The sequence below is a fragment of the Zooshikella harenae genome, from assembly GCF_018837975.1.
GTDB lineage: Bacteria > Pseudomonadota > Gammaproteobacteria > Pseudomonadales > Zooshikellaceae > Zooshikella > Zooshikella harenae.
Genome location: NZ_JAGSOY010000036.1, coordinates 1 through 52,189 on the forward strand (window position 1 = coordinate 1; position 52,189 = coordinate 52,189).

The 52,189-nt window shown below is 41.1% G+C and carries 40 protein-coding genes and 1 pseudogene; 13 read left to right on the forward strand and 28 right to left on the reverse strand.

Annotated features, from left to right (window positions below):
* The 3 genes from KCG35_RS14885 to KCG35_RS14895 all read left to right on the forward strand — a co-directional run.
* Window positions 1–267: MerR family transcriptional regulator (locus tag KCG35_RS14885; protein ID WP_507236966.1), on the forward strand; the 267-nt coding region annotated here is incomplete at its 5' end.
* A 369-nt stretch (window positions 268–636) separates the two neighbouring features.
* A complete protein-coding gene (locus tag KCG35_RS14890; RefSeq protein ID WP_215820579.1) occupies window positions 637–825 on the forward strand; it encodes a hypothetical protein in 189 nt (62 codons plus the stop codon).
* A gap of 567 nt (window positions 826–1,392) precedes the next feature.
* Window positions 1,393–2,022 carry a LysE family translocator gene (locus KCG35_RS14895; protein WP_309227394.1) on the forward strand — a complete coding sequence of 210 codons (630 nt, stop codon included), beginning with the start codon at window positions 1,393–1,395 and terminating at the stop codon, window positions 2,020–2,022.
* A gap of 106 nt (window positions 2,023–2,128) precedes the next feature.
* On the opposite strand, the gene gcvP is transcribed toward KCG35_RS14895, so the two are convergent.
* Together gcvP and KCG35_RS14905 are read right to left on the reverse strand one after the other, a co-directional pair.
* Window positions 2,129–5,008, reverse strand: a complete 2,880-nt coding sequence (gcvP, locus tag KCG35_RS14900; RefSeq protein ID WP_215820580.1) for an aminomethyl-transferring glycine dehydrogenase — start codon at window positions 5,006–5,008, stop codon at window positions 2,129–2,131.
* 187 nt (window positions 5,009–5,195) lie between these two features.
* On the reverse strand, window positions 5,196–5,591 hold the full coding sequence (locus KCG35_RS14905) for a glycine cleavage system protein H (RefSeq protein ID WP_215820581.1): 396 nt from the start codon (window positions 5,589–5,591) through the stop codon (window positions 5,196–5,198).
* A 613-nt stretch (window positions 5,592–6,204) separates the two neighbouring features.
* On the opposite strand from KCG35_RS14905, the gene KCG35_RS14910 reads away from it, so the two are divergent.
* The 3 genes and pseudogenes from KCG35_RS14910 (at window position 6,205) to gcvT (ending at window position 10,061) form a co-directional block, all read left to right on the forward strand.
* Window positions 6,205–6,822 carry a helix-turn-helix domain-containing protein gene (locus tag KCG35_RS14910; protein WP_230409194.1) on the forward strand — a complete coding sequence of 206 codons (618 nt, stop codon included), beginning with the start codon at window positions 6,205–6,207 and terminating at the stop codon, window positions 6,820–6,822.
* A gap of 662 nt (window positions 6,823–7,484) precedes the next feature.
* Window positions 7,485–8,874 (forward strand): annotated as a pseudogene (locus tag KCG35_RS14915) (alanine/glycine:cation symporter family protein).
* 62 nt (window positions 8,875–8,936) lie between these two features.
* A complete protein-coding gene (gene gcvT, locus KCG35_RS14920) occupies window positions 8,937–10,061 on the forward strand; it encodes a glycine cleavage system aminomethyltransferase GcvT (RefSeq protein ID WP_215820582.1) in 1,125 nt (374 codons plus the stop codon).
* 122 nt (window positions 10,062–10,183) lie between these two features.
* Here the strand turns inward: gcvT and KCG35_RS14925 are convergent, their stop codons facing one another.
* The 11 genes from KCG35_RS14925 to KCG35_RS14975 all read right to left on the reverse strand — a co-directional run bounded on the left by KCG35_RS14925 (window position 10,184) and on the right by KCG35_RS14975 (window position 30,264).
* A complete protein-coding gene (locus KCG35_RS14925; protein ID WP_215820583.1) occupies window positions 10,184–10,516 on the reverse strand; it encodes a YdbL family probable chaperone protein in 333 nt (110 codons plus the stop codon).
* A gap of 8 nt (window positions 10,517–10,524) precedes the next feature.
* The gene (locus KCG35_RS14930) at window positions 10,525–10,725 is read right to left on the reverse strand and encodes a YnbE family lipoprotein (RefSeq protein ID WP_373687358.1); all 201 of its coding nucleotides are present in this window, start codon (window positions 10,723–10,725) and stop codon (window positions 10,525–10,527) included.
* A gap of 19 nt (window positions 10,726–10,744) precedes the next feature.
* A complete protein-coding gene (locus KCG35_RS14935) occupies window positions 10,745–13,156 on the reverse strand; it encodes an intermembrane phospholipid transport YdbH family protein (protein WP_215820584.1) in 2,412 nt (803 codons plus the stop codon).
* 166 nt (window positions 13,157–13,322) lie between these two features.
* Window positions 13,323–15,218 (reverse strand): type II secretion system secretin GspD, encoded by a 1,896-nt coding sequence (gspD, locus tag KCG35_RS14940; RefSeq protein WP_215820585.1) that lies wholly within the window; start codon window positions 15,216–15,218, stop codon window positions 13,323–13,325.
* 70 nt (window positions 15,219–15,288) lie between these two features.
* The gene (locus KCG35_RS14945; RefSeq protein WP_215820586.1) at window positions 15,289–15,918 is read right to left on the reverse strand and encodes a type II secretion system protein N; all 630 of its coding nucleotides are present in this window, start codon (window positions 15,916–15,918) and stop codon (window positions 15,289–15,291) included.
* A 275-nt stretch (window positions 15,919–16,193) separates the two neighbouring features.
* Window positions 16,194–18,845 (reverse strand): bifunctional acetaldehyde-CoA/alcohol dehydrogenase, encoded by a 2,652-nt coding sequence (adhE, locus tag KCG35_RS14950; RefSeq protein ID WP_215820587.1) that lies wholly within the window; start codon window positions 18,843–18,845, stop codon window positions 16,194–16,196.
* 187 nt (window positions 18,846–19,032) lie between these two features.
* Complete coding sequence (gene pflA / locus KCG35_RS14955; RefSeq protein WP_215820588.1) at window positions 19,033–19,821, reverse strand: pyruvate formate lyase 1-activating protein; 789 nt, start codon at window positions 19,819–19,821, stop codon at window positions 19,033–19,035.
* 159 nt (window positions 19,822–19,980) lie between these two features.
* On the reverse strand, window positions 19,981–22,254 hold the full coding sequence (gene pflB, locus KCG35_RS14960) for a formate C-acetyltransferase (protein WP_309227395.1): 2,274 nt from the start codon (window positions 22,252–22,254) through the stop codon (window positions 19,981–19,983).
* An 855-nt stretch (window positions 22,255–23,109) separates the two neighbouring features.
* Window positions 23,110–24,234 (reverse strand): beta-ketoacyl-ACP synthase III, encoded by a 1,125-nt coding sequence (locus KCG35_RS14965; protein ID WP_215820589.1) that lies wholly within the window; start codon window positions 24,232–24,234, stop codon window positions 23,110–23,112.
* Between the two features lie 44 nt (window positions 24,235–24,278).
* Window positions 24,279–28,208: an ATP-dependent RNA helicase HrpA gene (gene hrpA / locus KCG35_RS14970; RefSeq protein ID WP_309227396.1), complete on the reverse strand. Its 3,930-nt coding sequence runs from the start codon at window positions 28,206–28,208 to the stop codon at window positions 24,279–24,281.
* 367 nt (window positions 28,209–28,575) lie between these two features.
* Complete coding sequence (locus tag KCG35_RS14975; protein ID WP_215820590.1) at window positions 28,576–30,264, reverse strand: AMP-binding protein; 1,689 nt, start codon at window positions 30,262–30,264, stop codon at window positions 28,576–28,578.
* Window positions 30,265–30,846: 582 nt separating this feature from the next.
* Between KCG35_RS14975 and KCG35_RS14980 the strand changes: the two genes are divergently transcribed.
* Together KCG35_RS14980 and KCG35_RS14985 are read left to right on the forward strand one after the other, a co-directional pair.
* The gene (locus KCG35_RS14980) at window positions 30,847–31,782 is read left to right on the forward strand and encodes an alpha/beta hydrolase (protein ID WP_215820591.1); all 936 of its coding nucleotides are present in this window, start codon (window positions 30,847–30,849) and stop codon (window positions 31,780–31,782) included.
* Window positions 31,783–31,834: 52 nt separating this feature from the next.
* A complete protein-coding gene (locus tag KCG35_RS14985; RefSeq protein WP_215820592.1) occupies window positions 31,835–32,317 on the forward strand; it encodes a MaoC family dehydratase in 483 nt (160 codons plus the stop codon).
* Between the two features lie 4 nt (window positions 32,318–32,321).
* Here KCG35_RS14985 and KCG35_RS14990 read toward each other — a convergent pair whose 3' ends face one another.
* On the reverse strand, window positions 32,322–33,500 hold the full coding sequence (locus KCG35_RS14990; RefSeq protein ID WP_215820593.1) for a vWA domain-containing protein: 1,179 nt from the start codon (window positions 33,498–33,500) through the stop codon (window positions 32,322–32,324).
* A gap of 13 nt (window positions 33,501–33,513) precedes the next feature.
* Window positions 33,514–34,386, reverse strand: coding sequence for an AAA family ATPase (locus KCG35_RS14995; protein ID WP_215820594.1), 873 nt, complete (start codon window positions 34,384–34,386; stop codon window positions 33,514–33,516).
* A 416-nt stretch (window positions 34,387–34,802) separates the two neighbouring features.
* Here KCG35_RS14995 and cysK point away from each other — a divergent pair, with 416 nt between their 5' ends.
* Window positions 34,803–35,771, forward strand: a complete 969-nt coding sequence (gene cysK / locus KCG35_RS15000; protein ID WP_215820595.1) for a cysteine synthase A — start codon at window positions 34,803–34,805, stop codon at window positions 35,769–35,771.
* Window positions 35,772–35,870: 99 nt separating this feature from the next.
* Here cysK and KCG35_RS15005 read toward each other — a convergent pair whose 3' ends face one another.
* The 4 genes from KCG35_RS15005 to KCG35_RS15020 all read right to left on the reverse strand — a co-directional run bounded on the left by KCG35_RS15005 (window position 35,871) and on the right by KCG35_RS15020 (window position 40,338).
* Window positions 35,871–36,641, reverse strand: coding sequence for a class II glutamine amidotransferase (locus tag KCG35_RS15005; protein WP_215820596.1), 771 nt, complete (start codon window positions 36,639–36,641; stop codon window positions 35,871–35,873).
* Between the two features lie 160 nt (window positions 36,642–36,801).
* Window positions 36,802–38,727, reverse strand: a complete 1,926-nt coding sequence (locus tag KCG35_RS15010) for a VWA domain-containing protein (RefSeq protein ID WP_215820597.1) — start codon at window positions 38,725–38,727, stop codon at window positions 36,802–36,804.
* A 68-nt stretch (window positions 38,728–38,795) separates the two neighbouring features.
* Window positions 38,796–39,461 (reverse strand): YEATS-associated helix-containing protein, encoded by a 666-nt coding sequence (locus tag KCG35_RS15015; RefSeq protein ID WP_215820598.1) that lies wholly within the window; start codon window positions 39,459–39,461, stop codon window positions 38,796–38,798.
* 520 nt (window positions 39,462–39,981) lie between these two features.
* Window positions 39,982–40,338: a hypothetical protein gene (locus tag KCG35_RS15020; protein ID WP_215820599.1), complete on the reverse strand. Its 357-nt coding sequence runs from the start codon at window positions 40,336–40,338 to the stop codon at window positions 39,982–39,984.
* A gap of 169 nt (window positions 40,339–40,507) precedes the next feature.
* Between KCG35_RS15020 and KCG35_RS26965 the strand changes: the two genes are divergently transcribed.
* Window positions 40,508–42,577, forward strand: a complete 2,070-nt coding sequence (locus tag KCG35_RS26965) for a S9 family peptidase (protein ID WP_215820600.1) — start codon at window positions 40,508–40,510, stop codon at window positions 42,575–42,577.
* A gap of 48 nt (window positions 42,578–42,625) precedes the next feature.
* Here the strand turns inward: KCG35_RS26965 and KCG35_RS15030 are convergent, their stop codons facing one another.
* Both KCG35_RS15030 and KCG35_RS15035 read right to left on the reverse strand, forming a co-directional pair.
* Complete coding sequence (locus KCG35_RS15030) at window positions 42,626–43,648, reverse strand: PA2778 family cysteine peptidase (protein WP_215820601.1); 1,023 nt, start codon at window positions 43,646–43,648, stop codon at window positions 42,626–42,628.
* Between the two features lie 99 nt (window positions 43,649–43,747).
* Entirely contained in the window at window positions 43,748–44,149 is a 402-nt protein-coding gene (locus KCG35_RS15035; RefSeq protein ID WP_215820602.1) for a PA2779 family protein, read from the reverse strand.
* A gap of 439 nt (window positions 44,150–44,588) precedes the next feature.
* On the opposite strand from KCG35_RS15035, the gene KCG35_RS15040 reads away from it, so the two are divergent.
* The 3 genes from KCG35_RS15040 (at window position 44,589) to KCG35_RS15050 (ending at window position 46,450) form a co-directional block, all read left to right on the forward strand.
* Entirely contained in the window at window positions 44,589–45,158 is a 570-nt protein-coding gene (locus KCG35_RS15040; RefSeq protein ID WP_215820603.1) for a hypothetical protein, read from the forward strand.
* 141 nt (window positions 45,159–45,299) lie between these two features.
* Complete coding sequence (locus KCG35_RS15045; RefSeq protein WP_215820604.1) at window positions 45,300–45,581, forward strand: hypothetical protein; 282 nt, start codon at window positions 45,300–45,302, stop codon at window positions 45,579–45,581.
* Between the two features lie 359 nt (window positions 45,582–45,940).
* On the forward strand, window positions 45,941–46,450 hold the full coding sequence (locus KCG35_RS15050; RefSeq protein WP_215820605.1) for a GNAT family N-acetyltransferase: 510 nt from the start codon (window positions 45,941–45,943) through the stop codon (window positions 46,448–46,450).
* 32 nt (window positions 46,451–46,482) lie between these two features.
* On the opposite strand, the gene KCG35_RS15055 is transcribed toward KCG35_RS15050, so the two are convergent.
* The 7 genes from KCG35_RS15055 to KCG35_RS15085 all read right to left on the reverse strand — a co-directional run.
* Window positions 46,483–47,811 carry an MFS transporter gene (locus KCG35_RS15055; RefSeq protein ID WP_215820606.1) on the reverse strand — a complete coding sequence of 443 codons (1,329 nt, stop codon included), beginning with the start codon at window positions 47,809–47,811 and terminating at the stop codon, window positions 46,483–46,485.
* Between the two features lie 219 nt (window positions 47,812–48,030).
* Complete coding sequence (locus KCG35_RS15060) at window positions 48,031–48,756, reverse strand: riboflavin synthase subunit alpha (protein WP_215820607.1); 726 nt, start codon at window positions 48,754–48,756, stop codon at window positions 48,031–48,033.
* Between the two features lie 14 nt (window positions 48,757–48,770).
* The gene (locus tag KCG35_RS15065) at window positions 48,771–49,505 is read right to left on the reverse strand and encodes an HAD-IA family hydrolase (protein ID WP_215820608.1); all 735 of its coding nucleotides are present in this window, start codon (window positions 49,503–49,505) and stop codon (window positions 48,771–48,773) included.
* Window positions 49,505–50,635, reverse strand: coding sequence for a bifunctional diaminohydroxyphosphoribosylaminopyrimidine deaminase/5-amino-6-(5-phosphoribosylamino)uracil reductase RibD (gene ribD / locus KCG35_RS15070; RefSeq protein ID WP_215820609.1), 1,131 nt, complete (start codon window positions 50,633–50,635; stop codon window positions 49,505–49,507). Before ribD ends, KCG35_RS15065 begins: the two co-directional genes overlap by 1 nt.
* Before the next feature lie 13 nt (window positions 50,636–50,648).
* Complete coding sequence (locus tag KCG35_RS15075; RefSeq protein WP_215820610.1) at window positions 50,649–51,377, reverse strand: hypothetical protein; 729 nt, start codon at window positions 51,375–51,377, stop codon at window positions 50,649–50,651.
* Window positions 51,378–51,392: 15 nt separating this feature from the next.
* Window positions 51,393–51,878: a riboflavin synthase gene (gene ribC, locus KCG35_RS15080; protein WP_215820611.1), complete on the reverse strand. Its 486-nt coding sequence runs from the start codon at window positions 51,876–51,878 to the stop codon at window positions 51,393–51,395.
* A partial coding sequence (locus tag KCG35_RS15085; RefSeq protein WP_215820612.1) for a hypothetical protein occupies window positions 51,853–52,189 on the reverse strand: 337 nt, incomplete at its 5' end. The genes ribC and KCG35_RS15085, both read right to left, overlap by 26 nt.

A 52,189-nucleotide genomic window follows, 5' to 3' on the forward strand; every position in this document is an offset into this window, starting at 1 on the left:
CAGTTCAAGCATCTTGAGGCAGAAATCAAAAAACTTCGCAAGCAACAAAAAGCCATTGTTGCCTTATTACAACAGCCTAAACTATTGGAGGAAAACATGGTAACTAAACAACGTTGGGTCGAAATCATGCGCGCAGCAGGATTCGATGAACAGGATATGCAAAACTGGCATCGTCAATTTGAAAAAATGGAGCCAGAAGAACATCAAAAATTTCTAGAGTCTCTTGGTATCGATCCTGAAGAAATCAAGCGCATCAGGAACGTGTAAAATCCCCCCTAAAACTACTGCCCCAAAAATAGCTTTTCCCCCCATTCTATTGGGGCAGTCATTTCTATTGATACCCTTCTCCCATGAACTTTATACTTCACTATCATCAATCTATGACGATGAATGAGGGTGGGAATGCAGTTTATACAGGAGCCTTTCACTACTTCCTTAGTCCTTCTTACCAATACATAAAAATGTTTCACCACTGGTATCCTAGGAAAAAATAGCAACATAACGGTTAGACTCCCGTTCTTGTACTGCGTGCTTGCCCCTGTACTTTGTGCGCTAAAAAGAAAAACTCAATTTTCTCCAGCACTTTAAGGCTAAATCGTGTACAATATACCACCTCACATTATCATAGGAGCACCCATGGCACGCAATAAAGAACAGGACAGCCTAAACAGTGAGGCTCGTCAAAGGCTAATTGACGAACAAGTGGCAGCATTCCTCAAGTCTGGTGGACAAGTAACTGAAGTTCCTCAAGGTGTAAGTGGCCAAGAGCCCGTGAGAGGCCGCCAGCATATTGTTTTAGGAAAGAAAGAGAATAACGAAAAATAGCACGACTACCCCATTAGATTTATGCTTCTGGCTTTTCTGTGTGTAGTAATGTTTTAACAAGAGCAGTCAGAAGTAACTTTAATCTATTCGCTAATATGATCTCTTTAAGCGTCAACTTTCATTGAACCATAATACTGCAAGCAATATATACACTGTATATATCCCCCCTCTTGCTAATACATATCATTTCCATATAAGATCACAAAAATCGGCGAAATATATGATCAATTAGCACAATAATTCTAATACGTATTATTTTCATATATGCCCATAACGAAAAGTTTAGTGGAACAAGTCTGCTAGTGTATGACTTGCAGTAGCCACTTTAATTTATATATAGGCGCTGCTGGACGGTTATATTAATAAGTGACTGGGGTGACAGTTTAATGCTCCTGCACAAACTGCATTTCCACCCTCCTTGGCGGTCAAGAACGCTAACAATAACCCCCTTGGCCCTAGGGGTATAAAAATGATTCGTGAAGGGTATACAAGGAGAAAATCCAAACACTGTACCTTTTACAGTGTGTGTTAACTCCAATGTACTTAGTTAAATAAGGGGGGAGTGTTGTGATAACCCTAACCAGTTTATCGTTAGTTGCTTTATTTATACCGACTTTTTTCTTTGTATCTGTTACACCTGGGATGTGTATGATGCTCTCAATGACGATGGGCATGTCCATTGGCTTAAAACGTACATTCTGGATGATGTGGGGTGAGTTATTAGGAGTCGCAATTGTTGCCATCGCCTCAGTGGTAGGTATCGCAACAGTTATGCTGGAGTACCCCAGCGTATTTAATTTACTAAAATATATTGGTGGTGCTTACTTAATTTACTTGGGAATTCAGCTCTGGCGGTCTAAAGGAAAGATGTCATTTAATTTAATAAATGAAGCACAGAATACCGACCGTTTAAACCTGGCAATGCAGGGTTTTATTACTGCAATAGCAAACCCTAAAGGTTGGGCATTTTTTATTTCATTATTACCCCCTTTTATTAGTCCAGATATGCCTCTTGTCCCACAACTGGTTATATTACTAAGCATAATTTTAATGATTGAGTTTCTTTGTTTAATTCTTTATGCCTCTGGAGGAAAAACCCTAAGTAAGCTATTACAAAAAAGTGGCAATGTAAGATTACTTAATCGAATTTCAGGTTCTTTAATGATGGGCGTCGGAATCTGGCTTGCTTTTGGTTAGTACAAAAAAAGGGCCTTCCGGCCCTAAGATCATTGCTCACAAGAAATGCTAAAAAAATAACTTAAGAGTAGCTCTAAAAGTAGTGATTTATTTGATGCTCTTAATATTATTCTTGGTAACTACTGACAGGTGGACAAGAGCACATTAAGTGCCGATCACCATACACATTGTCAATACGATTTACGGTTGGCCACACTTTATTTTCTTCAACCCATGCTAATGGATAAGCCGCAACCTGTCGGGTATATGAGCGCGTCCACTCATCACTGAATAAATCAGCTTGGGTATGAGGCGCATAACGCAATGGACTGTTTTCCACCGCATATACGCCTTGAGCAACTTGCTCAATTTCCTGCCGTATATAAACCATCGCTTCACAAAAACGGTCTAATTCTGCTTTTGATTCACTTTCTGTGGGTTCAATCATCAAGGTACCAGGCACAGGAAATGACATCGTTGGCGCATGAAAGCCAAAGTCCATCAACCGCTTGGCAACATCTTCCTCTGTCACCCCCGTTGCCGCTTTCAGTGGACGTAAATCAATAATACATTCATGGGCTACATAGCCAGCTTTACCTGTATAAAGCACGGGATAATGATCTGCCAAGCGCTTAGCAATGTAGTTTGCATTTAAAATAGCAATTTCCGTAGCCTTGGTTAACCCCTTCCCTCCCATCAACTGCAGGTAAACCCAAGATATGGGTAAAATACTGGCACTGCCATAGGAAGCCGCAGAAACAGGTCCTACCGTCTGATTTTTATTAATGGGATTACCTGGTAAAAAAGGCGCAAGATGCGACTTAACACCTATAGGTCCCATGCCTGGACCACCCCCGCCATGCGGTATACAAAATGTTTTATGCAGATTTAAATGCGATACATCAGAACCAATCAGGCCTGGCTTAGTTAATCCCACCTGTGCATTTAAATTTGCACCATCCATGTAAACCTGACCACCATGAGCATGGATAATTTCACATAGCGTTTTAACGCCTTCTTCAAACACCCCATGTGTCGAAGGATAAGTGATCATAACACACGACAACTGACTACTATGCTGCTTTGCCTTGTTTTCAAGGTCTGTTAAGTCCACATTACCCTGCTCATCGCAAGCCACAATCACCACACGCATACCCGCCATCGAAGCACTGGCAGGGTTCGTGCCATGAGCTGAACTGGGAATCAAGCAAACATCTCGTTGTCCCTGGCCAATACTTTCATGATATTTACGAATGGCCAGCAGTCCTGCATATTCACCTTGAGCCCCTGAGTTAGGCTGTAATGAAACCGCATCATAGCCGGTAATTTCTGCCAGCTGTTCACACAGAGAGTTAAGCAACTGCTGATAGCCTTGGGTCTGAGCTGCAGGCGCATAAGGGTGAATACCCGAAAATTCAGGCCAACTGACAGGTATCATCTCTGTCGTGGCATTAAGTTTCATGGTACAAGAGCCTAACGGAATCATACTGTGTACCAGCGAAATATCTTTATTTTCCAAACGCTTTAGGTAACGCAGCATTCCCGTTTCAGAGTGGTAGCGGTTAAATACTGGATGGGTTAAAAATGCTTGTTTCCGCTGTAATTCATCAGGAATAGCAGGCGCATTAGCCAATGCTCTATCTAGTTGTGTTACCAGTAGACCATCACTTTTGTCACCCAGTAAAACTCGCCACAATACAGTAAGCGCTTCAGGTGTTGTTGTTTCATCCAAACTAACCGCAACCTGTTGTTCACTGACAACACGCAGATTAATACCCTCATTTTCTGCGCGAGCAAGCACCTCTAAAGTCTGCCCACCCGTTGTTAATAGCAACGTATCAAAATAATGTGAAAATTTTGGAGTAATACCACCCTGGACTAATCCCGCTGCCAGTATTTGCGTCAAACGATGAACCCGTTGCGCAATTTTCTTTAAACCTTCAGATCCATGATAGACCGCATAAAACCCAGCCATATTGGCTAATAAGGCTTGTGCCGTACAGATATTAGAGGTCGCTTTCTCTCGACGAATATGTTGTTCGCGCGTTTGCATTGCCATACGTAACGCAGGACGCCCACGGGTATCGACTGAAACCCCAATGATCCGTCCTGGTGCTGAACGTTTAAATTTGTCTCTAGTTGCAAAAAAGGCAGCATGAGGACCGCCATATCCCATTGGGACCCCAAATCGCTGAGCAGAACCCACTACAACATCCGCCCCGAAAGCACCTGGTGGCTCCAACAGCACTAAGCTTAATAAGTCAGCAGTAACTATGGATAAAGCCTGTTGCTGATGCAATGCATCAATTATGTTTTGTAATGAAGTCACTTCACCCAATGTACTTGGATAAGCAATAACACCTGCAAATACATCATGGTTTTCTATTTCACTAACCACATCAACAATAACCTGAATCCCTAAATATTCGGCACGCGTCTTAATCAAAGCAATCGTTTGGGGATGGACATCAGTGGCAACAAATAAGCTATCGCTACGTTTCTTATTAACACGCTTACACATGGTCATAGCTTCTGCGGCTGCCGTGGCTTCATCCAGCAGTGATGCATTTGCTAGCTCCATGCCTGTTAGGTCAGTCACCATTTGTTGGAAGTTTAATAAGCCTTCCAATCGACCTTGGGATATTTCTGGTTGATAGGGTGTATAGGCAGTATACCAACCCGGATTTTCAAGCACATTGCGCAAAATAACAGGCGGTACCACGGTGTCATAGTAACCCATACCAATATACGACTGATAATGTTTATTCTGTGCAGCCAGCTGTTTGAGTTGTGCTAATACTGTCGTTTCATCAACAGGTTCACTTAGTGTCAAAGGTTCAGGTAAACGAATAGCTGCAGGTACCGTATTTTTAATGAGTTCATCAGTCGTACTGATATCCAGCTCAGCCAACATCGTTTTAACTTCATCAGGTGATGGCCCTATATGGCGCTGGATAAAGTCCTCATAAGGAAGCAAACTACTGAGTGTAACCATATGCGTTGTCATGCCCCTACTCACGTCCTATCAACGGAAATTAATAATGGTTTGAACCTTCTATCCGCAGCGCAGCAAGCCACGCTTAGGTGTCATATAGCACCGCTTTGCGTCAGTGATTTTTATTACTAATTTTTTAGGCCTGTATAAAACAGCTTTAAATTCTTTGTTTATTATTTAAAGATACATTTAGCAAACACTAATCAATTTCTGTTTCAAGTAGTGCCTGATAAGCATCAGCGTTTAAAAACTTTGAAGCAGGTACTGGGTAATCTGATTGTAATTTAATTAACCAGCCTTGCTGATACGCCTGTTGATTAAGCAGAACAGGCTTATCCTTAATTTCAGAGTTTATGGCAAGCACTGTTCCTGTAAATGGCATTAAAATGTCCACTTCTGCCTTGCATGACTTAATAGCGATACAGGCATCCCCCATCTGAAAATGCTGCCCAACCCCTGGTAAACGAACTTGAGTAATATCACCCAGTCGCATTTGTGCATAATCAGTAATACCCAGGGTTACAGAATCACCACCATTAATCTTAAACCACTCATGTGTAAGACTATACAAAACATCAGACTTGATGGTGCACATGGTGAATGTCCTCTGCTCAGTCCTCGTATGATTTTATGGCGTTAGTTTTCTCAATAGCACTTTCTCTGCTGCCAGCTAGCGGTCATTACATAGTAAGCAGCAGGTTTATCGAATACTTAACATCCTTGGCTTAATGAAACAGGATGCTGAATGTTTATTTTTAAAGTTGGCCATAACACATTGCTCAATGCTTTCTAATTATTATTTGTAATGCGTTAATTCGCATCGTTTTCAGTTTCTCTGAAAAAACAGCCAGTCAACAAATACCTTTTACTGAATACTGTTGCACTGGCTGAATCCAAAGACCTTTTGGTCGTCTCAGTGCAATACTGGTGTTTCCTCACAGCAAATCACCCAGTGTTGTCCTGTTGGATTTAAGATGGAAGTCTTGAGAATAACAGTAAGCTGAACCCTGTTAACCATGGATCAGCTCAATTGAAATGTATCAACGTTTTTCCTCTAAATCAACTTTGTTTCGTAAAGGAAACTCTTTTCTTGACGAACTCCCCTACTTCAACCCATAGTGATAATCAGCTCTCTCGTGAGTTGGCATACTATAAAGGTTAAGGTAGTATCCTTCACTTTTTGCAACAGTCCAATTGGAGTATCCCGTATGGCGGAAAACCCGCGTCTCCCGAAAATGCAAATGCAACAAACCAGCAGTGAGGCCCAGGTTGAACCCATGCAACTCGGCAAGCGATTACGGGAAATCCGTCTAAGTAATAACTGGACGCTGGAAGAAGTCAGTCAACGTACTGGCTTAGCCCGATCCACTTTATCAAAAATTGAAAACGATCAACTTTCACCCACATTTTCAGCCGTTCAAAAACTCACAAAAGGACTGGGAATCGACCTACCACAATTATTTAGCAAACCTCTACAGCCAATGACGATGGGACGCCGAGATATCACCCGTAACCAAGCAGGTAAACCTCACCCAACGGCTACTTATGAGCACGAGCTGTTAGCAACACAACTTGTTAATAAGAAAATGGTTCCTTTTAAAACCATTGTCAGGGCTAGGCAGTTTAGTGATTATGCTGACTGGGTTCGACATGCCGGTGAGGAATTTTTATTAGTATTATCAGGCTCTCTTTGTTTTTATAGTGAGTTTTATGAGCCTGTTGAACTATTCACGGGAGATAGTGTTTATTACGACGCCAGTATGGGCCATATGCTGGTCTCTACAAGCGATGAGGATGCTGAAATTTTATGGGTTATGGCGACATAACACCTCCCAACTATTCCACGACTATACAACGTTCCTTGTATAGTCCTTCACCATTATTAATCCTAACCAAAAAGATTTTTGATGCGTGCTAGCTCAGATATAGTCACATCCCCCACCTTGCTTTCACTATTTACTAATTACTAACTTACACAACCTACCTCAGCAAATTCCTTACAAATTGTTGCATCGTTATGACGAATACGATAATTTGTTTCAAATAATAAAAAAATAGGGTGTTGATAAAATAATTCTCTTTAGATGCGTATATGATTATTTTTTGTGTACCTGACAAGTAAAAAAAGCAAGCGAGTAGACAAAAAATACTTGTCTTCCATCACCACAAATACACATCTACTTGGTATCATCACCAGCTGATTTATAACCAACATGAATTATTTTTTAGAATGCACTGCAATGAAGAGGATTAACTATACCCACAGCGAAGCTTTTTCTGGGTTCGCAAAAGGTATAAATCACTGAGAATAACACTCACGTAACTGTGCAAGATAATTTCACTCCAGTGAACTATTGGCTTTCAACAGTTAACGTCTAATCATCCCGCATCATTGCATTGTTTTTTGCTGAAACATAAAAATAAATTGTGAATGGTATATAGCTTTATAACAACAAATGTATCCCTTGATGGATAAGAGGCGTAATTGATGGAAGTTTATCAAATAATCAAAGATATCCTCGACCCTATAGACTCCTTTGTATGGGGACCGGTTATGCTGGTTCTGATTTTAGGCGTGGGGCTTTATTTAAGCCTTGGTTTAGGGTTTCTTCAACTTAGAAAATTAGGTACAGGATTCAAATTACTATGGCGTGGTCGCGCACCTGAACAAGGCGATGAAAAAGAAGGTGAAATTAGCCCATTCAACGCACTGATGACCTCCTTATCTGCCACTATTGGTACAGGTAATATTGCAGGGGTCGCTACTGCTATTTTTCTTGGCGGGCCAGGTGCTTTATTTTGGATGTGGTGTACTGCCTTAGTCGGCATGGCTACTAAGTTCGCTGAAGCCGTTTGTGCCGTCAAATACCGTGAAACAGATGAAGACGGGAATCATATTGGTGGTCCCATGTACTACATCAAAAATGGCTTGGGGCAGAAATGGTTATGGCTTGGTACCGCATTTGCCGTATTCGGTGCAATTGCTGGTTTTGGTATTGGTAATACCGTTCAGGTTAATTCGATTGCTGAAGCCTTGCACACCCAATGGGGAATCCCTCCTCTTGGCACAGGTATCGCCGTCATGATTTTTGTGGGCCTAGTGATCATTGGTGGTATCAAGGCCATCGCTGAAGTGGCTGGCAAACTGGTACCCATTATGGGAATTTCCTATTTACTGGCAGGTCTGGTTGTACTTACCCTTAACGCTTCAGAAATACCTGCTGCTTTAAGCATGATTATCAGCTCAGCGTTTACCGGAACTGCTGCTACAGGAGGTTTTGCAGGTGCTGCTATCTGGGCTGCTATTCGCTTTGGGGTTGCTCGTGGCGTATTCTCTAACGAAGCAGGCTTGGGTAGTGCACCTATTGCTCATGCTTCCGCACAAACCCATGACCCAGTACGCCAAGGTTTAATCGCTATGCTGGGTACATTTATTGATACTATTTTGGTTTGTACTTGCCATTATCACCTCAGGCGCCTGGACACTAGGTGAAACCGGCTCTGCACTCACCATGGCCGCATTCGAACAAACCATACCAGGCATTGGTGGGTATGTTGTCACTATAGGTTTAGCTGTTTTTGCTTTTACCACTATCCTGGGCTGGAGTGTATATTGCGAACGCTGTATCCAATTTCTGTTTGGCTTAACCGCGATCAAAATCTTTCGAGTATTTTGGTTAATCGCTATTCCTTTAGGTGCCTATGCAAGCTTAGACCTAGTCTGGCTCATTGCAGATATTTTAAATGCTTTAATGGCAATACCAAACCTAATTGCGCTCGCCCTACTAAGCCCCGTTGTGTTTAAACTTACTCGTGATTATTTTTCAAAAACATCTGTTAAACATAACGCCTCAAACAGCGAAGCCAACGGTACATAGTCTCTTCCACCAGCAGAGGAACTCTGCTGGTTTTATTAAGCGCTTCAACTCGGAATGATGAGATGACAATAACCAACGCACCTTTACAACAAACGCCTCTCAATACCCTACACGAAGAGCTTGGGGCTAAAATGGTGCCCTTTGCGGGTTATCATATGCCCTTGCAATACCCGATGGGAATTAAGCAAGAACACTTACATACCCGTTCACAGGCTGGCTTATTCGATGTCTCTCACATGGGACAAGTTTGGTTGCCTTTAGAGGCTGAGGCGGGACTGGAAAAGCTGGTACCTGTAGACATTCTGGATTTACCTGTTGGCAAACAGCGCTATGCACTCTTTACCACCGAAGAAGGTGGTATTCTTGATGACTTAATGGTAGCCCGCTTCTCTGATGGGTTAATGTTAGTGATCAACGCAGCGTGTAAAGAGCAGGATATTGCTCATCTTCGCCAACATCTTGGCTTAGATATGGTTAAAGAGCTCACCGACAGAGCACTTGTTGCTTTACAGGGTCCTGCGGCGGCAAACGTTCTAAGTAACTTCGTCAGCAACCTGGACTCCATGCTCTTTATGGATGTTCGAAAAGTAACCCTTTGCGGCACAGAGTGTTTTATTAGTCGTTCAGGTTATACAGGTGAGGATGGATTTGAAATTTCCATTCCTGCAGCAGATGCCCAATCTGTGATCAAAGCAATCCTTGAATATCCAGAAGTGGCACCTATTGGGTTAGGCGCACGTGACTCTCTTCGTCTTGAAGCAGGATTATGCTTGTATGGTAACGATATCGACACCTCAACCACACCCATTGAAGCAGCTCTAAACTGGGCTATCAGTAAATCTCGTCGTACCGGGGGAATTCGAGCGGGTGGTTTTATAGGTGCAAAAACCATTTTGGCACAGCTCGATAAAACAACCCCAGTACAGCGTAAACGCGTTGGCTTACGTACTCAAGGCAAAGCCCCTGTCCGTACAGGAACACCGTTAGTCAATGCAGCAGGAGAGCCCATAGGTAGTGTAACCAGTGGTGGGTTTGGTCCCAGTTTAGGTGCACCTGTAGCCATGGGTTATGTTGATTCTAGCTATGCTTCAGTTGATACTGAAATATTTGCTGAGGTGCGAGGTAAACAACTACCCGTAAATGTCAGTAAAATGCCCTTTGTCCCACAACGCTATTATCGTGGATAAAAACACTAGAAAGGCTTCAGTCTAAATCCAAAAAAGGGAGTATTTACTCCCTTTTTCTTATCTAGCCTATATCTTCACGATACCACGGCAGATGTAAAACCGACTGTATCCTTAAGATAAAACTATTTCTTTACCCACTGCCCACTTGTATTTTGGATATACTGACCTGGCGGTGTTTTTTTAATTGCTTTTTGCCCTGCTAGCTTACTAATCGTCGAGAGCGGTACGCCATTTTGCTTAGCTAGTTCCTCATATTTTTGTTTACGCTTTTGATTTATTTCAGTAATAAGTTTCTTTGCTGCAGCATTGTTAACCACTAACCCTAAATATCCATTTAGCTGTTCACCCACCAGACCTTGTTGTTTCGCATCTTCTAATCCCATTGCTAAAACAGTGAGGGGTACACATAAAATCAAACCAAGTACTAATAAACGAAAGCCACGTACTATTTTCATAGCCCCTCCTAAAACAACTCACTATCTTCACTGAAAATTTCATCAAGCTCTTTATCTATTTTTACTTTAATCTCATGCTCGACTTTTACGTTTAAGTTAATGGTAATAGGTTTTTCTGGCACTGCGACCTCCACACGAGGCGTACACCCGACTAAAAAAGTTGCGAGTAAACTGGCCACTGTCACTGACAGCATCCATTCTTTGTTCATAGTGTTATGGTACTCAATACTAATGCCTTAACTTGTCAGTAAGACGTTGAGAAAAACGTAAACTTCTTAGCAACATTAGCATATTTTCTTCATGCTGGTAATTAAAGTTTACCTGTCGCGTCTTACTTAATGCAGGGTTATAACCTTTTATCATTACTTTAAATTTAGCATCACCTTTTTCATTTAAATCAACAGAACTCTCTAGCATTGAAAAATGAAGGTTTTCTAATGCTTTAATCGCCTGCGCAAACTCCGGCCGACTTTGCTTCATCGCCTCAACTGCCGGATTATTTTCTAATTTTATAAACCCTCCAGATTTACTGGCTTGTATTTGTCCAGCATTAATAGTGATTCCACTGGTTGAAAAACGTAAAGGTAAGCGCCCCTGTAATCGACCTTGTGCAGATAAGCCCGGTTGTTGTTGCAAGGCCACCAACTCGCTAAGCGAAATATCATCAAATGTTGCATAACTATTAATAGAATGTGGCGATAATAGGGGTATTTGTTTTACATAAACACTACCTTGTAACGCCTTCACTTTTACTTGCTGTAGACTTAACCAAGGAGATGGCGTGTTTTTTACAACAACTCGCCCTCTCAACATTTGCAACGGAAGGCCCACATCAAGTTGATCAACCTTAAACCGGTTTTTCGTTAATGGCGAAAATTTTAGCTGATTACCCATTCCTTGAATTTTCCAGCCGAAATCGATTGCTGCCCCCTGCCACTGGTAATCTTGATACTGACCAGCTAACTGTTCAGTAATCAGTTGTGCATTCATCTGCCACTGCATTTCCGATTGCCAGTCAGCTTTCAACTGAAGCCTAGGCGTAAATGTACCTGAGGTAAGTGACAACTCCTTTGGCCAACCAGAGTAACGAGAAAAAGACCGCTGAAGCTTGCTGGCACTGATCGTATTCCACTGTGTATCTACCCTAAGCTGTTTTTGTAGCAGGTTGAGTTTTGCCTGAGCCTGCCAGTGCAAGGCTGACGTCCAACGACCTTGCATATGATAATCCAACTGTTGGTCTATTAACTGTACATCATGTGTTGCATCCAAGTTTGGTAACTTCACTTTTTTTATCTGCAGACCTTTTAGTCTACTGACTAGCGAACCTTTGATGTCCCAATGAAAAGGATTCAATTGAAACGTTGCCCATATTGGCTGCTCAGTTGTAATGTCAACTCGGCGAACCGCTAATGTGTTAAGCACAACATCATGAAACCTAAAAACAGGCCTAAGTTTAAACTTAATCGCCATGGGTAAAATGTCTAGACTACCATTCATTTTAAGTTGGTAATTGCCAAACGAGATATCTTTATGGGTAAATGTTGTCACACTGGGCTGTAAACTGAAATTAAATACAGCGTTACTGCTCATATTATTAAAATCAAACTGGTTTGGCTTAAACACTAAATATCCTTGATAATGGCTATGATTAACATCAATCTGCCAGAAAGAACTTTGCAATACATTTTGTTGATATTTTATCTTACTTGGTATTTTCAAAGTAATATTCTGAGGAAAAGACTTTTCCTCAGATGCTTTATTACGTAGTAAAAATGCAGACGATGGCCATAAATAGGCCTCTATATTACGTAAAGAATTATTTTCGAGTTTAACAATCCCCCAAGCATGACCTTTAACTAAAGCCTCAATCTTATGATTTATTGACACCTCATTATTATCTGTATGTAAGTTAACCCCCACAAAGCCATTATTCAAAAAATATTTGATACTTTTATCTCTTTCAGCAATGGGTAATTTATAGTGTGCAAATAAGTGTGTTAAACCAGGCTGAAAGCGTACTCTATGAAGCAAAGAAGGTAATATTGTACTTGTAGGCAACGTCCAAAAACCTATATTTCCCGATAGTTCTTGTTCAGTTAAGCGCCCTGCAACATATAGCTGTGTACCTAATTCTGACGTTACTCTAGCAGTATAGCTTGCTTTTTCAGGTAAAATACTAGCATCAAGTACAACCTCGAACTTATATCCCGAGTACTCAATGAAGAATGGTTTAACGGTTAAATAAGTTCTTACGGGTAATAAAGGAAATAGTTTTTTTCCATTACTCTCTGTTTGTGTCCTTGGTAATGCCTTTATAAGATTAGTTAACTTATTATAGTTAACCTGTTTAGGATAAATTTTTAATTTTACAGTCCCCGTCATGAACTGAGCAAAATCCATCTGTAAATAATGAATTTCAAGGACAGACGCTTGTTGGCAATGAATATTTATATTTTTAAGCTTTAAACTTCCAAAGCTATCCCATTCAGCCTGGTCAAGATATACAGTTATATTTTCATTAAGATCAATATGACTGATCGCAACAGTGATTATCCATGGAAGGGAAGCAAGTAACACAACGATAACAGCCAGACATACGCCCAACCAAACAGTTACTTTTTTTAACTTAGCAGCCAACATATTTTTGCTCTTCCCCATATACACTTAAAGAGCGAGACGTACTTATAACGGATGTTTCCAGTATAAATGATGAAGGAGCAGTCATTAAGTCAGTAACGAGGATATTTGGAAATATAAGCTCATTAGCCACACCATGTAAACTGTGGCTAATGAAAAAAAGTTAGAACTAGAAGGATTGTCGCAGTAAAGGTTTGACTACAGTTGGCTTGTTATAATCAGACGGTGCGATATCACTGTATATTTCATTAAATATATTACGAAGTTCTTTCTGCCGATCTTTAATAAAACGGTAACGAGTGCTGGTTACCTCATCAGCAACTGCTTTACTACGTAAAATGGTTGGTTTAAGAAAAACCATTATATTGGTTTTAGTGACTTCTTTACTTGTGTTTCTAAATAAATACCCTATAACAGGGATATCCCCTAAAAAAGGCACTTTTGTTTCAACATCTTTCACTCTATCTTCAATTAATCCACCCATTACCAGAACCGCTTTATCTTCAACTAAAACATTCGTGGTGATGGTTTTTTTATCAATCACGATATCCTTTGCATTTTCAAGTTCTGTCTGAGAAACATCCGATATTTCTTGCGAAATTTCCATGGTAACTGTATTACCAGGATTAATGCGAGGCGTCAGTTTTAATATAATACCCACATTTTTTCTATCATATGTGGTAAATGGGTTACTGGTAGTGGAAGATGAGTTTGTTTCTTGTCCGGTGACAACAGGTACTTCCTTACCTACATTTATTTCAGCTTCTTTATTGTCTAAGGTAATGATATTTGGCTTAGAGAGCACATTAACAGACTCATTACTTTTAAACGCCTTGATCAACGAACGTAGTGAACCATTTCGGAAAAAACCAAACGTAAAACCCTTACCAATATCGAGACTCCCATCTTTATCTTTTGAAAGGCTACTAAAATTCCCAGTCGTGTGCATTCGCGCAAAGCCACCATCCCTACCAATAGCAGAATCAGAAGTACTCCAGTCCACACCAATTTCATTATTAATTTCATCACCCACAGAAACAATTAATGCTTCGACTAATACTTGGGCTCGTCGTATATCTAACTTCCTCACAACATGCTGGATTGTTTTCATTAATGTAGGTGGTGCGGTAACCACAAGCGCATTAGTACTTTCGTCCGGCTCTATACTTACTTCAGCATTGGTCATACCCACATCTTTACCTTCTTTTTTTATAGATCCAGACATTTTCTGTAGGATGGGTGCAACATCTTTTGCTTTGGCATAGTTTAAATAAAAAACTTGCGTATCACCGTTACTGGATTCAGAGTTATCCAACCTGTGAATTATTTCCCGCAGTTTACGTCGCTTAACTTCATCACCACTCATTAAGATACTGTTGCTACGCTCATCAGCTGCAAAATCAATTGTAAATGCCTTGCTCTGTGGTGATCCGCCCTTGGGCATCAATGCCTTCAAAATAGTCACCACATCTTTTGCATTAGCATGGGCTATTGGCACAATTTCAATATCCAATGCACCAGCCTTATCAATTCGCGAAATAATTTTTGATATTTGCTCTATATTACCTGCTCGGTCAGACACAATCAGAGCATTACTATCAGGATAAGCAATCAAGTGGCCAGTCTGTGGTACTAATGGCCGCAACATACTTACCAGCTTAATGGCAGGTATATTCTTGGGCTTTATGACCTTAACAATCATTTCATCATTACCACTGTGGCTCTGTCCTTCCATCAGTGGAACTGCACTATGACGTGCAGATGCATCAGGAATAATTTTCACTACTTGCCCACTCTCAAGTGCCGTATACCCATGCACTTGTAAGACAGATAAAAAAACCTGATAGGCTTCTTCTGCCGTTAGTGACTCTTGCGAGATAACAGAGACCTTACCTTTTACCCTGGGATCAATCACAAAGTTTTTATTCGTTCTTTCGGCGATCCATTGAATAAATGTACGAATATCACCGTCTTGCATATTGATTTTAATTTCTGCTGAATTTGCAGATATGCTTTGATCTTGAGACGTAGAGGCATTAACAAAGAATGCAGGTGACGTGCTCACTAGCCCCCAAATGAGCCACGTGCTGAAAAACTGTTTCATAGTACTTCAGTCAAACTACCAGTAAGATGGATTAATTAAATTGTGCTCGCAGCGCTTCTAAACGGCGACGTATTTCATCTCTACGTTTATCAGGTGAAGATACCCCTGAAGGTGTAATGGGTGGCCGAGATGGGTAACCAGAATAATGCCGCTGACTCACTCTACTATCACCACCTACACCTTTAATCAAAGGTAAGTTTTCCAGTTTACCACCACGCTCTAATGTAACGTGGGTTGGCTTTATATCACGAATGGCAACACCTCCTGTTAAAGTGTCGCCTATTCGTAAAAGCTTACTTTGATTATTGTTGGTCTGGACAACAGCAGCTGAATCACCAGCATGTGTAGAAAAAAATACAGCCTGTAACTTCATATTGAGTTTTGTGATAGGTATTTCTGGCGTGACTTTAACTTCCCTCTCTTGTTTTGGTGGTTCGCCAAAAATTGCATGGGCTATTTTTGGTAAATCCTTTTCATTTGCATCAACCTGCTGCATGACCTCAGAATCATTTTTTACAGGAACACCTGCACTCGCGAGTAACTGCTGCGTTCGATGCTCATTATCCTGAGCCTGCAGATATCCCCAGTAACCTACAGCGCAACTGCTGGCAAGCAAGATGACCCCAACTGTCCGGTCAATCAAAGTATGAATAGTGCTCACAATATTTCAGTGACTCCTAAGGCTACATCCTAGGTATCCCATTACCAATGAATAGCAGTGGCTCATACCTCTTTACGACGCTTGTCATATAATTACTGTGGGCATTCTAACTAATCACTGATAGTTTTTGAAGACAGTCACATCAATACTAAATTTATATCTCTATATTCAACCTTTTTTATTAATGAAAAAATTTTCTCCATAAAAAAACGGACTCTTTGAGTCCGTTTTTCAGGCTGGCCATGTTCCCTATACAGAGGGTGTTGTATCAGGGATTATGACGCTGCTTTTTTACCTTTTTTACTTTCTTTGTCTTTCACTAACTTTAGAGATGCTTTCTGACTGTTGCCATAGTAGGCATTAGTCAGCAACTCTTTAATTTCAGCAATGAGCGGATAACGAGGGTTAGCAGGCGTGCATTGATCATCAAATGCTTCTTCTGCAACATTGTCAAGTTTTGCTAAGAAGTCATTCTCACTCACGCCATAAGCTTGAATAGACTCAGGGATACCCACAGCTTTCTTCAAACCTTCCACAGCTTTAATCAGGTTCTCAACTTTTTCATCATCAGTTGCACCACCCAGACCAATGTACTCAGCAACACGTGCATAACGTACTTTAGCTTGTGGATATTTATACTGAGGGAAAGTACCCTGCTTAGTTGGTACATCAGAAGCATTATATCGAATAACTTCAGATATTAAGAACGCGTTGGCCAAACCGTGTGGAATATGGAAAGCTGCACCAATTTTGTGTGCCATTGAGTGACAAACACCCAAGAATGCATTCGCAAAAGCAATACCTGCCATTGTAGCCGCATAATGCACTTTAGCACGTGCTTTAGGGTTCTTAGCACCTTCTGCATAAGAGTCTGGCAAATATTTAAATAACAAGCGAATCGCTTCTAATGCTTGACCGTTAGTGTACTCATTAGCAAATACAGACGCATAAGCCTCAAGTGCGTGAGTCAAAGCATCAACACCACCAAATGCAGTTAATGCAGGGGGTAGGTTCATCACCAAATCAGGGTCAATAATCGCCATGTCTGGTGTTAACTCATAGTCAGCAATCGGATACTTAATACCTGTTGTTGTATCAGTTACCACAGCAAAAGGTGTTACTTCTGAGCCAGTACCTGAAGTAGTAGGAATAGCAACCATCTTCGCTTTGATACCCAGTTTAGGGAACGTATAAATACGTTTGCGGATATCCATAAAGCGTAACGCTAAGTCTTCAAAGCGTACTTCAGGGTATTCATACATAACCCACATAATTTTCGCTGCATCCATGGGCGAACCACCACCCAAAGCAATGATTACATCAGGTTTAAAGGCATTCATCATTTCAACACCTTTATTCACTGTAATCAGTGATGGGTCTGCTTCAACCTCATAGAAAACTTCAGTTTCTAAACCAATACGGTCTAGTACATCAGTTACCTGATCAACATACCCACTGTTGTACAGGAAGGGGTCAGTGACAACGATAGCGCGCTTACGATCTTTCAGCTCTTCTAGAGCAACAGGCAGTGAACCATTCCGGAAATAAATGTCTTTAGGGATTTTGTGCCACAACATATTTTCTCGCCGACATGCTACTGTTTTAACGTTAATAAGGTGTTTAACCCCTACGTTTTCACTAACAGAGTTACCACCCCAAGAGCCACAACCCAATGTCAATGAAGGTGCCAGACGGAAGTTATACAGGTCACCAATCGCACCTTGAGATGCAGGCATGTTGACCAAAATACGACCTGTCTTCATGGCTTTACCAAAGACATTGATACGGTCTGTATTAGCAAACTGATCAGTATAAAGGACAGAGGTATGACCTATACCGCCAAGCTCAACTAAAGCAACCGCTTTTGCTACAGCATCGTCATAGTCTTTAGCACGATACATTGCCAATGTGGGTGATAATTTCTCATGTGCAAATGGCTCTTCAGTTGCAGTAGAATCACATTCAGCAATCAAAATCTTGGCTTCTTTTGGTACTTCAACACCAGCAATCTCAGCCACTTTCCACGCAGGCTGCCCCACAATAGCAGGGTTCATGTTGCCATCGATAAGTACCTTGGCACCCACACTTTTCTTTTCATCTTTAGATAAAATGTAAGCACCACGCGCTTGGAACTCACGCTTAACTTCTTCGTAAACACTATCAACAACGATCACAGACTGTTCAGAAGCACAAATCACACCGTTATCAAAAGTTTTACTCATAATGATTGAGCTAACCGCCATTTTGACAGCAGCAGTTTCATCAATTACAGCGGGTGTATTACCTGCACCAACACCAATCGCAGGCTTACCAGAAGAGTAAGCTGCTTTCACCATACCAGGGCCACCTGTTGCAAGAATCATGTTGATATCAGGGTGACGCATTAAGTGCTGTGACAACTCTACAGAAGGCTCATCGATACAAGCAATAATGCCTTTTGGAGCACCTGCTTTTTCTGCAGCTTCACGCACAATACGAGCGGCAAGTGCAGTGGATTTTTTAGCACGAGGGTGTGGAGAGAAAATGATGCCGTTACGTGTTTTTAAGGCTAACAGTGCCTTAAAAATGGCAGTAGAAGTAGGGTTTGTGGTAGGAACAACACCAGCAATCAAACCAATGGGCTCAGCCACTTTCAGAATGCCGTAAGTCTTATCTTCTTCAAGGACACCACAAGTTTTATCATCTTTGTACTGGTTGTAGATATATTCAGAAGCAAAGTGGTTTTTAATCACTTTATCTTCGGCAATCCCCATCCCAGTTTCTTCTGCAGCAGCTTTTGCTAACTTAACACGCTGGTCGTTAGCCGCTAATGCAGCAACACGGAAGATTTCGTCAACTTGCTCTTGGGTAAAATCTGCATAGGCCTGCTGTGCTTTTTTTACTTGAGCAATTAACTGATCCAGCTTATCGAGGTTACTGACACTCATGTCGTACTCCTATAAACGCAAAATAAAAAATTCTTTTCAGCACTGGCTTGAGCTGTTTGCTAGCGGTTTCATTCAGGAGTGCTTTGTTTAAGGCAAGTCTAGTACAGTTCTATAGCAGCAAACTTGATACATGTCATTATGTAGTAAACTTACCAAATCATCACACAAATAAAGCAAAACTATTGTTTTAAAACGTCGCTTTGATGTGATATTCCGAAAATATGGCCTGCAGTTTCAGCAACGTTTCCTTTGATGGAGGTTCAACACCAGCTAATGGATAACGATCACCAAACGCTTCCCATTTATGCTTCCCTAATTCGTGATAGGGCAATAACTCAACTTTTTCCACGTTACTCATCGGTTGGATGAACTTAGCCATTTGCCGAGCTGTTTTTTCATCATCTGTGTAGCCAGGCACAACCACTAAACGAATCCAGGCAGGAATACCTTTTTCTGCTACATATTGAGCAAATTTCAATGTTCTCTTGTTACTTACACCCGTCAATGCTTTGTGGCGCTTATCATCAACTTGTTTAAGATCTAACAACACTAAATCTGTATGTGCTAATAATTCATCCAGTTCCTGATTATATTTAGTTGCATAACCATTCGTATCCAAACAGGTATGGATATTTTCTTCTTTAAGTGCTGTAAACAGTGCTTTAACAAAAGGTACTTGCAGTAAAGGCTCTCCACCAGTCACCGTTACGCCTCCATTAGAAGCTTCCATAAACGGCTTATAGGCAACAATTTCTTTCACCAGATCGCCAGCAACTTTTTTCTGCCCACCGTCAAGATCCCAGGTATCTCTGTTATGACAGTATTTACACCGAAACAAACAGCCTTGTAAAAACACCACATAACGTGTTCCAGGCCCATCAACGGTTCCAAAACTATCCACCGAGTGGACGTTACCCGACACTTGCAGAGGATCAACACTGACAGCGTCTTTAAAAGGATAGATTAGTTGTGTCATTCACCACCTAATACCACTGGCATTGATCGGCTCTCTCGACGAGAGAACAAAGCCAAATAAGTTATGCTGAAGATTAGTCTATACCATCTTCATGCAACCTTCAGACACTAAGAAGCAGGGCTATGCCCTGCTTCTTAGGAGCGTGATAGTCTTCAGAAATTACATTCTTGCATGGAATGTCCGGGAAATAACATCCATTTGCTGCTCACGTGTCAATTTGACAAAGTTAACAGCATAACCTGACACACGAATAGTCAATTGTGGATATTGCTCTGGATGTTCCATTGCATCCATCAAGGTTTCTTTATTTAACACGTTAACGTTAACATGATGACCTGCAGCTTTGAAATAACCATCAAGCATCGCACTTAAGTTTGTCACTTGAGCGGTTTTGTCTTTACCTAAACCTGCTGGAACCAAAGACATGGTATAAGAGATACCATCTTCTGCATCATTGTAAGGTAGTTTAGATACAGATAATAATGAAGCTAATGCTCCTTTTTCATCACGGCCATGCATTGGGTTAGCACCAGGAGCAAACGGCTCACCCGCTTTACGTCCATCAGGTGTTGTACCTGTTTTCTTCCCATAGACAACATTAGAAGTAATTGTCAGGATAGACTGAGTAGGGACAGACTTACGGTATGTTGGATTCTTACGTACGTGTTCCATAAAGCGATGTACAACGTCAACGGCAATCTGATCAACGCGATCATCATTATTACCAAATTTAGGAAAGTCGCCTTCAATCTGGTAATCCACAACAAAACCTTCATCATTACGCACAGGCTTCACTTTCGCGTACTTAATAGCAGCCAAAGAGTCCGCCACAATAGATAATCCTGCAATACCACATGCCATAGTACGATACACATCACGGTCATGTAGTGCCATCAGTGCAGTTTCATAGCTATAGCGATCATGCATATAGTGAATGACATTCAAAGATTTAACGTACTGATTAGCAACCCAATCCATATAGTGGTCGAAACGCTCCCAGACTTTATCAAAATCCAGGTATTCATCAGCCATGACGTCCATTTTTGGTCCTACCTGCAGACCAATTTTTTCATCCATACCACCATTAATGGAATACAGCATTGTTTTTGCTAAGTTACAGCGAGCGCCAAAGAACTGCATTTGCTTACCAATGCGCATAGCTGATACACAGCAGGCGATACCATAGTCATCACCAAACTTAGGACGCATTAAATCATCACTTTCATATTGGATAGAGCTGGTATCAATAGATACTTTTGAACAGAAGTCTTTAAAGCTCTTCGGTAACTGTTCAGACCATAATACTGTCAGGTTAGGCTCAGGTGCTGGCCCCAAATTATAAAGCGTATTCAGGATACGGAATGAGCTTTTGGTTACCAAGGTGCGGCCATCTTCGCCCATACCACCAATGACTTCAGTAACCCATGTTGGATCACCAGAGAACAGCTGATCATACTCAGGTGTTCTTAAGAAACGCACCATTCGCAGCTTAACAACTAAGTCATCCATCATTTCTTGGGCTTCAGACTCAGTCAGTGCTCCACTTTCTAAGTCACGCTTGATATAAATATCTAAAAATGAGGAAATACGACCAATACTCATCGCTGCACCGTTCTGGGATTTAACAGCGGCTAAGTAGGCAAAGTAAGTCCACTGAATAGCTTCACGAGCAGTGACTGCAGGGCGTGAAATATCAAAACCATAGCTTTGAGCCATCTCTTTCATTTCTTGCAGAGCACGGACTTGATCAGACAGCTCTTCACGCAACCGAATGACATCTTCATCAAAGAAATCAGGGTTAAGATCAGCTTTTTGCTGTTGTTTGTCTTCGATTAAACGGTCAACCCCATATAAAGCAATACGGCGGTAATCACCAATAATCCGACCTCGGCCATACGCATCAGGTAATCCTGTAATGATACCGGCTTTACGACACTTCAGGATTTCAGGCGTATAAGCATCAAACACACCCTGGTTATGAGTTTTACGGTATTTGGTGAAAATTTCAGAAACCTGAGGGGAAAGCTCACGATCATAGGCCTGACAAGAAGCCTCAACCATACGTATACCACCATTTGGCATGATGGCGCGCTTTAAAGGTTTTTCAGTCTGTAGACCAACAATAACCTCAAGGTCTTTATCAATGTAACCTGCTGGATGAGAAGTAATACCGGAAACTACTTCTGTATCAAAATCCAAAGGCCCACCTTTAGCATTTTCCTGCTGCATCAACTCCAGTACTTTTTCCCAAAGCTTTTGAGTACGTTCAGTAGGGTCAGCAAGAAAGCTGTCATCACCTTCATAAGGTGTGTAGTTTTTCTGAATAAAATCACGAACATTAACAGCAGTCTGCCAGTCACCGCCGTTAAATCCTTGCCAAGGATCAGGCATATCACTACCCACATTCGCTGTAGCAAGATCATCTTTATACATGGTTATACCCTCGTATTTTTCCTAAAAGTTGCCTGATATCACTCTGCTCATCAACTGACGGTGAGTAATACCCCAAATTCGTTGCATACATATAAAACACAGCAAAAGATTGCCTTTGAGCTTAGGCCATGAATTCAAGACATAGGTGAAGAAAGTGATGAAAAATGATAGACCTAGTTGCCTACAAGCTCTTACTACGGAACTCACAGCTAATTTCGCTACAATAAAAACAGATATCCAACCCTCTAAACTTAGCATAGTCAGAATATGTTTAGAATTTGAATACTTTGAATGAACAATCTGAAATAAGCAATGAAGCTGCTTAGACACAGAGGTCAAGTAACTGAATATCGTTTGAGCAACACATTGCATGATCCACATAGTTGTAGCTGGCCTCTCTACCTTATCGGCCAGGAGTCATTAATATCAGGGATCACCTGAGTAGTTTATCTGACGACTGTCTTGGCCGCGAAACTTGATAGCTCAAAGAACCGGTGCGCAACGGCGCTCAGCTTTGAAGTAGTGAGTGTGCGCTTTTGCAAGTGGTGTCTGATATACCTATCAATGTTGTATATAGAATCAAATAAGTTTGATTAATTTTTACACCATTTGTTGCGTTACTTTTAGGATAAGTTTGGCAATGAAATATGGATTGTATATCACTTAGTATCGTTTAATGCTCACAGATCAAAACTGAATATTATGTATGTAGTTTAACGAAAAGATCCCATCAAAAACTGACACAGATCAAGTTTGGCTGAAGTAACTCGATATAGTAGTTGTTATTTAATAAAAAAAAAGGAATACCCTATTAATTCCTCATTCCCTATAAAACAGCCAAACTTAAACAAATAATCATGCTAGCTGTTTTACAACAATTGAACCCGCTGAATAGCCTGCACCAAATGAGCAAATTACCCCAATATCCTCCACCACTAAGTCTTGGCGGTGAAGATGAAAACAAATTATTGAACCTGCTGAGCTGGTATTCGCATATTCATCAAGTATCACAGGAGCCTCATCTATCGCAGGCTCACGTCCCAAAATACGACGCGCAATTAATTGATTCATATTCAAATTTGCTTGGTGCAACCATAAGCGACGAATCTGTTGCTCACTAATACCAAGGTGCTGTAGGTGATTGATCACCAAGTTTGACACCATAGGGCAAACATCTTTAAAGACTTTTCGCCCCTGCTGCATAAACAGCTTATCAGCAGTATCAGTGTCTGATTCAACACAACGATTAAGAAAGCCAAAATTATTGCGAATATTATTCGAAAACTGGGTAACTAATCGCTCGCCCATTATCATGAGTGGGCGTGATGTAATCGCATCAGCTCGATTTTCTAACACAACAGCAGTGCATGCATCACCAAAAATAAAGTGACTATCACGATCTCTAAAATTCAAGTGAGCTGAACATATTTCTGGACTCACAACCAGCATACACTTTGCTGAGCCTGATCGAATTGCATTCGCCGCTGCCTGAATACCAAAGGTGGCAGAGGAACAAGCAACATTCATATCATAAGCAAAACCCTGAACGCCCAATGCATTTTGCAGTTCAACCGCCATAGCAGGGTAAGCTCGCTGCATATTTGAACAGGCAACGATCACACCATCCACGTCTTGAGCATTTCGGTCAGCATCTTCCAACGCCTGACGAACAGCCAGTAATGCCATTTCCGCCTGAATGGACAAGCTATCATCAGTACGATCAGGCAGTTGAGGATACATCCTAGCTATATCTAAAATTCCCTTTTTATCCAAAACATGTCGCCGTTTGATACCTGAGGCTTTAACTATAAAGTCAGCGCTTGATGGCTGCAGAGGCTCTTTATCCCCCATTTCAATAGCCACACTATGTAGTTCATTATAATGACTGACATAAGCATTAAATGATGCCACAAGTTCTTCATTTGTAATCACATCATCAGGGCTATAAAGCCCTGTTCCAGTTATGACAACTTCGGTCACATTTGCCTCGCTTGTTGTTATTCTAGGTGTGAATCTGTACAGCGCTATGGTTGCAACACCAGTTCCCACTGCTTACGCAAACGTTTTGCTGAAATGGGTACACTTGTTTTTAATGACTGAGCAAATAGAGAGACTCGATACTCCTCTAAAAGCCAGCGATAAAGCTGAAGATGAGGACACTCTAGGGATGCCCCCTGCAATGCTGAAGCTCGTTGTTGGTATGTTTCCCAAAGTTGAGTTAACTCCTCGGTATAAGCATTATCTCGGGGAATTTGTCCTCCCAACTTATCAAGCCGCTGTAATATAGCATCAAGATAGCGCGGATAATGCTTCAACCAACATAAAGGTACATCCCTTAGGCATCCACGATATATCAGTTGCTGTAGCTGAAATTTAATATCGGCTAATGAACGTGCAACAGCCAAGGAAATCCGCCCTTTAAGCTGTTTATTGATGGAATGATAACGAGAAAAAACCTCTACCAATAAGGATGTTATTTCACTCACTAATGGGGCTAAATCAGCTCTTAGCTTTTCAATAAATGCCTGAAATTCAGCTTCATTTCGGGGAGGCTCTACTTGCGCCTCAAGCAAAATAGTATTGGCTGCCAACCAAATAATATCCTCCTCTAGTAAAGACTTGGGATAAACACTCACCCCCCACAGTGCTACCTGCTTTAACTGTGGCATTTGTGTTCGCAGAAACTTCAACTGTTGCGTCGGCAGCGTTAACAAAGCCAGCCGTGTTACACCACGGTGATGTTCAGCTTTGGCTTTATCCTCAGTCGCAAATACTTTAATCGCTACACTATTATTTTCATCAACTAAAGCAGGATACCCTCGAATCACTAATCCCTGCTGCTGCTGAGTAATTTCCTCGGGTAAATAATCAAAATTCCACTGCGTTATCCCGTCACGCTCCAAGCCGTGATCTGACAGTTGTTTCAATGATGCTTCTGCCTGATCGGCAAATTGTTGGAGCAGTACCTGAAAATCACGACCTTGGCCTAAGCAGCGACCATGTTCATCAACGACACGAATATTCATTTGTAAGTGAACTGGTAGTTTAACTTGTTGCCACTCTTCCTCAGATATTCTTATACCAGTCATTTTTCGTAGCTGCCCTCCCAACTTTTCTGTGAGAGGGGTATCATCAGGTGAAAGCGCTTCCAATGCGGCATTCACAAAGTCAGGGACAGGAACGAAGTTTTTACGAACAGCCTTCGGTAAACCACGAATTAATGCCGTACACTTTTCTTCAATTAACCCAGGAACCAACCATTGCAGCCGATTACGTGGCAACTGTGGTAAAGCCGCGACAGGCACTTGTAATGTCACCCCGTCATCATCAGCTGTTGGATCAAAGTGATAACTCAGCGGATAATGCACCCCCTGCCAAACAAACTGATCAGGATATTGCTCAGCTGTAATATGCTCAGCCTGATGGCGCATTAAATACGCTTGAGTAAGCAGCAAATAATCTGGGTCTTTTTTCTCCTGTGCTTTTCGCCACCGCTCAAAACTTCGAGCATCAGCAATATCTTGAGGAACACGCTCATCATAAAACTGATACAGTACTTCCTCATCCACTAAAATATCCCGTCGTCGGGCTTTAGCTTCTAAATTTTCAACTGCATCAATTTGTAACTGGTTATATTCAAAAAAATCACCTGCCGTAGAAAAGTTGCCTTCAACCAAAGCACCACGAATAAAAAGCTGACGGGCCACTACAGGATCAATTTTTCGATAGTCTATTTTGCGGCGAGGTACCACAATTAGGCCATAAAGGGTTACCTGCTCAAATGCAACCACTTGCCCTCGACGCTTTTCCCAGTGCGGTTCAAAATAATGGTGTTTTAATAAATGCTGTGCTGATTTTTCAATCCATTCTGGTTCAATTTTCGCTAATATTCGTCCATAAAGCTTGGAGGTTTCAACCAACTCTGCCGACATCACCCACTTCGGCTGCCGTTTAAATAAGGCTGATCCAGGGAACAAATAAAACTTTTTATTGCGGGCTCCCTGATATTCACCCTGCTCTAATTTAGTACCAATATTACCCAATAATCCAGGTACCAAAGCCTGGTGAACCGCTGCATATTCTGCCGGTTCCTGATTTACCTTTAAACCTAACTGCCGACACGCTAACATCAATTGATGATGTAAATCCCGCCACTCCCGCATGCGTAAATACGATAAAAAGTGCTGCTTACAATATTTCCGTAACTGGTTTTGGCTGAGTTCCTGACGCTGAGCTTCGTAAGCATCCCATAATTGAACAAAGCTTAAAAAGTCGGAGTCATCATGTTTAAACTGGGCATGCTGCTGGTCAGCAGCTTGTTGTTTTTCCGTAGGTCGCTCTCGGGGATCTTGAATACTCAACGCACTGGCGATAATCAATACTTCACGTAATGCTTGTTGTTCTGCTCCTGCAACCAACATTCGCCCCATCCTCGGATCAACAGGTAGTTGTGCCAGTTGTCGACCTAGTGGGGTCAACCGCTGCTGATTATCGATTGCCAGTAATTCCTGTAGCAGCTTGAGTCCATCATTAATTAAACGACTATCTGGAGGATCAACAAAAGGAAACTCTGTAATCTCACCAAGCCGCATTTGTAGCATTTTTAAAATGACGGAGGCGAGATTGGTTCGTTGAATTTCTGGTTCGGTAAATTCAGGACGCCCTAAAAAGTCCTCTTCACTGTATAAGCGGAAACATATCCCTTCTTCCACCCGGCCACACCGACCTTTTCGCTGGTTAGCACTCGCCTGGGAAATAGCCTCAATTGGAAGTCGTTGTACTTTGGAGCGATAACTGTAACGACTGACACGTGCTGTACCAGGATCAATAACATAACGAATACCTGGCACAGTAATTGACGTTTCTGCCACATTGGTGGCTAACACAACCCTTCTACCACGATGAGGCTGGAAAGCACGTTGCTGTTCTGCAGCGGTTAAACGAGCATAAAGTGGCAACACTTCTGTGTCTCGAAAAGCTGCTTGGCGGAGCGCCTTTGCCGTATCACGTATTTCACGCTCACCACTTAAAAATACCAGCACATCTCCCAGTCGGGTACTCTGCCTCTGACGCTCCAACTGCTCTATTTCTCTTAATGCACTGATAATACCTTGCAACTGATTTTCATCAGTATCACGTTTACCATCACTGCTTTCTTCTTCATTATCTAATAAAGGTCGATAATGAAGTGTTACTGGATAAGCACGGCCTGATACTTCAATAATGGGGGCCTGATTAAAGTGCTGAGAAAACCGTTCCACATCGATGGTTGCAGAAGTAATAATCAGTTTTAACTCAGGCCGCTTTGGTAATAACCACTTCAAATAGCCCAATAAAAAATCAATATTTAAACTACGTTCGTGGGCTTCATCAATAATCAGTGTGTCGTATTGATTAAGAAAGCGATCCTGTTGAATTTCTGCTAACAAAATACCATCTGTCATCAACTTAATATGCGTTTTATCACTGACCTGATCGGTAAAACGTACCTGATAACCAACTGCTTCACCGACTTGCGTCTGTAGTTCTTCAGCAATTCGTGACGCAACAGAGCGCGCAGCTAAACGTCGAGGCTGTGTATGGCCAATCATGCCTAAAACACCCTGCCCAGCCTCAAGACAAATTTTAGGTAACTGTGTTGTTTTTCCTGACCCTGTTTCCCCCGCAACCACTATAACTTGATGCTGTTTAAAGGCCGCTAAAATCTCAGCTCTTTTTTGAGCAATAGGCAATTGCTCATTAAAAGTTAGTTTCGGACAATTTGCCTGTCTTAATTGAGCCAGTTCTGTTGATGTAACAATTTGCTCTTGTAATGCCGCTAATGCTGCATTAGGTATTTTTTTCCCGCGATAAGTCTTACTTAAATGGTTTAGTCGTTTTTTTAAACGAAAGCGATCTTTCAACATCGCTTGTGTAATCTGTTCTTTAAGCACTGCAAATGTAATCACTGCCACTCACTGCCTTAGCTATCAACTGTATTTACTTTTTTCATATCGTTTATTCCTTCACAACTTTAAAAGAGGAAGGGCATAGATAAATACACCTTTTATTCTCACTTTTTCACTCTGTTTTAAATCCTTACTAGGGCCTGAGTGATCCAAACCGAACTGTAATTCTAAATAAAAACTTCTTAATTAAAGAATAGAATGGTTAATGGGCGCAGAGAATAAACTATTTACAGTATATTTTCACGTTTAATGAAAACCTTATTGTACTCAATGCACACGACTTTTAAGGAAGGAATCATCAAATAAGAGCAGAATGAAAGCGCTGACTGTAATAGCCAGCCCTTATTTCATTATTTTAGCTTGCAGAAAGACGCTAACTTGCTTTTTTCAGCTTACCTAACTCTTCGTCTCGTAGTTGTCTCCGTAAAATTTTTCCAACATTGGTGGTCGGTAATTCTTCACGAAACTCAATAAGACGAGGAATTTTATAGCCAGTCACATGTTCCCGAAAAAATTGAACAATATCTTCTTTCTGTAATTGCGGGTTTTTAGTTACCACAAACGCTTTAATTGCTTCACCTGTTTTTTCATTGGGTACGCCTATCACCGCACATTGCATCACATCAGGGTGTTTCGCCAATACATCTTCTAATTCATTGGGGTACACATTAAAACCTGACACAACAATCATGTCTTTTTTACGATCAACTATTTTTAAATAGCCCTCAGTTGTAAATGTTGCTATATCACCTGTTTTTAGCCAGCCTTCTTCAGTCAGTGATTCCATGGTTGCTTCTGGACGTTGCCAGTAGCCCTTCATGACTTGCGGACCACGCACCCACAGTTCACCCGCATCTCCAGGTTGATACACTTCACCACTGTCCCCCATCAGTTTAACCTCTGTACTAGGTACGGGCACACCAATGGTCCCAATCTTCGGTCGTTGTATTGGGTTAACACAGACAATGGGCGATGTTTCGGTCATGCCATAGCCTTCACAAATGGCACAACCTGTAATACTTTGCCAACGCTTGGCTGTATCCAGCTGTAAAGCCATCCCTCCAGAAAGCGTTAAACGCAAATTGCTAAAATCTAACTGCTGAAACCGCTCATTATTCATTAACCCAACAAATAATGTATTTAATCCAACAAACACTGAAAACTTAATTGAAGACAACTCTTTTACAAAACGAGGTAAATCTCTTGGATTGGTAATCAATACATTATGCTGTCCAGTAAACATACCCACCATGCAGTGAAAGGTAAAAGCATAAATATGATAAAGTGGCAGTGGTGCAATAATTGTTTCCTGAGCCATGGCTAAGTCTTTACCCATCATCGATTTTGCCTGCAGCATATTAGCAATGATATTTCGATGGGTCAGCATCGCCCCTTTTGCAACGCCTGTGGTACCCCCAGTGTACTGAAGTACTGCCACATCATCGGCTTGAACAGCTACAGGACGAAAAGTGTAACGAGAGCCATCAGACAGTGCATGCCTAAAAGCAATCGCCTCAGGTAAATGGTAAGAAGGCACTAGTTTTTTAACATGCTTAACAACAGCATTGATTACTGTCCGTTTAACAAACGGTAGCATGTCACCAATTTGGGTCACAATTACATGCTTAATGGCAGTTTTTGGAACTACTTTTTCCGCTAAACTTGCCATATTAGCTAACACGACCAAAGCTTTAGCACCAGAGTCTTTAAACTGATGCTCCATTTCCCGTTCGGTATATAAGGGATTAGTGTTCACCACAATAAGGCCTGCCCGCAATGCCCCAAAGACAGCAATAGGAAACTGGATTAAATTGGGCATCTGAATGGCTATACGGTCACCTGGTTGTAAGTCCGTTTTATTCTGTAAAAAAGCTGCAAATTGACCACTAAGTTGATACAGCTCGCCATAAGTTATTGTACACCCATAATTAGTAAATGCCGGTTTATCCGCAAACTGGCGACAACACGTATCCATTACTTCAAGAATTGACTGATATTTGTCTACAGCAATAGTACGTGCCACACCTGCCGGGTAAAACTCGGCCCAATTGGGTTGGTTCATGCTGTGTAAACTCCTAAGTGCGCTATACCCATCGCAGTGGGTATTTTTTCAGCTCTGACTGTTTTGATTATGTTTTTTTTATGCTTAGTACAAGGAGAAGCATTGATAGCAAACGTCGTAACAACATCCGAGTTTAATTTCAGCCAGGGTTAATAACCCCAGGACCAGTGTACGTTATTTTTATGCTCCTTCGATAAAGTCACATACTACTGATTCAGCCACTAAAACATCTGAATAAGTAAACAGTTGGTAACACGTTAATTACGCCTGCTAATGCTAACCCTTTTCATTTTTATTATGCTTGGTGCATAGTATTTTCTCGCTATGATAAAGTAAACCCTTCACCAGCCAGCATCAGTGCGTCAAAAAGACAACATCTGCGGCCTGTTTATTAAAATGACTATGTTTCATATGGATTAGCTGTATGCTAATCACATAGCACAATATGCACCATTTATTTCACTACGGTAGCGGCAGGTAATACCATCCAGGTCATATGACATAAGCTGTCTGACAAGAAAGCTATGCCTACTTACCATGACAAGTAACAAATACAAACATAACAAGGATTACTGATTATTTATGGAAACCCGCTTTGCTTCCCAAGCTCAATCAGATCAAACCCAGTTACACGGTCATCAATGGCAACCCGTTAAAACCACAGCACAGCTCCTTATTGTTCATGGTATGACTGAGCATTCGCAACGCTATCAATCTTTTGCGCAGTATCTTAATCAACAAGGTATTGGTGTAACCAGTTGGGATTTGCGTGCACATGGGCAAACAGGCAAAGCCATGCAACGTTTAGGGTTGGCAGAAACAAATCAGTGGTCACTCATGTTGAGTGATATCCAGCAGTTAGTGACAGAAACAAGTGTGAAGTATCCAGAACAGCCCCTGTTTCTGATGGGGCATAGTATGGGCTCCTTCCTTTGTTTACACTTTTTGCAAACCTATCATCCACCACTGGCAGGCTGCATCCTTTCTGGCTCAAATTATCAGTCACCTTGGCTCTATCAAATAGCCAAAGCATTTGCAGCACTGGAGTGTAAACGTCAAGGACAAAACGCTTGTAGCGTTTTTTTAGACTTTTTATTTTTTGGCCGGTTTAACCGGCATTTTAAACCTAATCGTACTGATTTTGACTGGCTTTCTCGCGATACCCGACAGGTTGATCTTTATTGTCAAGATCCTCTCTGTGGTTTTAAAGTCAGTAACCAGTTTTGGTATAACATGCTGTCGGCCTTAACCAAACTAAGCAGCCACGACAGCTTTAATAACCTACCGACGTCATTGCCTTTCTATATTTTGGGTGGTGATCAAGATCCTTTGAGTTTACCTAATGGGTTGCATAAGTTGAGCCGTCAGCTAAGATTTGCAGGTGTTCACGACGTAACCACCACTATCTACCCTGGTGGTCGTCATGAAATGCTTAATGAAATCAATCAGCAAGAAGTCTGGCAAGCACTTTACCAGTGGTTAGCTCAACATACGCAACCACTTGCCAATGTCGCTTGATTTTAAATATTAATAATGCTTTTCAACTCACCATTAATTTTGACGAAAAAACATGACAACGCTTCATAGTATTCCATTCAATGTCCTCACCCTCGGTCAACAAGCTACTTTCAGTAAAACCCTGACAGAACAAGATATAGTACTTTTTGCCCATACATCAGGTGATATAAACCCCGTCCATTTAGACAAAGGTTACGCAGAAACAACGCCATTTAAACAATGTATTGCTCATGGCATGTGGTCTGCGGGACTAATATCTGCGGCCATAGCAACTAAACTACCAGGCCCAGGCAGCATTTACCTTGGTCAAAGCTTACGCTTTGCCCGCCCAGTATTTGTGGGTGATACCTTGAACGTCACACTCACCGTTAAAGAAAAGCATGAACGTAAACGGCGTGTAATAATAGGCTGTAGCGTAACAAACCAGGCTGGCAAAGAAGTTGTGTCTGGAGAAGCTGAGGTGATGGCACCAGAAACAGCTGCTACTCACCCTGCACCTCATCTACCAGATATATCTTTGACAACATCTAAGTAAACCACTAGCGTCGTAAATATTTCATTGCTCCCTCTAACCCTTGTAGCGTTAGAGGGTACATTTGTTCTTTTACCAATTGTTGAATCATGAGGGTTGAAGGCGTATATGACCAATGGGTTTCCAGATAAGGATTAAGCCAAACAACTTTTGAGTAAGTTTGCATAACGCGCTGCATCCACACAGAACCAGGCTCTTCGTTCCAGTGCTCAACACTGCCTCCAGGATAACTAATTTCATAAGGTGACATCGTCGCATCGCCCACAAAAATCACCTTATAGTCTTCGCCATAACGATGCAAAATATCCCAGATTGGAATACGCTCACTTTGTCGTCGTAAGTTATCCTGCCAAACAAACTCATAAATAAAATTATGAAAATAAAAAAATGCTAAGTGTTTAAACTCACTGCGAGCTGCAGTAAACAATTCTTCACACACGTGCACATGGGCATCCATCGTGCCCCCAATATCCATAAAGAGCAAAACCTTAACTGCATTGTGTCGCTCAGGTTTCATACGAACATCCAATAAGCCCGCATTTTTAGCCGTAGCACTAATCGTATCATCCAAGTCTAACTGTTCTGAAGCCCCTGTACGCGCAAACCTACGCAAATGTCGTAGGGCTAATTTAACATTGCGTGTACCAACTTCCACATCCCCATCTAAATTACGAAACTGGCGCTGATCCCATACTTTTACTGCACGTTGTTGGCGTGACTCATGTTGGCCCATCCTGATACCTTCAGGGTTGTAACCATAAGCCCCAAATGGCGATGTCCCCCCTGTACCTATCCAACGGTTTCCACCCTGATGTCGTGATTGCTGCTCTTGTAAGCGCTTTTTGAATGTTTCAAGTAATTTATCCAGACCACCTAATGCGGCTATTTGCTGTTTTTCCTCAGGTGTAAGCTGTCGTATAAATTCCTTACGTAACCAATCTTCTGGAATGAGCGTTGCCAGAACATCATCCAATGCAGCAATACCTGAAAAAAATTGACTAAATGCCTGATCATAACGATCAAAAAAACGCTCGTCTTTAATTAAACATGTCCGTGCCAAATAATAAAAATCATCTATATTTGCAAACACTAGCTGCGTTTCCAGTGCTGTGAGCAAATCCAATAACTCACGAATTGAAACAGGAATTTGTGCTGACTTTAAAGTTAAAAAAAAACGAACCAGCATGTTTACCTCCCCATTATTTACGACGCCGTGCCATAAATGCTAAACGCTCCAACAAATGTAAATCCTGTTCATTTTTTACTAACGCGCCGTATAATGGAGGTACAGCTTTTGAAGTGTCTTTTTCTCTCAATACTGATAGCGGTACATCATCCGCAAGTAATAATTTAATCCAATCGATTAATTCAGATGTAGAGGGTTTTTTCTTTAATCCAGGCACATTACGAATATCAAAAAATATTTCTAATGCTTCCTTCACTAATTTAGGCGCAATTTCAGGAAAGTGAACCGCAATAATATCACGCATGGTAGTTTCATCAGGAAATTGAATATAGTGGAAAAAACAACGCCTTAAAAACGCATCAGGTAATTCTTTTTCATTATTACTGGTGATAATGACAATAGGCCGCTGCTGAGCTTTAATCAATTGCTGGGTCTCGTAGACATAAAATTCCATGCGATCCAGTTCCAACAATAAATCATTTGGAAACTCAATATCCGCTTTATCAATCTCATCAATCAGTAAGACAGCTTGTTGCTCATGCGTAAAAGCCTGCCATAATTTACCTGGCACAATATAATTACTGATATCATGCACCTTCTCGTCCCCCAACTGAGAATCCCTTAACCGAGAAACTGCGTCATATTCATACAGCCCTTGTTGAGCTTTGCTTGTTGACTTGATATGCCATTGAAGCAACGGTAATTCCAGGTGCTTGGCGACCTGCTCAGCAAGCAATGTTTTGCCTGTGCCAGGTTCACCTTTAATCAATAATGGACGAGCCAACTTAATGGCAGCATTCACTGCCATTTTCAGCTCAGGGCTTGCAATATACTCAGACGTACTGGTAAAGGGTTGATAGGCATCATGTGATTTATTTAGTGTCATTGCTTCCTCCTTTTAGCTTATCCCTTTTGCTAAGGGTTCATCAAACTAGCCTCGCTAAACGACTAACGACTCACCAATGCACAGGCTTATGATTCCAACGATACCCATAACGAAGGGTTTTTAGGGGCAGCCGTCAAGGACTGGGGTGGCAGTTAAATGCTCCTGCATAAACTGCATTCACACCATCCTTGGTGTTCAAGAACGCCGACAACAAACCCTAAAATGATTCATGAAGGGTATATGTTACACTGCAACTAACGGGTGATTACAAGCATATTCCGCAAAAATATTTTTCATAGTCCACAATTACCGATAAGCTTATTACCAACACAGTTTCTATCGTAGACTTTATCTTTTGTGCAAATCCTTATTCCTGGCCTTTAAGGCCTGTAAACAATCAGGCAAGGACATTTCGCGTGAATATTTTTAGTGACAACTCATTTTCAATTGGGAATACCCCTCTAGTACGCTTACATAAACTGTCGCCTAAATACCATATCTATGGAAAAATTGAGGGACGTAATCCTGCCTACTCAGTCAAATGCCGTATCGGTGCCAGCATGATATGGGCTGCTGAGCAAGAAGGTACATTAAAGCCAGGCATGGACATTATTGAACCTACCAGTGGCAATACGGGTATAGCGCTTGCCTTTGTCGCTGCAGCACGAGGCTATCGTCTCACCCTCACAATGCCCGCCAGTATGAGTTTAGAACGCCGTAAAGTACTTGCTGCTTTGGGTGCAAACCTCATTCTGACCGATCCAGCTAAAGGCATGAAAGGAGCCATTGCCCAAGCAGAGGAAATAGCGACAGCAAACCCTAGTCAATACTTTATGCCACAGCAGTTTGAAAACCCAGCAAACCCCGCTATCCATGAAAGTACAACAGGCCCTGAAATTTGGCGTGACACAGATGGCTTAGTTGATATTCTGGTAGCAGGTGTCGGTACTGGTGGCACCATTACAGGGATTTCACGCTATATTAAAGAAACGCAAGGTAAAGCTATCCAAAGCATTGCTGTTGAACCTGAAGAGTCACCTATAATTACCCAAACCCTTAATAACCAAGAGCTCGCACCAGCACCTCATAAAATCCAAGGAATTGGAGCAGGCTTTGTTCCCAAAAACCTCGACTTAAACATGATTGATCATGTTGTGCAGGTAAATGCTGAAGAATCCATTCAAATGGCTCATCGCCTGATGCGGGAGGAAGGCATTCTAGTGGGTATGTCATGTGGTGCAGCCATGGCAGCAGCACTAAAAGTGGCCAGCTGGTCTGGAAATGAAGACAAACATATTGTTGTAATCTTACCAGACTCTGCTGAACGCTATCTTTCAACCGCTTTATTTGAGGGTGTTTTTACTGAAAAAGAGATGAACCCTTAATGACTAGATATTAATATCGACTCACTTGTTTAGCTTAAATGACCCAACAGACAGCATCTATCTTATTGTCAGTTGGGTCACCGTAATGCTTATAACTGTTTAGCAACAAATCAAACCATGGTGAAAGACACACATCTGGCCAGCTTGCATTTGATGCCACTGTTCATTTGCAGTCAGTGGCTCAGTCGCAATGACCGTAACAATATCATCTGGTGTGGTTTCATGCTTAAAATCCACTTCAAGCTCGGCATCTTTTAATACAGCTCTATTAAAAGGCGCTTTTCGTGTAATCCAAAACAGTTTTGTACTACAAAAGCAGTACAAATATTTCGAATCACTCATCAGTAAGTTAAATACACCAAACTCTTTAATCGCATTACACAGTTCATTTAACTCCCGCCAGAGCGTCTGAGGTCTACGTGGTTGCTTGGTAAAACGTCGGCGTATTTCACTGAGTATCCAGCAAAATGCAAACTCACTATCAGTGGTGCCAACAGGCTGATAAAAGTCTAACGCCAATGCTTTCTTGATGCCTGGCAACTGGCCATTATGCGCAAATGTCCACTGTCGCCCCCACAATTCACGGGTAAATGGATGTGTATTTTCCAAACAGACACGTCCTGCATTCGCACGACGAATATGACTAATGACAATATGACTTTTTATTGGATAGCCTTGTACTAACCGGGCTATTTCAGACCCTATACTAGGCCTGGTATCACGAAACTCTCGGACGGCACGCCCTTCATAAAAAGCAATGCCCCAGCCATCTTTATGTGGACCTGTACCTCCACCACGCTGCATTAATCCTGTAAAACTAAAACAAATATCCGTTGGCACATTCGCGCTCATCCCAAGGAGCTCGCACATATTCCTAACCTTACTCCTAAAAACTATTAGTCCTCATATACTCCTCGTCACATTGTGGCGTAACTTCAGAAATGAAACTATGATGTTTTACTAATAAATACCACCTTTTCCTTGAAACGTGCACTACATGCCGTATTTTGAGTAAAACGACGTAAAAATACTAAGCCTCAGGTTTTTGATCTGACGCACTGTCGTTTTTATCTTCCCCTTCTGCTTTTGTTTGCCCATTTTTCTTAGCACTATCTTTATTCATTCCATCATCATCAGGGTTATCCTCAAGCTTATCGAGAGGCATATCCAAGTCAATGTCATCCTCCTCAAGATCAATATCAACGACTTCATCAACATTTTCTTCTTGCTGCCCTGTAGATTTATCTTTAGAGCTTTCTTCTGTAAAAAACCATCTATAAGCCCAATATAGCCCACCTGCCAGCAATATATTTCCAATAATCAAACTGCCATATAACAACCAGCTACTGTCGCTTTCTTTTTCATCATCTTCAACGTCTTCTGCTGCTTTCTCTTCAGGAGTTGACTTGGGCTTTTTATCTTCGTTATTCACCCCTGGCTTATAGTTCTCAGGAAATTTAAAAATCAAAGGTTCCAGTTTTACAGCGATTTCTTTGCCATTACTATCTTTTGCATTTACCCCAAAGACCACACGGTATATACCATGTTGTTGTGGTGTAATGGGTAACAACCAACTTTTCTTATCATCTTGCAAAGGAATAACTATATTAGAAGGTTTACCCGCAGGCGGTGCAATTGTTGCTTTGATAACCGTGGCCTCTGTATCCAAAAATAAACTTTGCGGTTTAACTTGAATAACATTAACTTCCTTCTCATCTTTCACTATTCGTTCATGAGTAACCACCAGTGGCTCTCTAACGGACAGCGCCTTAGATACTTGACGTAAAAATGTTTTTCCATCAGCTTTAATGGTTAAAGTATATTCACCCAGTGATCTGATTGCAGGCACCGTCAATGTAAATGCACCCTGATCATGAGACATTTTAGCCGTATAAAAAACCTCTTCAGCAATTGTTTTTTCTTCCTGCGCGATGGTTAATGTTAACTTCATTATTTGAAATAACTCTTCATTAACCATTCGCTTTTTATTTTGCTCAAACCAAATACGCGCAACAGTTTGCTGTCCTTTAAATAAATTACTAGGAACGCCTGAAAACCTCATTTGCAAATTACTAACAATTGTTACTCGATTATTAGGATCAGACTCAGCTTGAAGCCGCCATTCACCTTCATAAGGCTGATCAACAGTAATCAAGTCGTAATGTGGTGTATTGTACCAGCGCAAATCTGAAGCCCGACTCCCCTGTTTATATGTTTTACCATCAGGTGAAGATAACTGAACCACTTCATCTGTCTTTTTTTTAAAAACTAACAACGTAAATTCTTCAACCTGAGAATCAATAAGAAAGTTGTTTGCTTGTAGAGGCACTTTAGGTGCTTGATCCGCCTGCTCCAGCGCTTTTAAAAACAACTTACTAAGCTCTTCTGCCGAGTTTGCAGTAGAGGATAATCCATCCGTACTAATCGCCAGTTGTTGCAAAAGCTCATGATCCGCTTTATCTGATAACGCTATAGTATGAATAACATAACCATTATGTTTCAAGCGCGGTAGCTGATCATTCAGAATATGTTGGCGAGCCTCAACATTCTTTATGGGGTCTTTTGCGACATCAACCATGCCGTCAGTCAGTAAAATAATATGTCGGGCATCATCACTTTGCCGATGGCTATCAAATGCCGCCACTTCCAGTGCCTTACCAATATCGGTAAATAACCCCTTCGAACTAATTTGCTTGCTATTATTTATTGCTTGTTCACGCCAGTTATTATCAATTAAGTCATAAACTGCAAGATTTTTAACCGATTGATCAAATGTCCATATACCTAATTTACTATCATCAGCTAACAGTCGTATCAATAGATTGATCGCAGGCTCTCTTAAATTTTTGGGGTCATTGACTTTCATACTGCCTGACGTGTCAATCAATAGTCTGACATCAGGTTCCTTGGTATAGCCTATTTCCACCCACCCCAAAAACACCAGCCCAACAATCAAAAAGCACAACCTAAATAGTCTTAGGTGTGCCCTTGTATATTTTGCATTAAAAATTCGTTTCATTGTTTTTATTGTTGTAATAATAAACGACGTCCTCGCTCAGTGACAAACCAACGTTGACCTACTTTACTGGTAATCTTTCCAGCAAGGCTTCGGCTTGCCAAGATATGTAGCGTTTTCTCTAAAGTAACTTCATCTATTTCTGCATCGCGGCATAACCCTGCCACCGAACGAAAAATATACTGACCACTATTGAGTGTTTTAAGCACTTTACTTCCGGTCATATCCAACTCTAATTCTTCAGTGAGAGATCCCTCATTATCAGTGTTGCGCTCTTGTTCTATTTCCAAATCAAGTAAGGGTACAACTTCCTCTTGCAAACGACGAAACTCGTGCTGAATAGACGACACCTGCTGTTGTGCAAACCGTGCTTCAGCCAATAACCGTTCAGTGTGAGATGTATTGACAAACCGTGAACAAATGGCAGCAATTAAACAAAAACCAGTAAAAATTAACAGGCGTGATGGATCATTTTGGCTATCAACCACCAATGTACTGGATAACAAGTCCAACACGACAGGAACAAGAAAGGAAGCACCAATACCAAGAATAATACAGCGAAGTAAGTGGGTTAAATCATAACCTTGTCGCTGATACAAATAATAGTTGACCAAGCCCCCAAATACGCCAGCCATTAACATCACGACTGCCAGCAATAAAATATGACTTTCCATATTACATCCCTATTGTTGTTTAATCTGGTCCATGGGAATTCAGTTAACGGAGTAGCTCACCTTGCTACTTATTAAAAACCAATAACTTACTAAGAATAGAGTAGCGTGTTTATATCCCTTTTGCGCATTAATATCCCATATTTACACCCACCGTAAAGGGTTAAATTATATGTATAATCAATACACTCTACTCATGCCAAACAAAGTATGCCTTTTGATAGCGCTCAAAAAGTAAAATGGTTATTCAGGCGTATAAATATTGACCATTAACACGTTGTTTTAACACCCCAGAATTCATTCACAGTGGTTGCCATCCATGGGCTATGCAAACATAACACAGTTACTGACAACTGGCGATACTTGGTCAAAATCAACAAGTTACACAATAGAGAATAAACATAGAGATAAAGTCAATTCATCAGGCAGGGAGATGGCACAGTCCTGTGTGCCATATATCTTCTTACTTCACAAAAAACCAACAGGCCAAGTGTTCAACACACTAGCAATCAATAGAACCTAATTATAAAGTCGGTGTAATCCGCTCATCATCATTATTAGCAACTTGCTTAGGCCGTTTTTTAGGGCGAGAATCAGGCGCAACTTTACCTTTCGGTTTCTTTTTAGGACGAACAACAGGAGCAGGAATGAGTACTAATGCTAAAGCCCAAAGTACAATCATTACCGCCAGCCCAGCAAGTAACACGTGACCAGCTCTCATGATGGCTTCTAAACCAAGCGTTAAACCATCAAAAGCGGCAACAAGAAAAGCAGGGCCTAAATAATCCTGTTCAACATTGACATACCAGGGAGTAAACAACAAAACGAGTGCAAATCCTCGCAAGAGCCAGCGTAACCATCGCCAACAAATACGAGTCATACGATACCAGACCAAAAAACAGCCGGTTGCGCTGGCCAAATATATCATCCAAGCGTAAAAGTAGTGGGTTGCATCCATAGTGTCAGTATCAACAAGCTAAACAACAAAAGCCCTATACTAGTGTAATCTCAAGATTAAGTCAGCCTTTCTGACAGAACGGAGCCTGTAAGTGCAAACCAGACAACAGATTATTCCTCCTCAAGCCAAGCGTGAAGATTATTACCATACACATCCAACCGACCCTCGCTTTGACCCTTACCACTGGCTAAAACAAACGACATCGCAGGATACTCAGGCATACCTTAATGCCGAAAATGACTATGCCTCCCGTCAAATGGCTGATAGCGAAGCACTGCAAACACTGATTTACCAACAAAGCTTAGCGCGTATTATTGAAAACGACCGCTCAGCTGCTTACACATGGGGTCCTTATCAATACTTCAGTGAAAGTCGGCAGGGGTTTGAATATGCTTTTTATTATCGTCAGCATAAGCAACAACCACCACCAGAGTTACTATTGGATGGCAATCAGGTCGCTGCACCCTATGATTACTGTGAGATTGGCAGTTTAGCGATCAGTCCAGATCATCAGTTTTTGGTATACAGTCTTGATACTACAGGTGATGAGCAGTATCAACTCATTATAAAAAATCTCTTAACCCAAGAAGAAATAGCCTTACCACATACACATACATCAGGTGAGGTTACTTGGACAATGGATGCAAAAGGCTTTTACTATACAACACTTAATCATTTACAACGTACTGATAAACTTTTCTATCACTGTCTTGGCAGCAACATCGTTGATGACCCCCTTCTGTTTACTGAAGATGATGAGCAGTTTTATGTCTCCGTTTATCGAAGTCAGTCAGATCATCTCATCTTCATAGAAACCAGCAGCCAGGAATCAACAGAAGTCTTTTTTCTTCCCGCAGACAGTTTTCATGGTCCTAAACAGTTCAACCAACAGCTATGCTGTATCGCTCCCCGCCAGGCAGACCATGAGTACTATGTTGACCACAATGGTCAACAACTCATTATTATGACGAATGATCAACACGAAAATTATCGCCTGGTCAGTGCTGAATGTAACCAACCCCAGCCCGCGCATTGGCATCCGCTTATTCCTCATCAGGCTGATACTACACTGGAAGATTACTTAGTTTTTCGACACCATATTGCTATTCTTTCCAGAACAAAAGACCTCCTTCAACTCTCTATTTGGCACAATGGAGAACTCTCTCCTGTCAATTTTACGGACCCTGTTGCCCAAATCAACTTCGGTGACAATGTGAGTATTGATGCTCAGCAACTGCGTATTCACTATGAAACATTTATCCAACCCGAACAAATCTTAGATATAAACCTCAATACACACTACAAAACGTGTATCAAAACCCAACAGGTCAAAGGTGGTTATCATCCAGAGCACTACCGATGTCAACGCATGTATGTGACAGCTGGAGATGGAGAACAAATCCCACTTACACTGATAGGTAAACAACAAACCTGGGATCATCCTGCCCCCATGTTACTGCAGGTCTATGGTGCTTATGGACATAGTCTGGACCCAGAGTTTTCTATATCTCGACTCAACCTTCTTGACCGTGGCATGTTGATTGGTTTTGCTCACGTACGGGGTGGTGGTGATTGTGGTGAACACTGGTACCGTCAAGGTAAACAACAGAACAAAGTAAATACTTTTACTGACTTTATACAATGCGTTGAGTATTTATTTAAAGCACGTTATACCAACCCAAAACAATTAATGATTATTGGGCGTAGTGCTGGCGGCATGGCAGTCGGCTATGCACTCAATAACGCTCCCCAAAAATTTAAAGGCGCAATTATGGACGTGCCTTTTGTTGACTGTTTGAATACGATGTTGGATGAATCCCTACCACTCACTATTGCAGAATACGATGAATGGGGTAATCCTGCCTCTCCAGAAGTTTACAGACTTATAAAGTCGTATGCTCCTTACGAAAATATTAAGTCTCAAGCCTACCCCACACTATTAGTACAAGCAGGTTTTCATGACACACGCGTCCATATCTGGGAGCCCGCCAAATGGGTCGCAGCATTGCGTTATCATAATACCGGAGACCAACCGATTATTTTTAAAACCAGCTTTGCTGCAGGGCATGGAGGTGCTTCGGGTCGTTACCAAGCGCTTCAAGAAATGGCTTTTGAGCAGGCATTTATTTTAAAAACCTTACAGCTTGATAAAAAAACCTAACTCAAGATTAAAATGCCAGTGTATACAAAACCTGGCATTTGTACTCATTTAATTGGGTAATACGGGACATTGGGGAATGACACAAACTGTCTTCTTTCCGACTGATACAACCTGTTCAGGCTTAGACAGTTTGCCTTCTTGTTGTAATTCCTGCCAAGAACTTTGAATATTATTGTCATCAGGTGCGAGTGCATAAGCACAACGTACTGCTTTATTTGCTTGAACAGGACAATTAAGCGCTTTCAATGTATACGCTAGATTATTCCAACCCTGACTATGGCTCGGTTCAGTCGACACAAGTTGCTTAAAATAGCCTGCAGCTTGAGGGTATTTTTTTACTGCAAACTGATAGTTCCCCATTGCAAATAAGGCAACTGGGTGTTTTGGCCATGCTGCTAGTGCCGTTTGATAGGCTTGAACTGCCGCCTGCTGCTGTCCAACAGCTTCTAGTTGCTGTGCAGCACGTAAATACGTGAGAGGTTTAGCAGAAGCCGGTAACTTATTCGGTGGTAAGATAGCCATTGCCCAGTAGCGACCTCGTGCCCAGGTGTTCGCAAATGTCTCAAATGGCATCCGATAACGCTTTTCAGTGCCCGAACGGAGGATGAGCTCTTTATTTGCCAAATCGTATCCTACAACGACTGCAAAATGCCACTGTGGATACCAATCAAGCCCAAGGTTTAAAAATACCAATATAGGAAAGCCCTGCTCTATCTCCTGCAACAAATTTTGAAAATCTTTGTTAAGCGGATAAGCCAACATGCCATACTGACGTGCAGTGGCCACCATTTCGACTTGAAAACTGCCCTGCTTATCAGGCACATAGACGTTGCTAACTAAATCATTCGGTGTTACAGGAACTTGCCAGTAGGCCAATACGGTCGCCAGTGCCGCCGGACCACATTGATATTCTTCTTGAGGAAAAAAGGGGACTTGATTCAATTCTGTTGGCTGAAGCACTGATTCATCCAGTGAGTCCAACTGACGAAGAACTGGATTTGTGGTACAACCTGATAGAACACTCAAATAAATAATGCCCAGCCAAAGCTGGGCATAACGTTTAATACTCATATTAAACCAACGAAAAACGTTTGACGCTATTTTTACCCTTCTCTGAAAGGCACACATTTACACAGGTAAATGTCGTTTAAAAAGCAATTTTTACAATTTTTAGTTAATGCAACGCACAAATGAGAAGATATCTGTCGCACATAGCATGTCAGTAACAACAAATACCACAAGGAATAACACAACGACTTCAGCAACACCACTACCTGCAGGCATTTCTTCCATTTGAGCATTAAATTGTGCTAACTCACTGGGTGTTAATGAATCAATACGATTTTCTACATCAGCTTGATCAACACCAAGGCTTGCAAGTTTATCTTTGACAGCTTGATCTGCCAGCATTGCCTTTAACGCTTCTTTATCAACGTTGTGTTGCTCTGTGCTAATGACATTATCTGTAGCAACCATTGCAGCCTGAACCAAGCTTGCTTGAAAACCAAAAACAACCAACCAAGCAGATAAAAACAGTGCCACAACACGTTTAATTCGACGATAACTGAACATAACAGCTCCCAATAATATTTGAGTTCAATCTTTCTGAAGTCTAGAGAGGGCTATTAGTAGGGTCAAATCTGTTTATTCTTTCCGTGAGAGCCGTCATTCCTATAAATATATCAAGCGCACAAAAAGGTGTTAACTGTTGTTTTTTAATACATACTTACTCAATAAATTCCACCACAAATAATTCACAATTTAATACATCAATGCTTAAAGTAATAGTCATTAAGGTTTAATGCTCCAGCAGTGGTAGAAATAAAATGGATTGACTAAGCTGATACTGAGCTGATTTTCAGGTTATCTACAGTGCACTTTTTAAGTAATACCCCCTTCATATTGACGTAGAGCCAGGATCAAGATGGAGGGATTAGTTAATTACTTCACGAATAAATGTTTACCCAAATCACTCACAGGATAATTAATTTCATCTTCAAAGGATAATGAAATGACCGTTCAAGCGCATTCAACAGAAGTGGTACTTTCTCCAACCAAAGTCACTGCAACAGAATTTGAGCTGGTTTTAGCTCGCCAACACGGTAATGCAGTATTAACCATAAATGCTGAAGGGTATGCGGAGGGAATTACAGGCGCTCATATTGTTGCTGTGGACCTGAACGCCAAAGTACCCGTATTCAAAGTAATAGCTCATACAACACCTGCTATTGGCTACTTCCCCTATACCGCTAAAAACAGTTTTGAAGGCGTAAACCCAGATTTACAAGAAATTGCAATACAAACTTCTGTAGGTATTACTAAATACAAAGTTACACATTTACTTTCTAATAATGAGACACAAACAGTACCTGCATCAGTAAAAGCTTTAAATGAAAACCAAGTGGTTGGCTATGCTTACAACCAAAGTAATCTGGACCTAGCCTTTAGTAATGCCGTAAACCAACTTTACAACAAATTTTCTGGACACATTTCAGCAAAAGTTGTTGATTCTGGTTTTATCGCTGTTGGTTCACCTGTTGGTATTGCGTATACATATGTCGTTGCTGAGCAACAGCAATAATAATTTTTCTGTTCTTGAAAACATATCAATGTAATGTACTCCCGATATAAATGAAGTTCACCTCATAAAGTTTTTTATTACTTGATGAGAGTATTTGACAAACAACGACTTAATTATGATAGTTTCTTTAAGGAGAAATAAATGGCTAATGTTAATTCAATGGTTGGCGCCTATGGACCTTTTTCATCAAATATTGATAAAGAAGCTCAAGTTGCTTTTAGTGAAGCAGTGGAGCATTTCGCAGGCGTGAAATACCAACCTGTCGCAGTTGCCTCTCAAGTTGTCTCTGGTGTAAATTATGCGTATTTCTGTAATGCAACACCTGTTTATCCTGGAGCGCCTACATACCCCGCAATGGTTACAGTTTATAAGCCTTTAAAAGATTCAGCTTGCATTACCCATATTGAAAGACTGCCTTATTAATTAAAAATGCAGCACTAGCACTGATTAGTTACAGGGTAGTTACCCTGTAACTAATACAATTAAATTAATAAAATATTCTTCCATTTAAATCAAATCGAAAAACACTTACGTCTTAACCTCTCTCTCCTCTTACTCCATCACGCTGAACTTCTTAATTTTCTCAAAGTTCCTGCAGCAGAAGACCATCCCTGTTATCTACTGCTCACTGTGCTCCCAGCACCTGTTTCACAACCCATCCAAGCACTGCAGCACCACATGTTGCCATATTTCAATTACGATTAAATGCATATCGAACAGTTTGCCTAAACACTAACAGATAACGTATTATTTGCTATTGTCGTCAAATAAAGGATCTTTTAATGCATCTACGTTTGTTAAATGAAAAGGATGATCAGGCTTTACTGACGTTTGAGCTTGAAAACAAAAACTGGTTTGAATCGTTTATTGAAGCAAGGGAACCTACATTTTATAGCTCAGAAGGTATCCAACAGCATATTAGAAATTTCCTTGCACAATATCGTAAAAGTCAACGTTTACCTCTGCTTATTATAAGCGACAACAATGAAATTATTGGACGAATTAATTTACACCAAATATGTACTAAAACAGGTAGTGCATATCTTGGTTACCGCGTAGGACAGGCGAGTGTTAACTGTGGCGTAGCGTCATATGCAGTTAAACAAATACTCACGTTAGCCCAACAAAAAGATATTAAGTGTATTAAAGCGCTAGCCTCAATCGTAAACAAGCCTTCCCGAAATGTGTTGATAAAAAATGGGTTCCAAGAAAAAAGACTTATACTCAATAAAGCTATCGTAAATGGCCTACAGATAGACTGTATTGAATACCAAATATCACTTAACAAATGATTCTAAAATCCTTCGTTGTGGGCATATAACAATTAATTAACTGAGCTACACAACATATTGCGGTCGTTAATTGTATACAAAGTACCTATTAATGCAATGCCCGTAATGATCGCTGTTATAAGATAAATAAATGCATAAACACTCAAATTAAACCCTGTAGCCAACTCACCCACTGAAGCAAACATTGCAATTCCCAATGTACCACTTAACTCACGCACATAACCAAAAAATGACATACCTATACCACGGTCTGAAACAGGCAAGACATTCTGTACAGCACAAGTTAATGCGGGTAATGTACACCCTAGTCCAAACCCAATAATTGGAAACAATGGTATTAACAATATCTTTTGGAATAACAAGGCAAATGAAATTATATTTAATAAAAAACCCACAAAAATATAGGTTTTATAATAACCCGTACGAGCAATTTGTTTCCCTGCCACATAGGCACCAGCACAGATTCCAAGAGTAAATAAAATCATCGCATGCCCACTATTAACCAGACTGATGCCTTCTTGCCATTGCATGTGTAATGGAAAATAAACCAGACCAACAATCATAATAATTTGTGATGCCCCCATTAGGCATAAACAAGCCAGATAATTATCCAGTTTAAACATATGCCAGGGAATTAATGATGGACGCTTGGAAACTGCCAAATAGATTACTGAAAACAGAATCCAACCTAGAGCAATTAACAGTAATAAAGGGCTTAAATTAATTGACCCACCGACTAACAAAATAACTAACCCAGTAGAAGTCGTGAATAATGCTGCGCCTAACCAATCCAGATTACGCTTTATTGTTGAAGTACAAGGTTTGATCGTCTTTGTTATAATAAAAATAGCTAATAATCCGAGAGGAAGATTTATCGCAAAGATCATTCGCCATGAGATATATTCTGTTAACAAGCTACCCAGAATCGGTCCAGTTACATTTGACACAACATAGATTAATGAAATATAGCCTTGATATTTCCCTACATCACGTGCAGGTATCACGTCCGAAATAACAATAAAGGCTAAAGATATTAATCCTCCACCACCAATACCTTGAATCGCTCGCGCAACGATTAGACCGTCTAAGGTTGTGGCAAATGAACACAACAATGAACCCACTATAAAAATGACCAAGCTTACGTTGATCACTTTTATACGCCCCCAAAGGTCACTGAGCTTACCACAAATGGGAATAATACTGGTAGCGGCTATTAAATACGCTGTAATCACCCACGTTAGGTGTTCTGTCGCATTTAAGACTTGACCAATAACAGGCAACGGTGTGGTGACAATACTTTTCTCTAGTGAACCTAAAAAAATCAGTAAAGCAACACTAAATAATACTTTTTTGTGAGACATTGATTTTTTTCTTAAAGAGGAAGAGAACGATCCTGTATATAGGGCACTTCAAAAGAGTCTCTTTTTTTGTATTCAGCACCACACCCAGGTCCAATTACACCCCTACAGTAAAGTGTAAGTACGCTTCACTGTAGGGGATTCATGCTACGTTTCTAACAGCTAATGTGGTTTACGATAGGTATCGGTTAAATAAAGCTTTTTTAATAGCATGAACTATTATTAATCTTTTTTCTTTTCACTCTGAAGTAAAGCAAGCTTTGACGTGGTAAGCGCTTGTAGATCTATGCCTTTCTCCTCAAGCAAGCGCTCTAACAATGGATACAATTTCCCTAAACTGTCCTCCAAAGTATGTTGTATCGTATCAACAACAACCTGAGTGCCACGCTCAATTTCAATATTGACTTTGTGACCTGTCGTTTTTTCCTCAAAAGTTGTCATTCGGCGTGTTTCAGGAATCAACCAGACTTCGAAATACCCCTTTTCCTTATTCACTTCAGAAACGGTTAAACTAGCACCATTAATTGCAATATAACCTTTTGGAAAAATATATTTACGCCATGATTCAGGCAGATCAAAACGAACCCGACAATTTCCTTCTAATTCACTCACTTCAACAATAGCCGTTCGAAAATCCACATGGCCAGATAAAGGATGCCCACCTATTTCTGCGCCATCTTTCGCTGCTCGTTCGACATTGACCTGGCCTCCCACTTCATGTTCACCCAAAGTGGTTATTAATAGGCTTTGTAATATAACATCAAACTTCACTACCGTTTCGCTAAGCATTTCAGTGACCGTTAAGCATACCCCATCAACTGCAATACTGGCACCTATAGTGAGGTCTTTACAAAAACCTTCAGGAAATTCAATCTCAAATGTGCGAATACTGTCGTGATCATTCACACTTTTTATTGTTGCAACGGCCTGAATGATTCCAGTAAACATAACTGCCTCCAGTTTTAAAGGGTAGCGTCCCTTTGCTGATGTATCAGCAAATCAACCAATTCTGATAAATGACTTATTTCAACAGTCGGCTTATGTAGTGTATCTGCCTGCTGTTGTTGATGCATGTTTAACCAACATGATTGAAAGCCAGCTTGATTTGCCCCTATTATATCCGCTTGCCAATGATCACCCACATGCAAAATATACTGACTATCTATGTTGAGCAATGTTTGAGCACGCAGGAACAAATCCCCATAAGGTTTAGCACGACCATCAATACCTGCCGACAATACGTGAGTGAAAAATGGTTTCAACCCTATTTTTTCAACATCAGCATTGCCATTGGTAATGACAACCAGAGGAAAGCATGCACTTAGCTTGGCGAGCGATGCTTTGGTTTCTACTGGAACATTGGCCTTATTACGTTCAACAAGAAACAAATCCACACCATCTGTTGCAAATCTGGCTGACTGCTTTGTATTAAAAGACAGCGCCTCAAAACCCGCTTTAAGGGTTTCATATCGCCACTGAGTGACATCATGTTCCAACTCAGGCTGAACCGCCTGCACCTGTCGTTTGTAAGCTGCCCAATAGCTAACATTATGAGCATCACCCTTTGGACATTGATTTCGAATCCAGTCCATCAGGACAACTTCAGCTGTGTCAATAACAGGTCCATTGTCATACAAGGTATCATCTAAGTCGAAACTAATCGCTTGAGGATGACGGAAATACGGTTGTAGATACATTAAACTTCCAGCTCAGCTTCAACTTTTCGCTGATAACGACTCCTAATATCGTCACCTAATACTTGACTGTCTATCAGCTTAAATCGAGCAGCATCTGTTAAATGAGTAGTCTGCACCTGATAAATTGTTTGTGAACCTTTACCCATCAACATAGGAGCCTGATACACGACCAACTCATCCAACAACTGTTGCCGTAAAAACTGACTCATTAGTGTAGGTCCAGACTCTACCATGACTTCATTATATTCCGTTGTTTTTAACCACTGTTGCAGTGCTTTAAGATCAACACCACCTGCATAGACAGGCAGTGTAATTATCTCCACCCCCATAGCAGATAACTGTTGTTGCTTTTTACTATCAGCCAATCCCTTACCCACAACCACCACAATGTTTCTGTTGTCTTGAGTACCGAATAACCTAGCATCAAGTGGCATAGAAAGACGGGTATCCAGAATAACCAAATCTGGCTGACGAAGCATAGGTTTGTTGGTTTCCCCCAAATGCTCTAACCGAGCATTTAACAGCGGATCATCCTGAATAACTGTTTTTACGCCAGTAAGAATGGCACAACTTTGCGCTCGAAGCGTCATCACATCCTGGCGTGCTTTATCACCTGTAATCCATTTACTTTCACCTGACGCGAGCGCCATACCCCCATCAATACTGATCGCAACTTTCCCAAATAACCAAGGCCCCTGTTGCTTCATTCGCTTGATATAACCGCGATTGAGCTGCAAAGCTTCCTCTTCCAGTATCCCTACATCCACCTGAAACCCTGCTTTTTGAAGCACCGCAAGACCTCGTCCTGATACCACAGGATTAGGATCTGTCATTGCCACTACAACACGTTCCAGTTTCAACTTTGCTAATGTTTGACAACAGGGTGGGGTACGACCAAAGTGCGAACAAGGCTCTAATGTCACGTAAGCAGTAGCACCTGCTAAATCATCGTTGGCCTGATTAATTGCTGCAACTTCAGCATGAGGCCCCCCAGCTCGCTGATGGAATCCTTCAGCAATGATTTTACCCTGCTTAACAAACACACACCCTACTCTGGGATTAGGTGATGTAGACCATAGTCCTTGCCGTGCTTGCTCTAACGCACGTCTCATGTATGCTTCGTCGTTCATCTACTATCCAAACTCAGTTCAAAATAAAGTCTGCTACTGTAGTAGCCATTCTTGCCTGATACTGACCACGTAAATACAACGTATAAAGCTGGTGATAATACCGTTCTTTGAGCGCTTGCACATCTTCAGTTAAGTCAGCTCCAAACAGAATATCTGCCCCACCCTTATGCCAGCTTTTTAAGCCTTCAATATTTTGAAAAGCCAATCCAAAATCAAATTTCACCATTCGCTGACACTGAAAAGAAGGTAGCGCATTCACATAACTATGATCATCTTTTCGCAGATCATCAAACGCTTGTAATGTAGAGCCCGTGAGTTCTTCTGCTATTTCTTTTTCGGACAAACGCTTTGTGTTAGGTACAGCACCACTTGCAGGCCAGGAAACATGAAGTTTACCTTTTTCCTCCAACACTTGCTTAAAACATTCATCCAGCGCCTGTAAATCGGTTAACCGATGTAGGCTATTAAAGATAAAAAGCGCCTGATAACGGTGTTGATATTCACGATTTGCCAAACTCGCCTGTAATGATGCAAGAGAGTCAAATGTCACCACAGAGACAGTTGTAGCCCATCCATTTTCTGCAAGCATTTTAACAACATTTTCAACATAGGGTTCACCGTCATAACTGATGATCAGCGTTTCACCTTGACCGTCAAATAAAGAGATCATTTCTTCAACGACAAACCGCTTGGCGACTTCAATGTTGGTAAAATTGACCACATCAGTAGTATGAGTCTTCATGGGCTTCTTACTCCATTAATCTATCGCTTCCAACACACTGGCATTAGCTTCACCTTCTCTATCCCCAATACTCGAATGCACCACCCAGGCAGGATCATCCGTAATCATAGAAATAGCACTTTTGGCATGAGCAATCGCACGTTGTGAAGCCACTTCAAACAAAGCATCCTGCTCATGTTGAGACTCAAAAATAAAACATTCCAACACATGTTTTCGAGCTTGAACTTTAGCCATTGCCAAGGCTATTGCAGCCTCATGTGCTGAAGTTAAATCTAACTCTTTAGGTCCAACCCAACCAAAAACAATGCAAATATCACACTGTTCTTGCTCCAATAAGCGAAGTGCTTCAACAGCCACTTCTTTGTGTCCAGGAACGGTTGTTTTTAACCAGGTAAGTTCGCTATTACAAATTTGCTTTGCTTGCTCAATTTGTTGAATTGCAAATTTGGCCATATCTACACGTGAAAATGCTGTATCAACTATGCCTACTTTTTTCATCATTATTTTCCATCACTAAATCCCACTGTTTAACCACTGCTGGATGTCCTACAAAGTAACCATATCCACCTTGACTATTATTTATTTTTCGTAGCACCACATCTGATGAATTGGCTAAACATGCAATAATCGGTTGTGCATCAAAAGCGTGCGGGGATAGGTTAATAATTCCACCAAGTTGCCCGGTGAGGAGTCCATAAAGATCAAAGCTGGGTGAACCTGATACACGAATATTTAAATCACTTAACGTCAGTTTCGTTAGGCACTCAAGCCATTGTTGTTTAATATGTTTTCGATAATGTCTGTTATACATT

Bases quoted from the DNA above. Each gene is read 5' to 3' on its own strand.
- KCG35_RS15045 (WP_215820604.1), top strand. From the start codon at position 45,300: ATGGCTAATGTTAATTCAATGGTTGGCGCCTATGGACCTTTTTCATCA.
- KCG35_RS14975 (WP_215820590.1), bottom strand. From the start codon at position 30,264: ATGAACCAACCCAATTGGGCCGAGTTTTACCCGGCAGGTGTGGCACGT.
- KCG35_RS15015 (WP_215820598.1), bottom strand. From the start codon at position 39,461: ATGGAAAGTCATATTTTATTGCTGGCAGTCGTGATGTTAATGGCTGGC.
- ribD (WP_215820609.1), bottom strand. From the start codon at position 50,635: ATGAACGACGAAGCATACATGAGACGTGCGTTAGAGCAAGCACGGCAA.
- KCG35_RS15030 (WP_215820601.1), bottom strand. From the start codon at position 43,648: ATGAGTATTAAACGTTATGCCCAGCTTTGGCTGGGCATTATTTATTTG.
- KCG35_RS15065 (WP_215820608.1), bottom strand. From the start codon at position 49,505: ATGTATCTACAACCGTATTTCCGTCATCCTCAAGCGATTAGTTTCGAC.
- KCG35_RS15075 (WP_215820610.1), bottom strand. From the start codon at position 51,377: ATGAAGACTCATACTACTGATGTGGTCAATTTTACCAACATTGAAGTC.
- KCG35_RS14935 (WP_215820584.1), bottom strand. From the start codon at position 13,156: ATGTTGGCTGCTAAGTTAAAAAAAGTAACTGTTTGGTTGGGCGTATGT.
- KCG35_RS15005 (WP_215820596.1), bottom strand. From the start codon at position 36,641: ATGTGCGAGCTCCTTGGGATGAGCGCGAATGTGCCAACGGATATTTGT.
- KCG35_RS14980 (WP_215820591.1), top strand. From the start codon at position 30,847: ATGGAAACCCGCTTTGCTTCCCAAGCTCAATCAGATCAAACCCAGTTA.
- KCG35_RS15040 (WP_215820603.1), top strand. From the start codon at position 44,589: ATGACCGTTCAAGCGCATTCAACAGAAGTGGTACTTTCTCCAACCAAA.
- KCG35_RS15035 (WP_215820602.1), bottom strand. From the start codon at position 44,149: ATGTTCAGTTATCGTCGAATTAAACGTGTTGTGGCACTGTTTTTATCT.
- KCG35_RS15060 (WP_215820607.1), bottom strand. From the start codon at position 48,756: ATGTTTACTGGAATCATTCAGGCCGTTGCAACAATAAAAAGTGTGAAT.
- KCG35_RS14985 (WP_215820592.1), top strand. From the start codon at position 31,835: ATGACAACGCTTCATAGTATTCCATTCAATGTCCTCACCCTCGGTCAA.
- gcvT (WP_215820582.1), top strand. From the start codon at position 8,937: ATGACAATAACCAACGCACCTTTACAACAAACGCCTCTCAATACCCTA.
- ribC (WP_215820611.1), bottom strand. From the start codon at position 51,878: ATGATGAAAAAAGTAGGCATAGTTGATACAGCATTTTCACGTGTAGAT.
- KCG35_RS14910 (WP_230409194.1), top strand. From the start codon at position 6,205: ATGGCGGAAAACCCGCGTCTCCCGAAAATGCAAATGCAACAAACCAGC.
- gcvP (WP_215820580.1), bottom strand. From the start codon at position 5,008: ATGACAACGCATATGGTTACACTCAGTAGTTTGCTTCCTTATGAGGAC.
- KCG35_RS14925 (WP_215820583.1), bottom strand. From the start codon at position 10,516: ATGAAAATAGTACGTGGCTTTCGTTTATTAGTACTTGGTTTGATTTTA.
- adhE (WP_215820587.1), bottom strand. From the start codon at position 18,845: ATGAGTGTCAGTAACCTCGATAAGCTGGATCAGTTAATTGCTCAAGTA.
- pflB (WP_309227395.1), bottom strand. From the start codon at position 22,254: ATGTATAAAGATGATCTTGCTACAGCGAATGTGGGTAGTGATATGCCT.
- KCG35_RS14995 (WP_215820594.1), bottom strand. From the start codon at position 34,386: ATGACACTAAATAAATCACATGATGCCTATCAACCCTTTACCAGTACG.
- KCG35_RS14930 (WP_373687358.1), bottom strand. From the start codon at position 10,725: ATGAACAAAGAATGGATGCTGTCAGTGACAGTGGCCAGTTTACTCGCA.
- KCG35_RS15020 (WP_215820599.1), bottom strand. From the start codon at position 40,338: ATGACTCGTATTTGTTGGCGATGGTTACGCTGGCTCTTGCGAGGATTT.
- pflA (WP_215820588.1), bottom strand. From the start codon at position 19,821: ATGACACAACTAATCTATCCTTTTAAAGACGCTGTCAGTGTTGATCCT.
- KCG35_RS15055 (WP_215820606.1), bottom strand. From the start codon at position 47,811: ATGTCTCACAAAAAAGTATTATTTAGTGTTGCTTTACTGATTTTTTTA.
- KCG35_RS14905 (WP_215820581.1), bottom strand. From the start codon at position 5,591: ATGTGCACCATCAAGTCTGATGTTTTGTATAGTCTTACACATGAGTGG.
- KCG35_RS14990 (WP_215820593.1), bottom strand. From the start codon at position 33,500: ATGCTGGTTCGTTTTTTTTTAACTTTAAAGTCAGCACAAATTCCTGTT.
- KCG35_RS15050 (WP_215820605.1), top strand. From the start codon at position 45,941: ATGCATCTACGTTTGTTAAATGAAAAGGATGATCAGGCTTTACTGACG.
- KCG35_RS14890 (WP_215820579.1), top strand. From the start codon at position 637: ATGGCACGCAATAAAGAACAGGACAGCCTAAACAGTGAGGCTCGTCAA.